Origin of the sequence: Endozoicomonas sp. ALD040 (genome assembly GCF_049275945.1) — a bacterium.
Taxonomy (GTDB): Bacteria; Pseudomonadota; Gammaproteobacteria; order Pseudomonadales; family Endozoicomonadaceae; genus Endozoicomonas_A.
Window position 1 is genome coordinate 2126716 of record NZ_CP184829.1, and the last position, 57671, is coordinate 2184386.

The window sequence follows — 57671 nt, forward strand, 5'->3', positions numbered from 1 at the left end:
ACATTAATGTTATGAACTTCCATTACAAAATCGACTCTAACTGCAACAGAATCTAATCAAGCTTGAATGCCTTCTTCAAGCGAGCATAAATACTGGCTGTGGAGCTTTGGAGTAACCCGACATGAACCCTTTGAAAAACAATTCCAGCAATGACGGTCCATTCTCGTCAATACCTGAGCGACCTCCAATGGAAGGAACGTCGACGGCTGTCAGTGCAGGCAGGGACGTTACTGTCTACAACCAAAATGAATCTTTATTCTTCTGTTTGCCCGACGAACAAAAATCTATGATTGTTCGCTATTTGGGTTTTCGCGAGATTACCCGTTTAGCAAAGACATGCAAATACCTTCGCGATCTTGTTAAAGATGAAAAAGCTCTGGAAAGAGCATGGTACCGCCGGTTTCCTTCAGAATACCAAAATCCACTGAAGACCCTCGTCAAAACAAAAGATGAGCAGCAACTCCGTGATTGGTTGATGCCGTTTGCGAATAAGGACACTATCGAGTCACTTTTAACACAAAAAGAAAGTACTTTTTTTCCTGCTCAACTCTTTTTCACCAGCAGTAAACTGATGTCTGAATGTAAAACATTCAACCCGGTGAAAAAAATCGAAATCCCCCATACCGGGGCTATCCGAAAAGCCTCCTTCAGCCCTGACAGCTGCCATGTGGTAACTGCCGACTTTGATGCAGTGAAAATAACTGGCCAGAAGACCGATGGATCATGGGAAGCAAAACTTGCCATTGCTAATGAAGGTTTTGTCTTCTCAACCAGCTTCAGCGCCGATGGTCATCAAATGGTGGCAGGTACCGACGACCAAGCGAAAATCTGTGTTCTGGAAGACGATGGATCGTGGAAAGTAAAAGCCACCATTCACCATGATTTTGTTGTCAGTTCAGCCAGCTTCAGCACTGATGACCGCTACTTATTGACCGCCAGTTTGGATAGAACGTTGAAAATCTGTGGCCAGAAAACCGATGGATCATGGGAAGCAAAATACACTATCTGGCATAATTCACCGGTCAAATGGGCCAGCTTCAGCCCCGATAGCAGTCATTTGTCGGCCTCAGGTGGAGACAAGACTGTGACAATCTATGGTCAGGAGGACGATGGCTCATGGAAAGTAAAAACCACCATTCCTCATAACGAATCACTTGCAGTCGTGAGGGCCACCTTCAGCCCCGATGGCAGTCTTGTGGTGACCGCTGGTGTCGATTGCGAGGCAAAAATCTATGGCCTGCAGGCCAATGGATCATGGGACAAAACGGCCATCATTCCCCATGATAATTGGGTCGAATCCACCACCTTCAGCCCCGATGGCGGCCATGTTGTGACCATCAGTGACAAGACGGTAAAAATCCACGGCCTGCAAACCGATGGTTCATGGAAAGAAGAATACACCTTTGCCCATAACGCCCAGATCACATCGGCCAGCTTCAGCCCTGATAGCATCCATATGGTGACCACCAGTGAGGATAACACGGCAAAAATTCATAGCCTGCAGGCTGATGGATCATGGGATGTAAAAGCCACTGTTTACCACGATAAGGAGGTCAAATTAGCCAGCTTCAGTCCCGATAGCTGCCTGGTAGTGACCGCGAGTGATGACAAAACAGCGAAAATTTATGGTCTGGAACCCACAGGATCATGGGGGGAAAAAGCCATCATTTCTCACAGGGCTGCGGTCTACTTAGTCAGCTTCAGCCCCGATGGCCGAAATGTGTTGACCATAAGTAATGATCACACGGCGACAATCACTGAACTAATGGAAGAACGATTGATGATCGAATGAGCGTATTTTGCTGAAAACCGAATAAAAAACAGCCTTATATTGAGAGCACGATGGCAATTTTTGCACTGGACTCTCAATGAAACGTTTCTTTCTATCCTTTTCCCGGGTCAGGACTCTTCTTTTTCTTAACTCAATATTTTGAACTTCCATTACAAAACCGACTCTATTTAGAACGAAGCCATTTTGAATGTCCTTTTCTATGTGAGGATAAATATTGACTCTGGAGGAGCTACTCATGGTCCCTTTGAACAACAATTCCAGCAATGACGGTTCACTCTCGTCAATACCTGAGCGACCTCCAATGGAAGGAACGACGACGGCTGTCAGTACAGGCAGAGACGTTACTGTCTACAACCAAACGCAATCTTTATTCTTCTATTTGCCCGACGAACAAAAATCTATGATTGTTCGCTATTTGGGTTTTCGCGAGATTACCCGTTTAGCAAAGACATGCAAATACCTTCGCGATCTTGTTAAAGAAGAAAAAGCTCTGGAAAGAGCATGGTACCGCCGATTTCCTTCAGAATACCAAAATCCACTGAACACCCTCGTCAAAACAACAGATGAGCAACAACTCCGTGATTGGTTGATGCCGTTTGCAAATAAGGACACTATCGAGTCACTTTTAACACAAAAAGAAAGTACTTTTTTTCCTGCTCAACTCTTTTTCACCAACAGTAAACTGATGTCTCGATGTGAAAAATTCAAGTTAGTGGAAAAAATCGAAATCACCCATGGTGCAATAGTCAACACGGCCACCTTCAGCACCGATGGTCGCCATCTGGTGACCGGAAGTGATGATAATACCGCGAAAGTTTATGGTCAGGAGGACGATGGAACATGGAAACCAAAAACCACCATTTTCCATAATGATAAGGTTTCTCTAGCTAATTTCAGCCCCAATGGCCGCCATCTGGTAACCGCCAGTAAAGATCACACAGCGAAAATCTACGCCCTGAAGGATGATGGATCATGGGAAGAAAAAGCCATCATTACCCATAGGGACTGGCTCATTTCAGCCGCCTTCAGCCCCGATGGCCGCCATCTGTTAACCGCCAGTCTAGAACAAACAGCGACAATCCATGGTTTGGAGGACGATGGGTCATGGGAACTGAAGGCCTCCATTTTCCATGAAAAATCAATCATTTCAGCCGACTTCAGCGCTGATGGGCGCCATGTGTTCACCTTCGGCGATGGTGTGTTGGGGATCCATAGTCAGTCGGAAGATGGATCATGGGAAATAGAGGGCACTATCGATGAGAGACTTATCGTTGTGACCAGGTTCAGCTCCGATGGCCGTCATCTGGCGGTTTGTATTATAGGAGACGGTCTGAAAATCTACAGTCTGGGGGCCGCCGGATCATGGGTAAAAAATGACCCTCCTCTACACATAGGCAGGGTCGAGTCTGCCAACTTCAGCGCCGATAGCTGCCACCTGGCAACTGCCAGTAGAGATTGCACGGCGAAAATCTATGGCCTGCAGTCCGATGGATCATGGAAACAAACAGCCCTGATTAAGCATGATGTTGTGGTCTTCTCAGCCAACTTCAGCGCCGATAGCCGCCATGTGGTGACCATTGATGGTGATAATACGGCAAAAATCTATACCCGGAATGCCGCTGGAAAATGGTTAGAAAAAGGCAGCTTTACCTTCACACAGCCGATCGACTCGGCTAACTTCAGCGCCGATAGCCGACATCTGGCAATCGTCAATCTGGATCACACAGCAAAAATCTATGGCCTACAGGAAGATGGTTCATGGGTAATAAAAGCCACCATTGTCCACAAAGGTTATATCCTGTCAGCCAACTTTAGTGCCGATGGTTGCCTTGTGGTGACCGCCAGTCATGACAGAAAGGCAAAAATTTATGGCCTGAGAAGGGATGGAACATGGGTAGAAAAAGCCACCATTCAACACAATGCAAGCCTCTTCTCAGCCACCTTCAGCGCCGATAGCCGACATCTATTGACCGCCAGTGAAGAAGATTACAAGGTGAAAATCACTGAACTACAGGGGAACGATTGATGATTGTATGAGTACAAAGCCTGATAACGGCAGGCGACATTAGACGTGTTTTTGCAGAAATGACCGAGCAAAGCGAGTGGTGGTTTTTTGTGCGAACGGTTTCTCTTAATTCCACTGGTCTGAATATTTTGAACTTCCGTTATAAAACCGACTCTAAAAGGTTTAATCAATTTTGAATGCCCTTTCCAAGTGAGGATAAATATTGACTTAGGAGCTTTGGAGGAGCCCGATATGACCCCTTTGAACAACCATTCCAGCAATGACGGTTCACTCTCGTTAATACCTGAGCAACCTCCACTGGAAGGAACGTCGACGGCTGTCAGTGCAGGCAGGGACGTTAGTGTCTATCACCAAAAGCAATCTTTATTTTTCTGTTTGCCCGACGAACAAAAATCTATGATTGTTCGCTATTTGGCTTTTCGCGAGGTTACCCGTTTAGCAAAGACATGCAAATATCTTTACGATCTTGTTAACGAAGAAAAAGCTCTGGAAAAAGCATGGTACCGCCGGTTTCCTTCAGCATACCAAAATCCACTGGATACTCTCGTCAGAACAAAAGATGAACAACAACTCCGTGATTGGTTGAAGGCATTTGCGGATAAGGACACTATCGGGTCACTTCTAACACAAAAAGAAAGTACTTTTTTTCCTGCTCAGCTCTTTTTCACCAACAGTAAACTGATGTCTCAATGTGAAACATTCAGCCCGGTGGTAAAAATCGAAATTCCCAATGTCGAGACTAAAAATAAAGCTTCCTTCAGCCCCGATAGCAGCCATTTGGTGACTGTCGACCTTGATCAAACAGCGAAAATCACAGGCCAGAAGACCGATGGATCATGGGTAGTAAAAACCACCACCATTCCCCATGAGAGTCTTATCTTGTCACCCACTTTCAGTCCCGATGGTCATCTGATGGTGACCGACAGTCACGACTGCCATGCAAAAATCTGTGCTCAGGAGGACGATGGCTCGTGGAAAGTAAAAGACACCATTGCCCGTGAATTTGAGCTCACCATGTCCACCCCTCTCAGTTTTTCGGTCACATCAGCCACCTTCAGCACCGATGGTCGCTGCTTATTGACCAGCTGTATGGATGGGACGGTGAAAATCTATGACCAGGAGACTGATGGATCATGGAAAACAAAATACACTATCAGGCAAAATCCTACGGTCCTAGGGGCCAGCTTCAGCGCCGACAGCAGTCATTTGTTGGTCTGTGGAGAAAACAATGTAACTATCTACGGCCAGAAGGACGATAGCTCATGGGAAGTCAAAGTCACTATTAACCATGATAATTCAGTCAGGTCCGCCAGCTTTAGCGCCGATGGCAGCTATGTGGCAACCGCCAGCGAAGAGGGTACGGCAAAAATCTATGGCCTGCAGTCCGATGGATCATGGGAAAAAATCACCATCACTACCTATAATGTTCGGCTCTATTCAGCCACCTTCAGTCCCGATAGCCGCCATCTGTTGACCATATATGAGGATAACACGGTAGAAATCCATGGCCCGCAAACCGATGGGCCATGGCAAGTAAAATACACCTTTAAGCATAACGACCGGATCAGGTCGGCCAGCTTCAGCCCTGATAGCAATCATATGGTGACCACCAGTATGGATAACACGGCAAAAATCCACTGCCTGCAGGCTGATGGATCATGGAAAGTAAAAGCCACTATTTGCCACAAAGATTATGTCCTGTCAGCCGCCTTCAGTCCCGATAGTTGTCATTTAGTAACCGCCAGTCTGGATTGTACAGCGAAAATTTATGGCCCGGGACCCAAAGGACCATGGGAGAAAAAAGCCATCATTTCTGACAGTTGTGGGATCCTATGGGCCATCTTCAGCCCCGATGGCCGAAATGTGTTGACCATGAGTAAAAAAGATTGCACGGCGAAAATCATTGAACTGCAGAAGAACGACTGATGATCGAATGTTCCACTTGTGAACTTTCATCATAGAACCGAGTCTAAACGGTCTAATCAATTTTGAATGTCCTTTCCAGGCAAGGATAAATACTGAATCTGAATTTTTGAAGGATCCGAGAATGAATCCTCTTAACAACAATTCCGGCATTGACGGTCCACCCTCGACAACACCGAAGCAACCTCGGCTGGAAGCCGCGCCAACGGGTATCAGTGCGGGCAGGGACGTTACTGTCTATAACCAACATCAATCTTTCTTCTTCCGTTTGCCCGACGAAACAAAAACGATGATTATTCGTTATCTGGGCTTTCGAGAGATTACTCATTTAGTAAAGGTATGCAGATATCTTCGCGATCTTGTTAAAAATCATAAAGCTATGGAAAGTGCATGGTATCGCCGGTTTCCTTCATCACACCAATATCAATTAAAAGCTATGATTGCGACAAAAGATGAGCAACAACTCCGCGATTGGTTGCAACCGTTTGCGAATAAAGACACTGTCGAGTCACTTTTAAAACAGCAGGAAAGTACTTATTTTCCTCTTCAGCTCCTTTTCATCAACAGTAAACTGATGTCTGAATGTAGAAAATTCAAGTTAGCAGAAAAAGCCAGAATTACTCATTCCTACAAAATCGGAACAGCCACCTTCAGCGCCGACAGCCGCCATCTGTTAACCGCCAGTTTGGACAGGACGCTGAAAATCTATAGCCAGCAGTCTGGTGGGACATGGCAAGAAACCGCCAACATTACCCATAACGGTTCAGTCAGGTCGGCCAGCTTCAGCTCCGATAGCCATCATGTGTTGGCCACCATTTATGATAGGACAGTGAATATCTATGGTCGGGAGGACGATGGATCATGGAAAGCAAATGCCATCATTCCCCATGTTGTCGGTGTCAAGTCAGCCAACTTCAGTGCAGATGGGCGCCGTGTGGTGATTGTCGTTGAAGATCATACGGCGAAAATCTTTGCTCAGGTGGACAATGTATCATGGGAATTGGAGGACACTATTCACCTCATTAGTCAGAACGTTTCGGCCAGTTTCAGCCCCGATGGCCGTCATCTGGCGATCTACGGTTTAAATTTCGCTCTGGAAATCTATTGTCAGTCAGACGCTGGATCATGGGTAGGAAAAGCCGTCATTCCACACGATAGCCCAATCGACTCAGCCAACTTCAGCACCGATAGCTGCCATCTGGTAACCACCAGTTTCGATTACGCGGCGAATATCTTTAACCTGCAGGTCGATGGATCATGGAAAAAAACAGCCACGATTCAACATGGTAATTTTATCACCTCAGCCAACTTCAGCGCCGATTGCCTCCATCTGGTAACCGCAAGCCGGGATTTCACGGCAAAAATCTATGGCCTGAAGTCCGATGGGTCATGGCAAAGAATAACCACCATTACCCATAATGATTGGGTCTGCTCTGCCATCTTCAGTGCCGATGGTTGCCATCTGGTAACCGCCAGTGACGATCGTACGGCGAAAATTTATGGTCTGCAGACCGATGGAACCTGGGCAAAAAAAGCCAACATTACCCATGAGGGCCCTGTCCTTTCAGCCACCTTCAGTGCTGATGGCCATCATCTGGTAACCACCAGTCGGGACTGTAAAGCAAAAATTTGTGGTCTGGAGGCCGATGGGTCATGGCTGGTAAAAGCCATCATTGAACACAAGCGAACTGTCAACTCAGCTAACTTCAGCCCCGATATCCGAAATGTGGTGACCACCTGCTATGATGACACGGCAAGAATTACTGAACTTCAGAAGAACGGTTGATCATAGAATAAAAAAATGTCTTTCTGTCATTTTCCCGAATCAGGGCTCAGTTTTTCGTTAGTTTCACTGGCCTCAATGTTATGAACTCCCATTATAAAACCAACTCTAAAAGATCGAATCAATTTTGAATGTCCTTCCTGAGCGACGATAAATACCGACCTCAGAGCTACGGAGAAATCAGACATGGACGCCATGAAAAGCCATTCCAGCATTGACGGTCCACTCGCGCCAACGCCCAAGCGACCTCGACTGGAGGGAATCCCAACGGGTGTCAGCGCCGGCAGACAGGTTACCGTAAATGACCAAAAAACACCTTCATTCCTCGATTTGTCCGACCTGACACATTCCATGATTATACGCTGTTTAGGTTTTCGGGAGATTACCCGTTTAGCAAAGGTATGCAGATATTTTCACCATCTCATAAAAAAAGATAAGGCTCTGGAAAAAGCATGGTATCGCCGATTTTCTTCACCACACCAATATCAACTGAAAACAATCTTTGCAGCAAAAAATGATCAACAACTCAGCGATTGGTTGAAGCCGTTTGCGAATAAGGGCACTGTAAAGTCACTCGTAAAAAAACGGAATAATGCTTATTTTCCGGCGCTGTTCCTTTTCACCAACAGTAAACAAATGGCTCGATGTGAAACATTCAAGCCCGTAACAAAAACCAAAATTAAACACTTTGACGATGTCAACACGGCCAACTTTAGTGCTGATAGCCGACATTTCGCGACCGCAAGTCTCGATAATACGGTGCGAATCTGTGACCAGAAGACCAATGGATCATGGAAAAAAAAAGCCATCATTAACCATTATAATCGGGTCATATCAGCTACCTTCAGTGTCGATGGCCGTCACTTGGTGACCGCCAGTCGTGATCACACAGCGAAAATCTGTGGTCGGGCGGACGATGGGTCATGGGAAGTAAAAAAAACCATTTTCCATAACAGAAAGGTCAACTCAGCCACCTTCAGTGCTGATGGCCAACGCCTGGTAACCACCAGTGACGATTGCACGGCAAAAATCTGTGCTCAGGCAGACGATGGTTCATGGGAAGAAGAGGCCATTATTCACCATTATGCTGTGGCCGATTGGGCCAGCTTCAGCTCCGATGGCAGTCATTTGTTGGTCTGTGGAGATAACAATGTAGCAATCTACGTTCAGCAGGCCAATGGATTATGGGGAGTAAAAGCCACTATTACCCATAATCTCACGGTCTTCTCAGCTGCCTTCAGTGCCGATGGCCGCCATATGGTAACCGCCAGTGGAGATAAGACGGCAAAAATCCAGAGCCTGCGGACCAGTGGGTCATGGGAAGAAGTCGCCACCATTTCCCACGATGATGCGGTTTACTTAGCCAAATTCAGTGCCGATGGCCTTTATCTGGTGACCACCAGCCAGGATGAAACGGCAAAAATCCATGGCCTGCAGAGCGATGGATCATGGAAAGAAGAAATCACCATTCAACATGAGAAGGCAGTCATCTCAGCCAATTTCAGCGCCGATTGCTGCCATGTGGCGACCGCCAGTGCTGACAATACGTCGAAAATTTATGGCCTCCGGGCCGATGGGTCATGGGTAGAAAAAGTGACCATCACCCACGACGATTGGGTCCTGTCAGCCACTTTCAGCGCCGATGCATGCCTCGTGGTGACCGCGAGTTGCGACAAAACAGCGAAAATTTATGGTCTGGGGAGCAGTGGGTCATGGGTAGAAAAAGCCACCATTAACCACAAGAGTGCAGTCACCTCAGCCAAATTCAGCATGGATAGCCGACATGTGGCGACCGCCAGTAAAGATAAAACGGCGAGAATCACTGAACTGGTGAAGAGGGATTGATGACCGAATGAACGTATTATTGCTCAGAAGCGATTAGCAGACAGCGTTATGTCAAAAGCCCGATGGCAATTTTTTGCACCAGGCTCTCAATAAAAAAATGTCTTTCTATCCTTTTCCCGGATCAGGGCTCTTCTTTTTCTTAATGCCAATGACCTCAATAGTTTGAACTTCCATGACAAAACCGGGTCAAACAGATCGAATCAATTTAACAACTTTTTCCCACGCTGGGACCCACAGGGCCTGAAAGCATGGGAACCGGATATTATTCATTTTAAATATCCTTTTTCTATGCGGGGATAAATATTGACCCTGGCGCTCTGGAGGAGCTGCTCATGACCCCTTTGAACAATAATTCCAGTAATGACGGTTCACTCTCACCAACACCTAAGCAGCCTCAACTCGAGCAAGCGCCAACGGGCATGGTTGCAGGCAGGGATGTTACTGCATATAACCAAAATCAATCTTCATTCTTCTGTTTGCCCGACGAATCAAAAACCATGATTATTCGCTATCTGGGTTTTCGGGAGATTACCCGTTTAGTAAAGGTCTGCAAATATTTTCGCGATCTTGTTGAAAACCAAAAAGCTCTGGAAAGAGCCTTGTATCGCCGGTTTCCTTCACCACTCCAATATCAACTGAAGAGCATCGCTACGACAAAAGATGAACAACAACTCCGTGACTGGTTGAAACCGTTTACGAATATGGACACTGTCGAGTCACTCGTAAAACAACAAAAGAGTATTTATTTTCCTGCTCTGCTCTTTTTCAACAACAGTAAACTGATGTCTCAAAGTGAAACATTTAACTTAAAGACAAAAACCGAAATGACCCATCCTAATGATATCTTTGTAGTCACCTTAAGCGCCGATAGCCGTAACTTAGTGACCGCCAGTTTTGATGGTACAGTGAAAATCTGTAGTCAGGAAACCGATGGATCATGGAAACTAAAAGCCTCCATTCCCAGAAATGGTTGGGTCAAAAAAGCTTTTTTCAGCACTGATAACCGGCATGTGTTGGTCGTCAATCGTTTCAGGGTGGAAATCTATGGTACGAAGGAGGATGGATCATGGGAAGCAAAAGCCAGCATTTCCCATAATAATTCGGTCATTTCAGCCGCCTTCAGTGCTGATGGTCAGCATGTGTTGACAGTCAGTTTCAATAATACGCTGAAAATCTATGGCCAGAAGACCGATGGATCATGGGAAGTAAAATACAGTATTAACTATGATCTTTCGATCTGGTTGGCCAGCTTCAGCGCCGATGGCCGTCGTCTATTGGTCCTTACTTCATCTGACACTCCGATAATCTATGGTCAGAAAGACGATGGATCATGGGAAGTAAAAGCCAACCTTACTGGTGAGAGTGATGTCAATTGGGCCTGCCTCAGCTCCGATGGCCGTCATGCGTTGATCCGCGTTGGACCTAACACTTTGAAAATCTACGGTCAGGAAGCCCTTGGATCATGGGAAGTCAAAGCCACAATTACACATAATCATATTGTCAGCGCAACCACCTTTAGCGACGATTGCCGCCATCTTGCAGTCATCTGTTTCGATAATACAGCGAAAATATATGACCTGCAGGACGATGGATCATGGAAAGAAATAGCCACGGTTTCTCATGATGAATCTATCTACTCTGTCAGGTTCAGCGCCAATGGTCGCCATCTGGTGACCAAAGGTGGTGATTATAGGGCGAAAGTCTATGGTCAGGAGACCCCTGGATCATGGGTAAAAAAAACTACCATTGAACACAATGGGTTGATCAACTCAACCAGTTTCAGCGCCGATGGCAGCCATTTGGTGACCGCCAGTGCTGACAGAACAGCCAGAATCTATGGCCTTGAGGCCGGTGGATCCTGGGTAAAAAAAGCCACCATAGCCCACAAAGATACGGTCCGATCCGCCACCTTCAGTGTCGATGGTTGCCTTGTGGTGACCGCCAGCCACGATAACACGGCGCAAATTTATGGTCTGGGGAAGGATGGGTCATGGGTAAAAAAAGCCACCGTTGTACACAATGAAGCCGTCATCTCAGCCACCTTCTGCGCCGATGGCCGACATGTGGTGACCACCAGTGGAGATTACAAAGTGAGAATCACTGAGCTATGGAAGAACGATTGATGATCGAATGAACGTATTTTTGCTCAGAACCGATTAGCAAACAGCGTTATATCAAAAGCCTGATGGTAATTTTTGCACTGGGCTCTCAATAAAAAAAATGCCTTTCTATCCTTTTCCCGGATCGGGGCTCTTCTTTTTAATGCCACTGACCTCAATAGTTTGAACTTCCATGACAAAACCGAGTCAAACAGATCGAATCACTCGTTCCCACGCTGGGACCCAAAGCGCCTGAAAGCATGGGAACCAGATTTATTCATTTTGAATGTCCTTTTCTATGCGCGCTTTTCTATGCGGGGATAAATATTAACTCCGAAGCTCTGGAGGAGCTGCTCATGACCCCTTTGAACAACAATTCCAGTAATGACGGTTCACTCTCGCCAACACCTGAGCAGCCTCGACTCGAGCCAGCGCCAACGGGCAGGGTTGCAGGCAGGGATGTTACTGCATATGACCAAAATCAATCTTCATTCTTCTGTTTGCCCGACGAATCAAAAACCATGATCATTCGCTATCTGGGTTTTCGGGACATTACCCGTTTAGTAAAGGTATGCAAATATTTTCGCGATCTTGTTGAAAACCATAAAGCTCTGGAAAGAGCTTGGTATCGCCAGTTGCCTTCACCACTCCAATATCAACTGAAGACCATCGCTACGACAAAAGATGAACAACAACTCCGTGACTGGTTGAAACCCTTTGCGAATAAGAACGCTGTTGAGTCACTCGTAAAACAACAAAAGAGTACTTATTTTCCTGCTCTGCTCTTTTTCAACAACAGTAAACTGATGTCTCAAAGTGAAACATTTAACTTAAAGACAAAAACCGAAATGACCCATCTTGACAAAATCTCGGTAGCCACTTTAAGCACCGATAGCCGCCACTTAGTGACCGCCAGTTTGGATGATACAGTGAAGATCTGCAGCCAGGAGACCGATGGATCATGGAAAGTAAAAGCCTCCACTCCCGATAGTGGTTGGGTCCAAAAAGCCATTTTCAGTACCGATAACCGCCATGCGTTGGTCATCAGTATTCTCTGGGCGCGAATCTATAGTATGAAGGAAGATGGATCATGGGAAGCAAAAGCCACCATTTCCCATAATCGTTGGGTCGTCTCAGCCACCTTCAGTGCTGATGGTCGCCATGTGTTGACCGCCAGTTTCGACAAGACGCTGAAAATCTACGGCCAGAAGACCGATGGATCATGGGAAGCAAAATACATTATTAACTGTGATACTCCGATCAGGACGGCCAGCTTCAGCGCCGACGCCCGTCATTTGTTGGTTGTCGATACATCTGGCGTTGCGACAATCTATGGTCAGAAGGACGATGGACCATTGGAAGCAGAAGCTACCCTTGCTGGTGAGAGTCGTGTCGACTGGGCCTGCCTCAGCTCCGATGGCCGTCATGCGTTGTTCTGCATCGGACATAACACTTTGAAAATCTGGGCTCAGGAGGCTACCGGATCATGGGAAATCAAAGCCATCATTACCCATAATCGTGTTATCAACTCAGCCACTTTCAGCGAAGATTGCCAACATCTTGCAACCGCCAGTTACGATAATACAGCGAAAATATGTGACCTGCAGGACGATGGATCATGGAAAGAAATAGCCACGGTTTCTCATGATGAATCTATCTACTCTGTCAGGTTCAGCGCCAATAGTCGCCATCTGGTGACCAGAGGTAGTGATTATAGGGCGAAAGTCTATGGTCAGGAGACCCCTGGATCATGGGTAAAAAAAACTACCATTGAACACAATGGGTTGATCAACTCAACCAGTTTCAGCGCCGATGGCAGCCATTTGGTGACCGCCAGTGCTGACAGAACAGCCAGAATCTATGGCCTTGAGGCCGGTGGATCCTGGGTAAAAAAAGCCACCATAGCCCACAAAGATAGGGTCCGATCCGCCACCTTCAGTGTCGATGGTTGCCTTGTGGTGACCGCCAGCCAAGATAACACGGCACAAATTTATGGTCTGGGGAAGGATGGGTCATGGGTAAAAAAAGCCACCGTTGTACACAATGAAGCCGTCATCTCAGCCACCTTCTGCGCCGATGGCCGACATGTGGTGACCACCAGTGGAGATTACAAAGTGAGAATCACTGAGCTATGGAAGAACGATTGATGATCGAATGAACGTATTTTTGCTCAGAACCGATTAGCAAACGGCGTTATATCAAAAGCCTGATGGTAATTTTTGCACTGGGCTCTCAATAAAAAAAATGCCTTTCTATCCTTTTCCCGGATCAGGGCTCTTCTTTTTCTTAATGCCAATGACCTCAATAGTTTGAACTTCCATGACAAAATCGAGTCATATAGATCGAATCACTCGTTCCCACGCTGGGACCCAAAGGGCCTGAAAGCATGGGAACCAGAGTTATCCATTTTGAATGTCCTTTTCTATGTGAGGATAAATATTGACTCCGAAGCTCTGGAGAAGCTACTCATGACCCCTTTGAACAATAATTCCAGTAATGACGGTTCACTCTCACCAACACCTGAGCAGCCTCGACTCGAGCAAGCACCAACGGGCATCGTTGCAGGCAGGGATGTTACTGCATATAACCAAAATCAATCTTCATTCTTTTGTTTGCCCGACGAATCAAAAACCATGATTATCCGCTATCTGGGTTTTCGGGAGATTACCTGTTTAGCCAAGGTATGCAAATACCTTCGCGATCTTGTTGAAAACCATAAGTCTCTGGAAAGAGCCTGGTATCAACGGTTTACTTCACCACACCAGTATCAACTAAAGACCATCGTTACCACAAAAGATGAGCAACAACTCCGTGACTGGTTGAAGCCGTTTGCGAATAAGGACACTGTCGAGTCGCTCGTAAAAAAACAACAGAGTACTAATTTTCCTGCTCTGCTCCTTTTCAACAACAGTAAGCTGATGTCTCAATGTGAAACATTTAACTTAGAGACAAAAACCGAAATCACCCATCCTGAAAAAATCTTAACAGCCACCTTAAGCGCCGATAGCCGCCACTTAGTGACTGCCAGTTTGGATGGTACAGTGAAGATCTGTAGCCAGGAGACCGATGGATCATGGAAAGTACAAGTCTCCACTCCCAGTAATGGTTCGTTCAAAAAGGTCATTTTCAGCACCGATAACCGCCATGTGTTGGTCGACTTTCGTCTCTGGGCGGAAATCTACGGTATGAAGGAGGATGGATCATGGGAAGCAAAAGCCACCATTGCCCATAATCATTGGATCTGCTCAGCCACATTCAGTGCTGATGGTCGTCATGTATTCACCGTCAGCCTCGATAATACGCTGAAAATCTTCGGCCAGAATACCGATGGATCATGGGAAGCAAAATACACCATTAACTGTGATACTCCGGTCATTTTTGCCAGCTTCAGCGCCGATGGCCGTCATCTGCTGGTTGTCAATACATCTGACGTTGCGACAATCTATGATCTGGAAGACGATGGGTCATTAAAAGCAAAAGCCACCATTACTGATACGAATGGTGCCAGTCAGGCCCGCCTCAGCTCCGATGGCCGTCATGCGCTGATCCGTATTGGTTATAACACTTTGAAAATCTGCGGTGAGCAGGCCATTGGGTCATGGGATGTAAAAGCGACCATTACCCATAATCATAATATCGGCTTAACCACTTTCAGCGAAGATTGCCGCCATCTTGCAACCGCCAGTTTCGATCATACAGCGAAAATATGTGACCTGCAGGACGATGGATCATGGAAAGAAATAACCACGATTTCTCATGATAGTTTTGTCTACTCAGTCGAGTTCAGCGCCGATGGCCGCCATTTAGTGACCGCCAGTGGTGATAATACGGCGAAAGTCTATGGTCAGGAGACCCCTGGATCATGGGTAATAGAAGCCATCATTGAACACAATGGGAGTATCACCGCAACCAGGTTCAGCGCCGATGGCTGTCATTTAGTGACCGCCAGTGGTGATAAAACGGCTCAAATCTATGGCCTTGAGGCCGGTGGATCGTGGGTAAAAAAAACCACCATTGTCCACGAAGGCTGGATCCGATCAGCCACTTTCAGTGCCGATGGATGCCTTGTGGCGACCGCCAGTGAGGATAACACGGCGCAAATTTATGGTCTGGGGAAGGACGGAACATGGGTAAAAAAAGCCACCGTTCTGCACAATAAAACCGTTATCACAGCCAGTTTCTGCACCGATAGCCGACATGTGGTGACCACCAGTGAAGATTACAAAGTGAGAATCACTGAACTATTGAAGAGCGATTTTTCTTGATGTCAATGGCCCCAATATTTTGAACTTCCATTACAAAACCGACTCTAGCAGCCTGTCGGACTTAAGACTGTCCTTTTCTATGCGGGGATAAATATTGACTCTGGAGCTCTGGAGGAGCTGCTCATGACCCCTTTGAACAATAATTCCAGTAATGACGGTTCACTCTCACCAACACCTAAGCAGCCCCGACTCGAGCAAGTGCCAACGGGCATGGTTGCAGGCAGGGATGTTACTGCATATAACCAAAATCAATCTTCATTCTTCTGTTTGCCCGATGAAATAAAAACCAAGATTATTCACTATCTGGGTTTTCGCGAGATTACCCGTTTAGCAGAGGTATGCAAACATCTTCGCGATCTTGTTGAAAACCATAAAGCTCTGGAAAGAGCTTGGTATCGCCAGTTGCCTTCACCACTCCAATATCAACTGAAGACCATCGCTACGACAAAAGATGAACAACAACTCCGTGACTGGTTGAAACCCTTTGCGAATAAGGACGCTGTTGAGTCACTCGTAAAACAACAAAAGAGTACTTATTTTCCTGCTCTGCTCTTTTTCAACAACAGTAAACTGATGTCTCAAAGTGAAACATTTAACTTAAAGACAAAAACCGAAATGACCCATCTTGACAAAATCTCGGTAGCCACTTTAAGCGCCGATAGCCGCCACTTAGTGACCGCCAGTTTGGATGATACAGTGAAGATCTGCAGCCAGGAGACCGATGGATCATGGGCAGCAAAATACATTATTAACTGTGATACTTCGATCAAGTCGGCCAGTTTCAGCGCCGATGCCCGTCATTTGTTGGTTGTCGATACATCTGACGTTGCGACAATCTATGGTCAGAAGGACGATGGACCATTGGAAGCAAAAGCCACCATTACTGATCGGAGCCGTGTCAACTGGGGCTGCCTCAGCTCAGATGGCCGTCATGCGTTGTTCTACATTGGACGTAACACTTTGAAAATCTGCGCTCAAGAGGCTACTGGATCATGGGAAATCAAAGCCATCATTATCCATAATCGTGTTATCAACTCAGCCACTTTCAGCGAAGATTGCCAACATCTTGCAACCGCCAGTTACGATAATACAGCGAAAATATGTGACCTGCAGGACGATGGATCATGGAAAGAAATAGCCACGGTTACTCATGATAATTTTGTCTGCTCTGTCGATTTCAGTGCCGATGGTCGCCACCTGGTGAGTATAAGTGATGATAAAACGGCGAAAATCTTCAGTCAGGAAAGCCCTGGATCATGGGTAAAAAAAGCCACCATTGAACACAATGAGATTATCGCCACAGCCAGCTTCAGTGCTGATGGCCGACATGTAGTTACTACCAGTGAAGATCACAAGGTGAGAATCACTGAGCTATGGAAGAACAGTAGTTTGAACTTCCATGACAAAATCGAGTCTATATAGATCGAATCAGTTTTGGATGTCCTCTCTAAGTCCTAACAACTCGTTCCCACGCTCTGAGGGTGTCGCAAAACTTCAACAGCTCGTTCTCACGCTCTGAAGTCGTCATTCCCGCGAAGGCGGGAATCCAGCGCCAACGGTGGATCTCTGCCTTCTCGGGGATGACAAGGCCAGGGGGACACCGGGCAGTAGGGTTCTGGTGGAGAGTCAGTGTGGATTCCCGCCTTCGCGGGAATGACGAGAATGAAGCCGGGAATGACGAGAATAAGTCCTTTGGATGTCCTCTCTAAGTCCTAATAACTCGTTCCCACGCTCTGAGGGTGTCGCAAAACTTCAACAGCTCGTTCTCACGCTCTGAAGTCGTCATTCCCGCGAAGGCGGGAATCCAGCGCCAACGGTGGATCTCTGCCTTCTCGGGGATGACAAGGCCAGGGGGACACCGGGCAGTAGGGTTCTGGTGGAGAGTCAGTGTGGATTCCCGCCTTCGCGGGAATGACGAGAATGAAGCCGGGAATGACGAGAATGAAGCCGGGAATGACGAGAATAAAGCCGGGAATGACGAGAATGAAGGCGGGAATGACGAGAATGAAGCCGGGAATGACGGGAGTCAACGCGTTCCCACGCCGGAGAGAGTTTTGCGACACCCTCGCTCTGCGTGGGAATGCATACAACAACTGAAAAGCGAACTCTGAAGCTCTGGAGGAGCTGCTCATGACCCCTTTGAACAATAATACCAGCAATGACGGTTCACTCTCACCAACACCTAAGCAGCCCCGACTCGAGCAAGTGCCAACAGGCATCGTTGCAGGCAGGGATGTTACTGCATATAACCAAAATCAATCTTCATTCTTTTGTTTGCCCGACGAATCAAAAACCACGATTATCCGCTATCTGGGTTTTCGGGAGATTACCCGTTTAGTAAGGGTATGCAAATATTTTCGCGATCTTGTTGAAAACCATAACGCTCTGGAAAGAGCCTGGTGTCGCCGGTTTCCTTCACCACTCCAATATCAACTCAAGACCATCGCTACGACAAAAGATGAACAACAACTCCGTGACTGGTTGAAACCGTTTACGATTATGGATGCTGTCGAGTCACTCGTAAAACAACAAAAAAGTACTTATTTTCCTGCTCTGCTCTTTTTCAACAACAGCAAACTGATGTCTCAATGTGAAACATTTGACTTAGAGACAAAGACCGAAATTACCCGTTCTAATAATATCTTTGCAGTCACCTTAAGCGGCGATGGCCGCCACTTAGTGACCGTCAGTTTGGACAATACAGTGAAGATCTTTAGCCAGGAGACCGATGGATCATGGGAAGTAAAAGCCTCCACTTCCGACAATGGTTGGGCCAAAGAAGCCATTTTCAGCGCCGATAATCGGCATGTGTTGGTCGTCAGTAGTTTCAGGGCGGGAATCTATAGTGTGAATGAGGATGGATCCTGGGAAGCAAAAGCCACCCTTTCCCATAATAGTTCGGTCATTTCACCCACATTCAGTGCTGATGGTCGCCATGTGTTGACCGCCAGTTTCAATAATACGCTGAAAATCTACGGCCAGAAGACCGATGGATCATGGGAAGTAAAATACAATATCAACTGTGATCTTTCGATCTTGTCGGCCAGCTTCAGCGCCGATGGCCGTCGTCTGTTGGTCCTTACTTCATCTTACGCTCCTATAATCCATGGTCAGAAAGACGATGGGTCATGGGAAGTAAAAGCCAACCTTAATGGTGAGAGTGGTGTCAATTGGGCCTGCCTCAGCTCCGATGGCCGTCATGCGTTGATCCAGGTTGGACATTACACTTTGAAAATCTACGGTCAGGAAGCCATTGGATCATGGGAAGTCAAGGCCACCATTACCCATAATGATATTGTCAACTCAACCACCTTTAGTGACGATTGCCGCCATCTTGCAACCGGCTGTTTCGATAATACAGCCAAAATATGTGACCTGCAGGACGATGGATCATGGAAAGAAATAGCCACAGTTTCTCACGATAGTTCTATCTACTCTGTCAGGTTCAGCGCCAATGGTCGCCATCTGATGGCCCGAAGTGATCGTATAACGGTGCAAGTCTATGGTCAGGAGACCCCTGGATCATGGGTAAAAAAAACCATCATTAAACACAACGGGTGGATCACCACAACCAGGTTCAGCGACGATGGCCGCCATTTAGTGACTGCCAGTTTTGATAAAACAGCGAAAATCTATGGCCGTGAGGCCGGTGGATCCTGGGTAAAAAAAGCCACCATAGTCCACACAGATAAGGTCCGATCCGCTACCTTCAGTGCCGATGGTTGCCTTGTGGTGACTGCCAGTAAGGATAAAACGGCGCAAATTTATGGTCTGGGGAAGGATGGATCATGGGTAAAAAAAGCCACCGTTGTACACAATGAAGCAGTCATCTCAGCTACCTTCTGCGCCGATGGCCGACATGTAGTTACTACCAGTGAAGATCACAGGGTAAGAATCACTGAACTATGGAAGAAGATTTTAGTGATCGAATGAACGTATTTTCAATCTGAACCGATCAACAAACAGCTTTATATCAAAAGCCCGATGGCAAATTTTGCACTGGGCCCTCGGTTGATCCTCGGCACTGGCCAGAGGATCAATCAGCCCAGGTAGTTTGTTCATCCATGGTCTATGCTTCAGCCTCTTCCATCGGTTAACAGGAGCTGAATGTGACGGACACGCTGTTCAACGAACTGAAAAACATCGGCATCAGTGAGGAGCTGGCGGCAAAAGTCAGTGCCTCCCTCGACCCGGACCACAACGCCAGCAAGAAAGACGTGCTCATCATGCAGGAGGCCATCTTGCAGCACCAGGCACACTTCAGTCAAAAAATGGCTGAAATGAATGCCAAGTTTGATGCCGAATTCAAACGACAGAATGCCAAGTTTGATGCCGAATTCAAACAACAGAAGGCCGAGTCAGACGCTCAATTCAAAGAAATGAAAGCCGAGTCAGATGCTCAATTCAAAGAAATGAAAGCCGAGTCAGACGCCCGCTACTACGAACAGAAAGCCGAATCAGACGCCCGCTACCACGAAGTAAAAATGGACAACATCAGGGCATACGCCGAACTAAAAACCGAAATCCACACCACCATCAACCGACAATACCTTGTCACCTTTGGCAGCGCCCTGCTAACCATCGCTTCCGTACTGGCCGTAAACTGGTACTTTCATGTTTAACAGTGCCTGACTTTCGTTTTCTTAATGGCACTGACCTCAATAGTTTGAACTTCCATGAAAAAATCGACTCTATGTAGATCGAATCCATTTTGAATGTCCTTTTCTATGTGAGGATAAATATTGACTCTGAAGCTCTGGAGGAGCTGCTCATGAACCCTTTGAACAATAATTCCAGTAATGACGGTTCACTCTCACCAACGCCTAAGCAGCCTCGACTCGAGCCAATGCCAACGGGGATCGTTGCAGGCAGGGATGTTACTGCATATGACCAAAATCAATCTTTATTCTTCTGTTTGCCCGACGAATCAAAAACCATGATTATTCGCTATCTGGGTTTTCGGGAGATTACCCGTTTAACAAAGGTATGCAGATATCTTCGCGATCTTGTTGTAAACCATAAAGTTCTGGAAAGAGCCTGGTATCGACGCTTTCCTTCACCACACCAATATCAACTGAATACCATCGCTACTGCAAAAGATGAGCAACAACTCCGTGATTGGTTGAAACCGTTTACGGATAAAGACACTGTCGAGTCACTCGTAAAACAACAAAAGAGTATTTATTTTCCTGCCCTGCTCTTTTTCAACAACAGTAAACTGATGTCTCAATGTGAAACATTTAACTTAAAGACAAAAACCGAAATTACCCATCCTGATCATATCTTTGCAGTCACCTTAAGCGCCGATGGCCGCCACATAGTGACCGCCAGTTTGGATAATACAGTGAATATCTGTAGCCAGGAGGGCGATGGATCGTGGAAAGTAAAAGCCTCCATTCGCGATAATAGTTGGTTCAAAGAAGCCATTTTCAGCACCGATAGCCGCCATCTGTTGGTCGTCAATCGTTTAGGGGCGGAAATCTATGGTATGAACGAGGATGGATCATGTGAAGTCAAAGCCACCATTACCGATAATAGTTCGATCATTTCAGCCACCTGCAGTGCTGATGGTCGCCATGTGTTGATCGCCAGTTGCAATAATACGCTGAAAATCTATGGCCAGAATAACGATGGATCATGGGAAGCAAAATCTATTATTAACTGTGATGCTTCGATCAGGTCGGCCAGCTTCAGCGCCGATGGCCGTCATCTGTTGGTTGTCAATACATCTGACGTTGCGACAATCTATGGTCAGCAGGACCATGGATCATGGCAAGTAACAGCCACCATTACTGATCCGGGTGGTGTCGATTGGGCCTGCCTCAGCTCCGATGGCCGTCATGCGCTAATCCGCGTTATACCAAACACCTTGAAAATCTACGGTCAGGAGGCCATTGGTTCATGGGAAGTAAAAGCCACCACTAACCATAACAATTTTGCCAACTCACACTCCTTCAGCGACGATTGCCGTCATCTTGCAACCACCAGTTTAGATAATACAGTGAAAATACTTGACCTGCAGGATGATGGATCATGGAAAGAAATAACCAGGTTTTCTCATGATCGTTTTGTCTTCTCAGTCAAGTTCAGCGCCGATGGTCGCCATCTGGTGACCAGAAGTGAGGATAATACGGCGAAAGTCTGTGGTCAGGAGACCCCCGGATCATGGGTAGAAGAAACCACCATTAGACACAATGGGAGGATCATCACAGCTGAGTTCAGTGCCGATGGCCGCTATTTGGTGACCGCCAGTCATGATAAAACGGCAAAAATCTATGGCCGTGAGGCCGATGGAGCCTGGGTAAAAAAAACTACCATTGTCCACAAAGGCTGGGTCCGATCAGCCACCTTCAGTGCCGATGGTTGCCTTGTGGTGACCGCCAGTAAGGATCACACAGCGCAAATTTATGGTCTGAGTGAGGATGGATCCTGGGTAAAAAAAACCACCATTCAACACAATGACAGAGTCATTTCAGCCGACCTCTGCGCCGATGGCCGACATGTGGTGACCATCAGTGAAGATTACAAGGTGAGAATCACAGAACTATTGAAGAACGATTGATGATCGAATGAAGGTATGATCAAAAGACCCTTGGCAATTTTTGCACTGGGCTCTCAATAAAAAAATGCCTTTCTATCCTTTTCCCGGATCAGGGCTCTTCTTTTTCTTAATGCCACTGACCTCAATAGTTTGAACTTTCATGACAAAATCGACTCTATTGTAGATCGAATCCATTTTGAATGTCCTTATTCTATGTTTCTGTGCGGGGACAAATATTGACTCTGAAGCTCAGGGAGGAGCTGCTCATGAACCCTTTGAACAACAATTCCAGCGATGACGGTTCACTCTTGCCAATCAGGCAACTTCGGCGAGAAGAAGCACCAACAGGTGTCAGTGCAGGCAGGGACGTTACTTTGTATAACCAAAAGCAATCTGCATTATTCTGTTTGCCCAATGAAACAAAAGACTTGATTATCCGCTATTTGGGTTTTCGGGAGATTACCTGTTTAACCAGGGTTTGCAAACACCTTCGCGATCTTGTTGAAAACAATGAGACTCTGGAAAGAGCCTGGTATCAACGGTTTCCTTCACCACACCAATATCTACTAAAGACCATAGCTACCACAAAAGGTGAGCAACAACTCCGTGACTGGTTGAAGCCGTTTGCGAATATGGACACTGTCGAGTCACTCGTACAAAAACATGAGAGTACTTACTTTCCTGCTCTGCTCCTTTTCAACAACAGTAAGCTGATGTCTCAATGTGAAACATTTGACTTAAAGACAAAAATCGAAATTGCCCATCCTGACAGAATCTTAAAAGCCACCTTAAGCGCCGATAGCCGCCACCTGGTGACCGCCTGTTCAAATGATACATTGAAGATCTGTAGCCAGGAGACCGATGGATCATGGAAAGTAAAAGCCTCCATTCCCAGGAATGGATGGGTCAATGAAGCTTTTTTCAGCGCCGATAACCGACATGTGCTGGTCGTCAGTCGTTTCACGGCGGAAATCTATAGTATGAACGAGGATGGATCATGGGAAGCAAAAGACACCATTCCCAATAATCGTACGACCTTCTCAGCCACCTTCAGTGCTGATAGTCGCCATGTGTTGACCGCCGGTTTGAATAATGTGGATATTGTGGATAATACGCTGAAAATCTACGGCCAGAATAACGATAGATCATGGGAAGTAAAATACATTATTAACTGTGATACTCCGAACAGTTTGGCCAGCTTCAGCGACGATGGCCGTCATCTGTTGGTTGTCAACACATCTGGCGTTGCGACAATCTATGGTCAGGAGGAGGATGGATCATGGGAAGTAGAAGCCACCCTTCCTGATGAGGGTAGTGACAGCTGGGCCTTCCTCAGCTCCAATGGCCGTCATGCGTTGTTCTGCGATGGATGGATGACTTTAAAAATCTATAGTCAGGAGGCCGGGTCATGGGAAGAAAAAGCCACCATTACCCATAATAGTGGTCTCAGCTTAATCTCTTTTAGCAAAGATTGCCGCCATCTTGCAACCGGCAGTTGCGATAATACAGCAATAATATGTGACCTGCAGGACGATGGATCATGGAAAGAAATAACCAGGATTTCTCATCACAGCCTTGTCCTCTCTGTCGAGTTCAGCGTCGATGGCTGCCATCTGGTGACCAAAAGTTATGATAACAAGGCGAAAATCTGTAGTCAGGAGGCCCCTGGATCATGGCTAGAAGAAGTCACCATTAAACACAATGGGTATATCACCGCAGCCATGTTCAGCGCCGATGGCCGCCATTTAGTGACCGCCAGTCATGATAAAACGGCGAAAATCTGTGGCCGTAAGGCCGATGGAACCTGGGTAAAAAAAGCCACCATAACCCACGAAGATGAGGTCCTATCCGCCACCTTCAGTGCCGATGGTTGCCTTGTGGTGACCGCCAGCAAGGATAACACCGCGCAAATTTATGGTCTGAGCAAAGATGGATCATGGGTAAAAAAAGCCACCGTTATACACGATAAAGCCCTCATCTCAGCCACCTTCTGCGTCGATGGCCGACACCTGGTGACTGCCAGTGAAGATTACACGGTGAGAATCACTGAACTATGGAAGAACGATTGATGATCGAATGAATGTATTTTTGCTCTGAACCGATTAGCAAACACTCAATAGTTTGAACTTCCATGACAAAAGCGAGTCAAACTGATCGAATCACTCGTTCCCACGCTCTGTGGGTGTCGCAAAACTTCAACAGCTCGTTCTCACGCTCTGAAGTCGTCATTCCCGCGAAGGCGGGAATCCAGCGCCAACAGTGGGTCTCTGCCTTCTCGGGGATGACAAGGCCAGGGGGGCACCGGGCAGTATGGTTCTGGTGGTGAGTCAGTGTGGATTCCCGCTTTCGCGGGAATGACGAGAATGAAGCCGGGAATGACGGAAGTCAACCCGTTCCCACGCTGGAGCATGGGAGCCAGAGGTTTTGCGACACCCACGCTCTGTGGGAATGCATACCACACCTGAAAAGCAGACTCTACAGCGTGAGATAGGTATGGGTTCCCACGGCATGGGAACCAGAGTTATCGATTTTGAATGTCTTTTTCTACGCGCGGATAAATATTGACTCTGAAGCTCTGGAGGAGCTGCTCATGACCCCTTTGAACAATAATTCCAGTAATGACGGTTCAACACCTAAGCAGCCTCGACTCGAGCAAGCACCAACGGGCATCATTGCAGGCAGGGATGTTACTGCATATAACCAAAATCAATCTGCATTCTTTTCTTTGCCCGACGAATCAAAAACCATGATTATTCGCTATCTGGGTTTTCGGGAGATTACCCGTTTAGCAAAGGTATGCAAATATCTTCGCGATCTTGTTGAAAACCATAAAGCTCTGGAAAGAGCCTGGTATCGACGGTTCCCTTCACCACACCAATATCAACTGAAGACCATCGCTACTGCAAAAGATGAGCAACAACTCCGTGGCTGGTTGAAGCCATTTGCGAATAAAGACACGGTCGAGTCACTCGTAAAACAACAAAAGAGTACTTATTTTCCAGCTCTGCTCTTTTTCAACAACAGTAAACTGATGTCTCAAAGTGAAACATTTAACTTAAAGACAAAAACCGAAATGACCCATCCTGACAAAATCTCTATAACCACCTTAAGCGCCGATTGCCGCCACTTAGTGACCGCCAGTTTGGATGACACATTGAAGATCTGTAGCCAGGAGACCGATGGATCGTGGAAAGTAAAAGCCTCAACTCCCAATAATGAGGTCAAAAAAGCCATTTTCAGCACCGATAATCGCCATGCGTTGGTCGTCAGTCGTCTCAGGGCAAGAATCTACGGTATGAATGAGGATGGATCATGGGAAGCAAAAGCCACCATTTCCCATAATCGTTGGGTCATCTCAGCCGCATTCAGTGCTGATGGTCGCCATGTATTCACCGCCAGTTTCGATAATACGCTGAAAACCTATGGCCAGAAGAATGATGGATCATGGGAAGCAAAATACATTATTAACTTTGATAATCCGATCAGGTTTGCCAGCTTCAGCACCCATGGCCGTCGTCTATTGGTTGTCAATTCATCTGATGTTGCGACTATCTATGGTCTGCAGGACGATGGATCATTGGAAGCAAAAGCCAGCATTACTGATACGAATAGTGTCAGTCGGGCCCGCCTCAGCTCCGATGGCTGTCATTTGTTGATCCGCGTTGATTATGAGACTTTGAAAATCTACGGTCAGCAGGCCACTGGGTCATGGGAAGTAAAAGCGATCATTACCCATAATGATGTAATCAGGTCAACCACTTTCAGCGAAGATTGCCGCCATCTTGCAACCGCCAGTTTCGATAATACAGCAAAAATATGTGACCTGCAGGACGATGGATCATGGAAAGAAATAACCACGATTTCTCATGATAGTTATGTCCACTCTGTCAAGTTCAGCACCGATGGTTGCCATCTGGTGACCAGAAGTGATGATAAAACGGCGCAAGTCTATAGTCAGGAAACCCCTGGATCATGGGTAAAAAAAGCCATCATTGAACACAATGGGGCTATCACCTCAGCCGGGTTCAGCGCCGATGGCCACCATTTGGTGACCGCCAGTCATGATGAAACAGCGAAAATCTATGGCCATGAGGCCGGTGGTTCCTGGGTAAAAAAAGCCACCATAACCCACAAAGATAAGGTCCGATCCGCCACCTTCAGTACCGATGGTTGCCTTGTGGTGACCGCCAGTGAGGATAACAGCGCGCAAATTTATGGTCTAAGCAAGGATGGATCATGGGTAAAAAAAGCCACCGTTGTACACGATAAAGCCCTCATATCAGCCATCTTCTGCGTCGATGGCCGACATGTGGTGACCACCAGTGAAGATTACAAGGTAAGAATCACTGAACTAGAAGAGCGATTGATCTACGAATGAACGTCTTTTTGCTCAGAACCGATTAGCAAACACTCAATAGTTTGAACTTCCATGACAAAAGCGAGTCAAACTGATCGAATCACTCGTTCCCACGCTCTGTGGGTGTCGCAAAACTTCAACAGCTCGTTCTCACGCTCTGAAGTCGTCATTCCCGCGAAGGCGGGAATCCAGCGCCAACAGTGGGTCTCTGCCTTCTCGGGGATGACAAGGCCAGGGGGGCACCGGGCAGTATGGTTCTGGTGGTGAGTCAGTGTGGATTCCCGCTTTCGCGGGAATGACAAGAACGAAGCCGGGAATGACGGAAGTCAATCCGTTCCCACGCTGGAGCATGGGAGCCAGAGGTTTTGCGACACCCACGCTCTGTGGGAATGCATACCACACCTGAAAAGCAGGCTCTACAGCGTGAGATAGGTATGGGTTCCCACGGCATGGGAACCAGAGTTATCGATTTTGTATGTCCTTTTCTATGTGAGGATAAATACTGACTCTGAAGCTCTGAAGGAGCTGCTCATGACCCCTTTGAACAATAATTCCGGTAATGACGGTTCAACACCTGAGCAGCCTCGACTCGAGCAGGCGCCAACTGGCATGGTTGCAGGCAGGGATGTTACTGCATATAACCAAAATCAATCTGCATTCTTTTGTTTGCCCGACGAATCAAAAACCATGATTATTCGCTATCTGGGTTTTCGGGACATTACCCGTTTAGTAAAGGTATGCAAATATTTTCGCGATCTTGTTGAAAACCATAAAGCTCTGGAAAGAGCCTGGTATCAAAGGTTTCCTTCACCACACCTGTATCAATTAAAGACCATCGCTACGACAAAAGATGAGCAACAACTCCGTGATTGGTTGAAGCCGTTTGCGAATAAGGACACTGTCGAGTCACTCGTAAAAAAACAACAGAGTACTTATTTTCCTGCTCTGCTGCTTTTCAACAACAGTAAACTGATGTCTCAATGTGAAACATTTAACTTAGTGACAAAGACCGAAATTACCCATCCTTACCATATCTTGATAGCCACCTTAAGCGCCGATAGCCGCCACTTAGTGACCGTCTGTTTGGATGGTATAGTGAAGATCTGTAGTCAGGAGACCGATGGATCATGGAAAGTAAAAGCCTCCACTCCCGATAATGGTTGGGTCCAAAAAGCCATTTTCAGTACCGATAACCGCCATGTGTTGGTCGTCAGTCGTCTCAGGGCAAGAATCTATGGTATGAATGAGGATGGATCATGGGAAGCAAAAGCCAACATTTCCCATAATCCCTGGATCATCTCAGCCATCACCAGTGCTGATGGTCGTCATGTGGTGATCGCCAGTTTGGATAATACGCTGAAAATCTATGGCCAGAAGATCGATGGATCATGGGAAGCAAAATACATTGTTAACTGTGATGCTTCGACCAGATTGGCCAGTTTCAGCGCCGATGGCCGACATCTGTTGGTTGTCAATACATCTGATGTTGCGACATTCTATGGTCTGGAGAACGATGGATCATTGGAAGCAAAAGCCACCATTGCTGATCCGGGTGGTGTCAATTGGGCTTGCCTCAGCTCCGATGGCCGCCATGCGTTGATCCGCTTTAGACCTAACACTTTGAAAATCTACGGTCGGGAGGCCGGGTCATGGAAAGTAAAAACCACCATTAACCATAATAATTTTGCCAACTCATACTCCTTCAGCGACGATTGCCGCCATCTTGCAACCGCCAGTTCCAATAATACAGCGAAAATATTTGACCTGCAGGATGATGGATCATGGAAAGAAATAACCACGGTTTCTCATAATCATTTTTTCTACTCTCTCAAGTTCAGCGCTGATTCTCGCCGTCTTATGACCGGAAGTGATGATATTACTGTGAAAATCTATGGTCAGGAGACCCCTGGATCATGGGTAGAAGAAGCCACCATTAAACACGATGAGAGGATCATCTCAACCGGGTTCAGCGCCGATAGCCGCCATTTGGTGACCGCCAGTTATGATAAAACAGCGAAAATCTATGGCCGTGAAGCCGGTGGATCCTGGGTAAAAAAAGCCACCATAGTCCACAAAGATTGGGTCCGATCAGCCACCTTCAGTGCCGATGGTTGCCTTGTGGTGACCGCCAGTAAGGATAACACGGCGCAAATTTATGGCCTTGGGAAGGATGGATCATGGGTGAAAAAAGCCACCCTTGTACACGACAGAGCAGTCATCTCGGTCACCTTCTGCGCCGATGGCCGACACCTGGTGACCACCAGTGAAGATTACAAGGTGAGAATCACTGAACTATGGAAGAACGATTGATGAACGAATGAACGTATTTTTGCTCAGAACCGATTAGCAAACAGTGTTGTTGTATCAATAGTTTGAACTTTCATGACAAAACAGAGTCAAACAGATCGAATCACTCATTCCCACGCTGGGACCCACAGGGCCTGAAAGCATGGGAACCAGAGTTATTGATTTTCAATGTGACGATAAATATTGACTCTTAAGGAGCTGCACATGACCCCTTTGAACAATAATTCCGGCGATGACGGTTCACTCTTACCAACACCTGTGCAGTTGCGACTCGAGCAAGCGCCAACGGGCATCGTTGCAGGCAGGGATGTTACTGCATATAACCAAAATCAATCTTCATTCTTCCGTTTGCCCGATGAAATAAAAACCAGGATTATTCACTATCTGGGTTTCCGGGAGATTACCCGTTTAGCAAAGGTATGCAAATATCTTTGCGACCTTTTAGAAAACCATAAAACTCTGGAAAGAGAATGGTATCGCCGGTTTCCTTCCCCACACCAACATCTCCTAAAGACCATAGCTACTACAAAAGATGAGCAACAACTCCGTGACTGGTTGAAGCCGTTTGCGAATAAAGACACTATCGAGTCACTCGTAAAACAGCAAAAGAGTACTTGTTTTCCTGCTCTGCTCCTTTTTAACAACAGTAAACTGATGTCTCAATGTGAAACATTTAACTTAGAGGCAAAAAACGAAGTTACCCATCACAGCAAAATCTTAGCAGTCACTTTAAGCGCCGATGGCTGCCACCTGGTGACCGCCAGTTTGGATAATACAGTGAAGATCTGTAGCCAGGAGAGCGATGGATCATGGAAAGTAAAAGCCTCCACTTCCGGTAATGGTTGGATCAAAGAAGCCGTTTTCAGCGTCGATAGCCGCCATCTGTTGGTCATCAGTCGTCGCAAGGCGGTGATCTATGGTATGAGGGAGGATGGATCATGGGAAGCAAAAGCCACCATTTCCCATAATGGTTGGGTCTTCTCAGCCGCACTCAGTGCTGATGGTCGCCATGCGTTGACCGCCAGTATGGATAATACGCTGAAAATCTATGGCCAGAATACCGATGGATCATGGGAAGCAAAATACATTATTAACTGTGATACTCCGATCAGGTTGGCCAACTTCACCGCCGATGGTCGTCATCTGTTGGTTGTCAATGCATCTGACGTTGCGACAATCTATGATCTGGAGGTCGATGGATCATTGCAAGCAAAAGCCACCATTACTGATCCGGATGGTGTCAATTGGGCCTGCCTCAGCTCTGATGGCCGTTATGCGCTGATCCGCATTGGACATGAAACTTTGAAAATCTGCAGTCAGGAAGCCACTGGGTCATGGGAAGTCAAAGCCACCATTAACCATAATAATTTTGTTCACTCACACTCCTTCAGCGACGATTGCCGCCATCTTGCAACCGCCAGTTTCGATAATACAGCGAAAATATGTGACCTGCAGGACGATGGATCATGGAAAGAAATAACCACGATTTATCACGATCGTTTTGTCCACTCTGTCAAGTTCAGCGCCGATGGTCGTCATCTGGTGACCATCGGTGATGATAAAACGGCGCAAGTCTATAGTCAGGAGAACCCCGGATCATGGGCAAAAAAAGCCACCATTGAACACAATGATCATATCACGTCAGCCGGGTTCAGCGCCGATGGCCGCCATTTGGTGACCACCAGTTATGATAAAACAGCGGAAATCTATGGCCATGAGGCCGATGGATCCTGGGTAAAAAAAGCCACCATAGTCCACAAAGATAAGGTCCGATCCGCCACTTTCAGCGCCGATGGTTGCCTTGTGGTGACCGCCAGTGAGGATAACACCGCGCAAATTTATGGTCTGGGGAAGGATGGATTATGGATAAAAAAAACCACCGTTGTACACGATAAAGCCGTCATCTCAGCCACCTTCTGCGTCGATGGCCGACACCTGGTGACCGCCAGCAAAGATCACAAGGTGAGAATCACTGAACTATTGAAGAACGATTGATGATCGGATGAACGTATTTTTACTCTGAACCGATTAGCAAACAGCGTTATATCAATAGATTGAACTTCCATGACAAAACCGAGTCAAACAGATCGAATCAATTTAACAACTCGTTCCCACGCTCTGAGGGTGTCGCAAAACTTCAACAGCTCGTTCTCACGCTCTGAATTCGTCATTCCCGCGAAGGCGGGAATCCAGCGCCAACGGTGGATCTCTGCCTTCTCGGGGATGACAAGGCCGGGGGACACCGGGCAGTAGGGTTCTGGTGGAGAGTCAGTGTGGATTCCCGCCTTCGCGGGAATGACGAGAATGAAGCCGGGAATGACGAGAATGAAGCCGGGAATGACGAGAATGAAGCCGGGAATGACGAGAATGAAGCCGGCAATGACGGGAGTCAACGCGTTCCCACGCCGGAGAGAGTTTTGCGACACCCTCGCTCTGCGTGGGAATGCATACCTTCCCTGAAAAGCGGACTCTACAGCGTGAGATAGGTATGGATTTCCGCACGGGGACCCACTGGGCCTGAAAGCATGGAAACCAGAGTTATCCATTTCGAATGTCCTTTTCTACGCGCGGATAAATATTGACTCTGAAGCTCTGGAGGAGCTGCACATGACCCCTTTGAACAATAATTCCAGCAATGACGGTTCACTCTCACCAACACCCAAACAGCCTGGACTCGAGCAAGCGCCAACGGGCACCCTTGCAGGCAGCGATGTTACTGCATATAACCAAAATCAATCTTCATTCTTCTCTTTGCCCGACGAATCAAAAACCATGATTATTCGCTATCTGGGTTTTCGGGAGATTACCCGTTTAGCAAAGGTATGCAGATACCTTCGCGATCTTGTTGAAAACCATAACGCTCTGGAAAGAGCCTGGTATCGCCGGTTTCCTTCACCACACCAATATCAACTGGAGAACATCGCTACCGCAAAAAATGAGCAACAACTCTGTGACTGGTTGAAACCGTTTGCGAATAAGGACACTGTCGAATCACTCGTAAAACAACAAAAGAGTACTTCTTTTCCTGCTCTGCTCCTTTTCAATAACAGTAAACTGATGTCTCAATGTGAAACATTTAACTTAGAGGCAAAAAACGAAATTACTCATCCCAGCAAGATCTCAGTCGTCTCCTTAAGCGCCGATGGCCGTAACTTAGTGACCGCCAGTGTGGATAACACAGTGAAGATCTGTAGTCAGGAGACCGATGGATCATGGAAAGTAAAAGCCTCCATTCCCAGAAATAGTTGGGTCTATGAAGCCTTTTTCAGCACCGATAACCGCCACGTGTTGGTCATCAGTCGTTTCAGGGTGGAAATCTATGGTATGAAGGAGGATGGATCATGGGAAGCAAAAGCCACCATTACCGATAATTTTTTGGTCTTCTCAGCCACCTTCAGTGCTGATGGTCACCACGCGTTGACCGCCAGTTCCGATACGCTGAAAGTCTATGGCCAGAAGACCGATGGATCATGGGAAGCAAAACAAATTATTAACTGTGATACTCCGATCAGATTGGCCAGTTTCAGCGCCAATGGCTGTCATCTGCTGGTTGTCAATACATCTGACGTTGCGACAATCTATGGTCTGGAGGTCGATGGATCATTGCAAGCAAAAGCCACCATTACTGATCCGGGTGGTGTCAATTGGGCCTGCCTCAGCTCTGATGGCCGTTATGCGCTGATCCGCATTGGACATGAAACTTTGAAAATCTGCGGTCAGGAGGCCATTGGGTCATGGGAAGTCAAAGCCACCATTAACCATAATCATTTTGTCCACTCACACATCTTCAGCGACGATTGCCGCCATCTTGCAACCGTCAGTTCCGATAATACAACGAAAATATGTGACCTGCTGGACGATGGATCATGGAAAGAAATAACCACGATTTCTCATGATATTTTTTTCTACTCTGTCAAGTTCAGCGCCGATGGTCGTCATCTGGTGACCGGAAGAGATGATAATACGGCGCAAGTCTATAGTCAGGAGAACCCCGGATCATGGGCAAAAAAAGCCACCATTGAACACAATGATCATATCACGTCAGCCGGGTTCAGTGCCGATGGCCGCCATTTAGTGACCGCCAGTTTTGATAAAACAGCGAAAATCTATGGACTTGAGGCCGGTGGATCCTGGGTAAAAAAAGCCACCATAGCCCACAAAGATAGGGTCCGATCAGCCACCTTCAGTGCCGATGGTTGCCTTGTGGTGACCGCCTGTGACGATAACACCGCGCAAATTTATGGTCTGGGGAAGGATGGATTATGGGTAAAAAAAACCACCGTTGTACACGATAAAGCCGTCATCTCAGCCACCTTCTGCGTCGATGGCCGACACCTGGTGACTGCCAGTGAAGATCACAAGGTGAGAATCACTGAGCTATCGAAGAACGATTGATGATCGGATGAACGTATTTTTACTCTGAACCGATTAGCAAACAGCGTTATATCAATAGATTGAACTTCCATGACAAAACCGAGTCAAACAGATCGAATCAATTTAACAACTCGTTCCCACGCTCTGAGGGTGTCGCAAAACTTCATCGCAAAACTTCAACAGCTCGTTCTCACGCTCTGAAGTCGTCATTCCCGCGAAGGCGGGAATCCAGCGCCAATGGTGGATCTCTGCCTTCTCGGGGATGACAAGGCCAGGGGGACACTGGGCAGTAGGGTTCTGGTGGAGAGTCAGTGTGGATTCCCGCCTTCGCGGGAATGACGAGAATGAAGCCGGGAATGACGAGAATGAAGCCGGGAATGACGAAAATGAAGCCGGGAATGACGGTAGTCAACTCGTTCCCACGCTGAGACCCACAGGACCTGAAAGCATGGGAACCAGACTTATTCATTTTAAATATCCTTTTTCTATGCGGGGATAAATATTAACTCTAAAGCTCTGGAGGAGCTGCTCTTGATCCCTTTGAACCAAAGTTCCAGCAATGACGGTTTACTCTCGCCAACAACTGAGCAGTCTCGACTCGAGCTAGCGCCAACGGGTGTCAGCGCAAGCAGGGACGTTAGTGTGTATAACCAAAATCAGTCTTCATTCTTCTCTTTGCCCGACGAATCAAAAGCCATGATTATTCGCTATGTGGGTTTTCGGGAGATTACCCGTTTAGCAAAGGTATGCAAATATCTTCGTGATCTTGTTAAAAATGATAAATCTATGGAAAGAGCATGGTATCGCCGGTTTCCTTCACCACACCAATATCAACTAAAGACCATCGTTACCACAAAAGATGAGCAGCAACTCCGTGATTGGTTGAAGCCGTTTGCGAATAAAGACACTGTCGAGTCACTCGTAAAACAACGACTGAGTACTTATTTTCCTGCTCTGCTCCTTTTCAATAACAGTAAACTGATGTCTCAATGTGAAACATTTAACTTAGAGGCAAAAAACGAAATTACTCATCCCAGCAAGATCTCAGTCGTCACCTTAAGCGCCGATGGCCGTAACTTAGTGACCGCCAGTGTGGATAACACAGTGAAGATCTGTAGTCAGGAGACCGATGGATCATGGAAAGTAAAAGCCTCCATTCCCAGGAATAGTTGGGTCTATGAAGCCTTTTTCAGCACCGATAACCGCCATGTGTTGGTCATCAGTCGTTTCAGGGCGGAAATCTATGGTACGAAGGAGGATGGATCATGGGGAGCAAAAGCCACCATTCCCCATAATCGTATGATCCTTTCAGCCGCATTCAGTGATGGTGGTCGCTATGCGTTGACCGCCAGTTTGGATGATACGCTGAAAGTCTATGGCCAGAAGACCGATGGATCATGGGAAGCAAAATACATTATTCACTGTGATACTCCGATCAGATTGGCCAGCTTCAGCGCCGATGGCTGTCGTCTGTTGGTTATCAATATATCAGACGTTGCGACAATCTACGGTCAGGAGGACGATGGATCATTGCAGGCAAAAGCCACCATTACTGATCCGAGTGGTGTCAATTGGGCCAGCCTCAGCCCCGATGGCCGTCATGCGTTGATACGCGTTGGACATAACACTATGAAAATCTGCAGTCAGGAGGCCATTGGGTCATGGGAAGTCAAAGCCACCATTAACCATAATCATTTTGTCCACTCACACTTCTTCAGCGACGATTGTCGCCATCTTGCAACCGTCAGTTTCGATAATGAAACAAAAATATGTGACCTGCAGGACGATGGATCATGGAAAGAAATAACCACGATTTCTCATGATAATAATTTCTACTCTGTCAAGTTCAGCGCCGATAGTCGCCATCTGGTGACCGGAAGTTATGATAATACTGCGCAAGTCTATGGTCAGGAGACCCCTGGATCATGGGTAAAAAAAGCAACCATTAAACACAATGGGGATATCATATCAGCCAGGTTCAGTGCCGATGGCCGCCATTTAGTGACTGCCAGTTATGATAAAACAGCGAAAATCTATGGACTTGAGGCCGGTGGATCCTGGGTAAAAAAAGCCACCATAGCCCACAAAAACAGGGTCCGATCAGCCACCTTCAGTGCCGATGGTTGCCTTGTGGTGAGCGCCTGTGACGATAACACCGCGCAAATTTATGGTCTGGGGAAGGATGGATTATGGGTAAAAAAAACCACCGTTGTACACGATAAAGCCGTCATCTCAGCCACCTTCGGCGTCGATGGCCGACATCTGGTGACCACCAGTGAAGATCACAAGATGAGAATCACCGAACTATGGAAGAACGATTGATGATCGGATGAACGTATTTTTACTCTGAACCGATTAGCAAACAGCGTTATATCAATAGATTGAACTTCCATGACAAAACCGAGTCAAACAGATCGAATCAATTTAACAACTCGTTCCCACGCTCTGAGGGTGTCGCAAAACTTCAACAGCTCGTTCTCACGCTCTGAAGTCGTCATTCCCGCGAAGGCGGGAATCCAGCGCCAACGGTGGATCTCTGCCTTCTCGGGGATGACAAGGCCAGGGGGACACCGGGCAGTAGGGTTCTGGTGGAGAGTCAGTGTGGATTCCCGCCTTCGCGGGAATGACGAGAATGAAGCCGGGAATGACGAGAATGAAGCCGGGAATGACGAGAATGAAGCCGGGAATGACGAGAATGAAGCCGGAAATGACGGTAGTCAACTCGTTCCCACGCTGAGACCCACAGGGCCTGAAAGCATGGGAACCAGACTTATTCATTTTAAATATCCTTTTTCTATGCGGGGATAAATATTAACTCTAAAGCTCTGGAGGAGCTGCTCTTGATCCCTTTGAACCAAAGTTCCAGCAATGACGGTTTACTCTCGCCAACAACTGAGCAGTCTCGACTCGAGCAAGTGCCAACGGGTGTCAGCGCAGGCAGGGACGTTAGTGTGTATAACCAAAATCAGTCTTCATTCTTCTCTTTGCCCGACGAATCAAAAACCATGATTATTCGCTATCTGGGTTTTCGGGAGATTACCCGTTTAGCAAAGGTATGCAGATACCTTCGCGATCTTGTTGAAAACCATAACGCTCTGGAAAGAGCCTGGTATCGCCGGTTTCCTTCACCACACCAATATCAACTGGAGAACATCGCTACCGCAAAAAATGAGCAGCAACTCTGTGACTGGTTGAAACCGTTTGCGAATAAGGACACTGTCGAATCACTCGTAAAACAACAAAAGAGTACTTCTTTTCCTGCTCTGCTCCTTTTCAATAACAGTAAACTGATGTCTCAATGTGAAACATTTAACTTACAGACAAAGATCGAAATTACCCATCCTGATGATATCTTTGTAGTCACCTTAAGCGCCAATAGCCGCCACTTAGTGACCACCAGTGTAGATGGTACAGTGAAGATCTGTAGTCAGGAGACCGATGGATCATGGAAAGTAAAAGCCTCCACTCCCACGAATGGTTGGATCTATGAAGCCTTTTTCAGCACCGATAACCGACATGTGTTGACCGTCAGTCGTTCCAGGGTGGAAATCTATGGTATGAAGGAGGATGGATCATGGGAAGCAAAAGCCACCATTGCCCATAATTTTTGGGTCTTCTCAGCCACCTTCAGTGCTGATGGTCACCATGCGTTGACCGCCATTTCCGATACGCTGAAAGTCTATGGCCAGAAGACCGATGGATCATGGGAAGCAAAACACATTATTAACTGTGATACTCCGATCAGATTGGCCAGCTTCAGCGCCAATGGCTGTCATCTGCTGGTTGTCAATACACCTGACGTTGCGACAATCTATGGTCTGGAGGACGATGGCTCATTGCAAGCAAAAGCCACCATTACTGATCTGGGTATTGTCGATTGGGCCTGCCTCAGCTCCGATGGTTGTCATGCTTTGATATGCGTTGGACACAACACTATGAAAATCTGCGGTCAGGAGGCCATTGGGTCATGGGAAGTCAAAGCCACCATTAACCATAATAATTTTGTCCACTCACACACCTTCAGCGACGATTGCCGCCATCTTGCAACCGTCAGTTCCGATAATACAACGAAAATATGTGGCCTGCTGGACGATGGATCATGGAAAGAAATAACCACGATTTCTCATGATATTTTTTTCTACTCTGTCAAGTTCAGCGCCGATGGTTGCCATCTGGTGACCGGAAGAGATGATAATACGGCGCAAGTCTATAGTCAGGAGAACCCCGGATCATGGGCAAAAAAAGCCACCATTGAACACAATGATCATATCACGTCAGCAGGGTTCAGTGCCGATGGCCGCCATTTAGTGACCGCCAGTTTTGATAAAACAGCGAAAATCTATGGACTTGAGGCCGGTGGATCCTGGGTAAAAAAAGCCACCATAGCCCACAAAGATAGGGTCCGATCAGCCACCTTCAGTGCCGATGGTTGCCTTGTGGTGACCGCCTGTGACGATAACACCGCGCAAATTTATGGTCTGGGGAAGGATGGGTCTTGGGTAAAAAAAGCCACCGTCGTACACGATAAAGCCGTCATCTCAGCCACCTTCGGCGTCGATGGCCGACATCTGGTGACCACCAGTGAAGATCACAAGATGAGAATCACTGAACTATGGAAGAACGATTGATGATCGGATGAACGTATTTTTACTCTGAACCGATTAGCAAACAGCGTTATATCAATAGATTGAACTTCCATGACAAAACCGAGTCAAACAGATCGAATCAATTTAACAACTCGTTCCCACGCTCTGAGGGTGTCGCAAAACTTCAACAGCTCGTTCTCACGCTCTGAAGTCGTCATTCCCGCGAAGGCGGGAATCCAGCGCCAACGGTGGATCTCTGCCTTCTCGGGGATAACAAGGCCAGGGGGACACCGGGCAGTAGGGTTCTGGTGGAGAGTCAGTGTGGATTCCCGCCTTCGCGGGAATGACGAGAATGAAGCCGGGAATGACGAGAATGAAGCCGGGAATGGCGAGAATGAAGCCGGGAATGGCGAGAATGAAGCCGGGAATGACGAGAATGAAGCCGGGAATGACGGTAGTCAACTCGTTCCCACGCTGAGTCCCACAGGACCTGAAAGCATGGGAACCAGACTTATTCATTTTAAATATCCTTTTTCTATGCGGGGATAAATATTAACTCTAAAGCTCTGGAGGAGCTGCTCTTGATCCCTTTGAACCAAAGTTCCAGCAATGACGGTTTACTCTCGCCAACAACTGAGCAGTCTCGACTCGAGCAAGTGCCAACGGGTGTCAGCGCAGGCAGGGACGTTAGTGTGTATAACCAAAATCAGTCTTCATTCTTCTCTTTGCCCGACGAATCAAAAACCATGATTATTCGCTATCTGGGTTTTCGGGAGATTACCCGTTTAGCAAAGGTATGCAGATACCTTCGCGATCTTGTTGAAAACCATAACGCTCTGGAAAGAGCCTGGTATCGCCGGTTTCCTTCACCACACCAATATCAACTGGAGAACATCGCTACCGCAAAAAATGAGCAGCAACTCTGTGACTGGTTGAAACCGTTTGCGAATAAGGACACTGTCGAATCACTCGTAAAACAACAAAAGAGTACTTCTTTTCCTGCTCTGCTCCTTTTCAATAACAGTAAACTGATGTCTCAATGTGAAACATTTAACTTACAGACAAAGATCGAAATTACCCATCCTGATGATATCTTTGTAGTCACCTTAAGCGCCAATAGCCGCCACTTAGTGACCGTCAGTTTGGATGGTGTAATGAAGATCTGTAGTCAGGAGACCGATGGATCATGGAAAGTAAAAGCCTCCATTCCCAGGAATGGTTGGATCTATGAAGCCTTTTTCAGCGCCGATAACCGGCATGTGTTGGTCGTCAGTCGTTTGAGGGTGGAAATCTATGGTACGAAGGAGGATGGATCATGGGAAGCAAAAGCCAACATTTCCCATAATAATTCCGTCATTTCAGCCACTTTCAGTGCTGATGGTCGCCATGTGTTGACCGCCAGTTTCGATAATACGCTGAAAGTCTATGGCCAGAAGACCGATGGATCATGGGAAGCAAAATACATTATTAACTGTGATACTTCGATCAAGTGGGCCAGCTTCAGTGCCGATGGCCGTCATCTGTTGGTTGTCAATACATCTGACGTTGCGACAATCTATGGTCAGGAGGACGATGGCTCATTGCAAGCAAAAGCCACCATTACTGATCCGGGTAGTGTCGATTGGGCCCGCCTCAGCTCCGATGGCCGTCATGCGTTGATACGCGTTGGACATAACACTATGAAAATCTGCGGCCAGCAGGCCATTGGGTCATGGGAAGTCAAAGCCACCATTAACCATAATAATTTTGTCCACTCACACGCCTTCAGCGACGATTGCCGCCATCTTGCAACCGTCAGTTTTGATAATACAACGAAAATATGTGACCTGCAGGATGATGGATCATGGAAAGAAATAACCAGCATTTCTCATGATGGTTTTATCTACTCAGTCGAGTTCAGTGCCGATGGCCGCTATCTGATTATCAGAAGTGAAGATAACAAGGCGAAAGTCTATGGTCAGGAGACCCCTGGATCATGGGTAATAGAAACCACCATTAAACACAATGCGAGTATCACCGCAACCAGGTTCAGCGCCGATGGCCGCCATTTAGTGACCGCCAGTGGTGATAAAACGGCGAAAATCTATGGCCTTGGGGCCGGTGGATTGTGGGTAAAAAAAACCACCATTGTCCACGAAGGTTGTATCCGATCAGCCACTTTCAGTGCCGATGGATGCCTTGTGGTGACCGCCAGTGAGGATAACACGGCGCAAATTTATGGTCTGGGGAAGGACGGAACATGGGTAAAAAAAACCACCGTTGTACACAACAGTGCAGTCATCTCAGCCACCTTCTGCGCCGATGGCCGACACCTGGTGACCGCCAGCAAAGATCACAAGGTGAGAATCACTGAACTATGGAAGAACGATTGATAATCGAATGAATGTATTTTTTCTCAGAACCGATCAGCAAACAGCGTTATATGAAAAGCCCTCTGGCAATTTTTTCACTGGGCTCTCAATGGAAAAATTTCTTTCTATCATTTCCCGTGATCAAGACCCTGTTCGTTTGCGTTGAGCTCAGGTTTTCTTAGTTTCACTGACCTCAATGTTATGAACTCCCACTACAAAACCAACTCTAAATATCGAATGTATTTTGAATGTCTTTTTCTATGCAAGGATAAATAATGACTCTGGAACCAGGGAGGAATCGGGTATGGATCCCATGAACAGCCATTCCAGCATCGGCGTTTCAAACCCGCCAACACCCGGGCAACCTTTACCGGAGGAAGCACCAACGGGTGTCAGTGCAGGCAGGGACGTTACTGTATATGACCAAAATCAATCTTTATTCTTCTGTTTGCCCGACGAAAAAAAAACTATGATTATCGGCTACCTGGGCTTTCGAGAGATTACCCGCCTAAAAGAGGTATGCAGATATTTTTGCGATCTTGTTGAAAACCATAAACTTCTGGAAAAAGCCTGGTATCGCCGATTTTCTTCACCACACCAAAATCAACTAAAGACCATCGTTAAGTCAAAAGATGAGCAACAACTCCGTGATTGGTTGAGTCCTTTTGCACCTCAGGGCACTGTCGAATCAATGGTAAAACAACGACTGAGTACTTATTTTCCTGCTCTGCTTCTTTTTAACAACAGCAGTCTGATGTCTGACTGTGAACAATTCAAGTTAGTGAAAAAAAACGAAATCTCCCATTTTGACGAGGTCTACACAGCCAGCTTCAGCGCTGATGCCAGCTTTATCATGACCAGTAACGATGGTTCGTTGACAATCTGTGACCGGAAGACCGATGGATCATGGGAAGCAAAAGACACTATTAACCTTGATGGTCCAGTCTTTGCGGCCAGCTTCAGCTCTGATACCTGTTATCTTCTGACTTCCGATGGAGATAACTCTGAGACTGCGAAAATCCATGCTCAGGAGAAAGATGGATCATGGGAAGTAAAAGCTACCACCACCCAAGAGGGTGGTATCATTTCAGCCACCTTCAGCCCCGATGGCCGCTATCTGTTGACCATCAGTCAGTATAATTTGGTGAAAATCCATGGTCAGGAGACCGATGGATTATGGAAAGAAAAAGCCGCTTATAAGCATGATGATACGATCATTTCGTTCAGCTTCAGCTCAGACAGTCGTCATTTGTTGATCGCCAGTTCATATAACACAGTGACAATCTATGGTCTGGAGGACGATGGATCCTGGGATGTAAAAGCCACCATTACCCATGAGGGTAAGATCTTCTCAGCCACCTTCAGCGCCGATAACCGCCGTCTGGTCACCACCGCTGATGATCGCACGGCAAAAATCTGTGACCTGCAGGACGATGGGTCATGGAGAGAAACAGCCACAATTGCTCATGACGATACTGTCTTCTCAACCATATTAAGCCACGATAGCTGCTATTTGGTGACCATCACCCAAAGAAAAGTCAGAATTTTTCATGATAATGCGATCTACTCAGCCAGCTTCATCGCCGATAGCCGCCATCTGGTAAGCGCCAGTGAAGATAACTCGGCAAAAGCCCATAGCCATAAGGCGGCTGGATCATGGGTGAAAAATGCCACCATTTCTCACAAGAAGGGCATCCACTCAGCCACCCTTAGCCCCGATGGCCAGCATCTGGCGATCAACGGCACTGATAACAAGGTAATAATCTATGGCCTGGGGGAAGATGGATCATGGAAGAAAGAAACCGTCATTTGCCACAAAGGTCATTTCTCAGAAGCCACCTTCAGTCCTGATGGTACCCATCTGGTGACGTGGGCCGATAATGACAAAACGGCAAAAATTTATGGTCTGGGTCCCGAGGGAACATGGCTAAAAAAAGCCATCATTTCTCACGAGGAGGGCATCTCCTCAGCTACCTTCAGCCCCGATGGCCGACATGTGTTGACCATCAGTAATGATCACAAGGTAAGAATCACTGAACTGCAGAAACTTTGATGAGCTAATGAGTGTAAAACCCATTGACTGCAGACGGCTATCAGACAGAAATGCTTTTTGCAGGAATGAATTTTCCCGGACCAGGACTCTTCTTTTTCTTAATTCCACTGACTTCAATATTTTGAACTTCCATTTCAAAACCGACTCTAACAGACCTGATCCATTTTGAGCCTCCTTTTCTATGGGAGGATAAATATTGACTTTGAAGCCGTTGAGGAATCGGGCATGGACCCAATGAACAGCCATTTAAGCACCGACGTTTCAAACCCGCCAACACCCAGGCAGTCCGAACCGGAGGAAGCACCAATGGGTGTCAGTGCAGGAAGGGACGTTACTGTATATGACCAAAATCAATCTTTATTCTTCTGTTTGCCCAACGAAACAAAATCTATGGTTATTCGCTATTTGGGTCTTCGAGAGATTACCCGTTTAGTAACGGTATGCAAATATCTTCGCGATCTTGTTGAAAACGATAAAGCTCTGGAAAGAGCATGGATTCGCCGATTTCCTTCACCATACCAATATCAACTAAAGACCCTCGTTACGGCAAAAGATGAGCAACAACTCCGTGACTGGCTGAAGCCGTCTGCGAATGAAGACACTGTCAAGTCACTCGTAAAACATCGAGATAGCGCTTATTTTCATGCTCTGGTCCTTTTTAACAAGAGTAAACTGATGTCTCAGTGTAAAAAATTCCACCTGGTGAAAAAAGCAACCATTATCCATCGTCACGATGTGGAGACAGCTACTCTAAGCACCGATAACCGCTATCTAGTGACCGCCAGTTTGGATAGTAATGTGAAAATCTGTGCCCGGGAGGCCGATGGATCATGGAAAGAAAAAACGACCATTTCCCATAATTGTTGGGTCATATCAGCCACCTTTAGTGCCGATGGCCGTCAATTGGTGACCGCCAGCCGTGATCACACAGCGAAAATCTGTAGTGAAAGAGATGATGGCTCATGGGAAGTAGAAACCACCATTTCCCATAATAGTTGGATCAACACATCGAGTTTCAGTGCTGATGGCAGCCACGTGGTGACTGCCAGTCACGATCACACGGCAAAAATCTGTGGTCGGGACGACGATGGATCATGGTCAATAAAAGCCACCATTCAACATGATGGTCCGGTCAAATCAGCCAGCTTCAGCTGCGATGGCCGTCATGTCCTGACCGCAAGTATCGATCACATGGCAAAAATCTATGTCCGGAAAGCTAATGGGTCATGGGAAGAAAAGACCACCATCGCCCATGAGGATAAAGTCTTCTCAGCCAGTTTCAGCGCCGATGGCCGATATGTAGTGACTGCGGGTGAAGATCACACGGCAAAAATCTACGGCCTGCAGGACGATAGTTCATGGGAAGAAAAAGCCACCATTAGTCATGAGGGTGCAGTCTACTCAGCCTCCTTCAGCCTCGATGGCCTCCATGTAGTCACTGCCAGTAAAGATAACACGGCAACAATCTATGGTCTGAAGGCCTCTGGATCATGGGAAAAAGAAGCCACCATTAACCACATCAGGGCAGCCACTTCAGCCAACTTCAGCGCCGATGGCCGCCATGTGGTGACCACCAGTGCTGACAATACGTCGAAAATCTATGGCCTCCGGGCCGATGGGTCATGGGTAGAAAAACTTACCATCACCCACGACGATTGGGTCCTGTCAGCCACCTTCAGCCCCGATGGGTGCCTCGTGGTGACCGCGAGTTGCGACAAAAAGGCGAAAATTTATGGTCTGGGACACAATGGATCATGGGTAATAAAAGCCATCATTTCTCACAAGAGGCCGATTACCTCAGCCACCTTCAGCACCGATGGCCGATATATAGTGACCGCCAGTGAAGATTACACGGCTAGAATCACTGAACTACGTGGGAGCAATTGATTATCGAATCAGCCTGAAGGGGTCATTCTGCCGCTGCAAAGTCGCCCATTCTTTACCGTTAAGGAGAGTCTTATGTCGTTTTCAGTTAAAAATAAAGTCGTGTTGGTAACAGGTGCCAATCGAGGGATTGGAGAAGGTTTTGTAAAGATTTTATTGGCACAGGGCGCTAAATCCATTTACGCCGCTGCTCGTGATCTGGATAATTTGCCGTCAGTCATTGCCCTTGACCCTCGGGTGATTAAGCCCATCCAGTTGGATGTAACGAATAACGCGCATGTGACCAACGTGAGGGAATCCGTACCAGAGCTGGATATTCTTATTAACAATGCGGGGATTGCCACAGGAATCCACACCACCGAGCCCGGAGCCCTTGAGGTGGCACGCAAAGAAATGGAAGTAAATTTATTGGGTCCAATGGCGCTGACCCATGCTTTACTGCCGAAATTAAAAGCGTCTAATCAAGCGGCCATAATTAATATTTCGTCCATTGCTGCCATAAGTAATTTCCCATCTTTAGGGCCTTATTCAGCAACAAAAGCAGCATTGCATTCTTACACTCAGGGGTTGCGAGCAGATTTAAGCGGGTTTGGGATACGGGTTTTAGGGGTCTATCCCGGCCCAACGGACACTCGCCTGGCTGAAGGCATTGAGATGGATAAACCTGCTCCTGAAGAGGTGGCAATCAGAACATTCGAAAGTTTAGATGCCGGGGTTAGTGATGTATTTCCTGATGATTTTGCCAGTCAAATGTATTCTATCTTTTTAGATAAACCTCAAAAATTAGAAGCTTTTTTTGCTGAAATGACCGCGCAAAGTGAATAATAGTTTCTTGCACGGACTGTTTCTAAATGAACAGTAATTAAGCTTAATTTTGGTGAGAACCAATTAAAAAATAGCGTTATATCGAAAGCCCGGTGGCAATTTTTGCACCGGGCTCTTAATAAAAAAATTTCTTCCTGCCATTTTCCCGGATCAGGGCTGTTTTTTTCTTGGTTACACTGACCTCAGTATTTTGAACTTTCATTATAAAACCGACTCTAACTGATCGAATCCATTTTGAATGACCTTTTTAAGCAAGGATAAATACTGACATTGGAGCTCTGGAGAAGCCCGGCATGAACCCTTTGAACAACTCTTCCAGCAATGACGGTTCACTCTCGCCAACACCCAAGAGACCTCGACTGGAGGGAGCACCGACAGGTGTCAGTGCCGACAGGGACGTTGCTGTATATAACCAAAATCAATCTTCATTCTTCCGTTTGCCCGACGAAACAAAATCTATGATCATTCGCTATTTGGGTCTTCGAGAGATTACCCGTTTAGTAAGGGTATGCAAATATCTTCGTGATCATGTTGAAAATAATAAGGCTCTGGAAAGAGCATGGATTCGCCGGTTTCCTTCAGCACACCAATATCAACTAAAGACTATCGTTACAGCAAAAGATAAGAAACAACTCAGTAATTGGTTGCAGCCATTAGCGAATAAAGGCACGGTCAAGTCACTCATAAAACAACGAAAGAGCAGTTATTTTCCTGCTCAGTTACTTTTCATCAACAGTAAGCTGATGTCTCAATGTGAAAAATTTCACAGGGTGACCAGAAAAAAAAATAACCTTAATTACCAGATCACCACAACCGCCTTCAGTCCCGATGGTTGCCACTTGGTAACCGCCAGTATGGGTAAGGTGAGAATCTATGGCCGCAAGACCGATGGATCATGGAAAACAAAAGCCACCATTTCCCATGAGAATTGGGTCAGATCAGCCTCCTTCAGTCCAGATAGCAGGCATCTGGTGACCGCCAGTTATGATCGCACATCGAGAATCTGTGGTCTGGGAGACGATGGCTTATGGGAAGTAAAGACCATCATTTCCCATAAATTTTCGGCCAGATCGGCCAACTTCAGTGCTGATGGCCGCCATCTGGTGACTGCCAGTATGGATGAGACGATGAAAATTTATGGTCTGAAGACCGATGGATCATGGGAAGAAATAGCCACTATCAAACATAATGGTCCGGTTACCTCAGCCAGCTTGAGCGCCGATTGCCGTCATTTGCTGGTCGACGGTTTTGATAGAAATGCCACAGTCTATGGTCAGGAGGAAGATGGATCATGGAAAGTAAAAGGCACCATTACTCATGAGGGTATTGTCTACTCAGCCACCTTCAGCGGCGATGAACGTCATCTGGTAACCGCCAGTGAAGATTGTTCGGCCAAAATCTGTGCCCTGCAGGCCGATGGATCATGGAAAGAGATAGTCAAAATTTCTCATGATGATGTGGTCTACTCAGCCACCTTCAGCACAGATGGCAGCTATCTGGTGACCGCCAGTGAAGATGGTACGGCAAAAATCTATGGTCAAGAGACCCCCGGGTCGTGGGTAAAAGAGGCCACCATTAAACACAAACAATCAGTCATCTCAGCTAACTTTAGTCCCGATGGCCGCCACCTGGTGACCACCAGTAAAGATCACAGGGCAAAAATCTATGGCCGGGAGATCTCCGGATCATGGAAAAAAAAAGCCACCATTGCCCACAAAGGCTGGGTTCGACCAGCCGCCTTTAGTGCTGATGGTTGCCATGTCGTAACGACCGCCATAGGTGACAAAAAGGCAAAAATTTATGGACCAGGGGCCAATGGATCATGGGTAAAAAAAGCCACTATTCGACACAAGGAGAAGCTCAGATTCGCCATCATCAGCGCCGATAGCCGACATGTGTTGACCGTCGATGAATATATCACGACGAAAATGACTGAACTAAGGAAGAAGGAATAAGCTGTTCAATATTTTGAACTTCCATAACCAAACCGACTCTAATAGATCGAATCAATTTCGAATGTCCTTTCCAGGCAAGGATGAATACCAACTATAGAGCTACGGAGAAATCAGGCATGGAGCCCATTGAAAGCCATTCCGGCATTAACGGATCACTCTCACCAACACCTGAACAGCTTTCACTGGAGGAAACACCAACAGGTGTCAGTGCCGGCAGGGGCGTTAGTGTATATAACCAAAATCAATCTTCATTCTTCTATTTGCCCAACGAAACAAGATCTATGATTATTCGCTATTTGAGTTTTCGAGAGATTACCCGTTTAGCAAGAGTATGCAAATGTCTTCGCGATTTTGTTGAAAGAGAGAAAGTTCTGGAAAGAGCCTGGTACCGCCGGTTTCCTTCACCACGCCAGGATCAACTAAAGACCATCGCATCGACGAAAGATGAACAACAGCTCCGTGATTGGTTGAAGCCGTTTGCCAATGAGGACACTGTCGAGTCACTCATAAAACATCAATATAAGGCTTATTTTCCTGCTCTGCTTCTTTTCAACAACAGTAGACTGATGTCTCAATGTGAAGAATTTGACCTGGTGAAAACAGCCGAAATGAGCAAATGTCACACTGTCATGTCGGCCACCTTCAGCGCTGATTGTCGCCATGCACTGATTGCCACTGTCGCTGAAGTGGTGGAAATCCATGGCCGGGAGAACGATGGATCATGGAAACTAAAAGCCACTATTAACCATAACAAAGCGGTCAGATCAGCCGCCTTCAGTTCCGATGGCCGTCATGTGGTGACCGCCAGTAAGGATTGCACAGTGAAAATCTATGGTCTGGAGGACGATGGATCATGGGAAATAAAAGCCAACATTCTCCATAAAATTTCAGTCAAGTGGGCGACCTTTAGTGCTAATGGTCGCCATGTGGTGACTAACGGTTATGATGCCATAATGAAAATCTGTAGTCAGAAAGACGATGGATCATGGGAAGAAAAAGAATCTATCAAGCATAATTGTCCAGCCAGGTCAACCAGTTTAAGCTACGATGGCCGTTATGTGTTGATTGTCGATACAAATAACAATGCGACAATCTACGGTCAGGGAGACGACGGATTCTGGGAAATAAAGTCTACCATTTCCCATAATTATTTTGTCACCTCAGCCACTTTCAGCGCCGATGGTCGCCATATGGCAACCACCAGTAAAGATGGTACGGCAAAAATCTGTGTCCTACAGGCCAATGGGTCATGGAAAGAAATAGTCAGGATTTCTCACTATGAGGAGGCCTACTCAGCCAACTTCAGCGCCGATGGCAGTCATATGGTGACCGCCAGCAGAGATGGTACGGCAGAGGTCTATGGCCAGAGGGCCCCTGGATTATGGGTAAGAGAGACCACCATTTTACACAATGAGTCAGTCAAGTCAGCCGACTTCAGCGCCGATGGACGCCACCTGGTGACCACCAGTGACGATCACACAGCAAAAATCTATGGTCTGGAGGCCACTGAATCCTGGGTAAAAAAAGCCACCATTCACCACAAAGGTCCGGTTCAACGAGCCGCCTTTAGTGGCGATGGATGCCATGTTATAACAACCGCCAGTGATGACAATATGGCGAACATTTATAGTCTTGGGCCCGATGGATCATGGGTAAAAAAAGCCACTGTTCAACATGAGATAGCGTCCAGATCAGCCAACATCAGCGCCGATGGCCGATATATATTGACCTTCAGTGACCTTAACCAAGTGGAAATCACTGAACTTCGGAAGAAGGATTGATGATCGAATGAGCCTGACCTCACAGCCAGGCTCCTGCCACAACAAGATAGGTTCGCTGAGACTCGCCATTACTGATTAAAGGTGCGGGTGATTTCGCCATACAGCTTTTGTGGTTACCAGTCATCAGCTAATACAGCCATTATGCGTTTTTCTGCCACTTTTTTCTGACCATTACTGCTTTTAAAGTCTATATCTTCACATTGGTGAACCAACCCCTTCCTGTTAGTAAAGATAAAACCGCAATTTCTTTTATAACGATGTGTTTCTTTCGTACCTTCATCTGGCGAGTCAACAGCAAACTCAGGGCTTGAAGACTGGCCAATATTAAGCCCACCGCCTGAATATTCAATCTCACAATCGTTGTCATTCAACTGTACGACCAGACTTGCCAGCCCTTTGTCGCGATGCCAAGGCATATCCACAACGTTCCGGGGAGTGAAGAAGAACCCTTCAAAGCTGTCAGCATTGATTGAGGGATAGCGAATTATCCAAAACTTTATATTTTCAACTTTTTTACCTGACCAATCTAATGAATCAGCCATTTTTTCCAATGCCTGACAGCATAGCTCTTTAACAGCTTCTGAACGAGTATGAATAATATTTTTCTTGAACGCTTCTTTTTCTTTTATCTTGCCATTTTCATCAAAATGACTAATTAAGTTTTGGTTCCTGGAATGCAAAAGCGTTGAATGCCGTATGTTAGCGCGCTGAAAGCTGACTAAGATACGATCAAAAACATCATTCTTTGGTATTTCAAATTCATAAGCGGTGGATTTATCAATCTCGCTTTTCAGAAAATCGGCATCAAACAATCGGCGATCTTTGTCTACTTCTTCGTTGACCATTTTTAAAAGATCTTCATCAAATAAATGGTTTACCATTATAAATTTATCACCATATTTTATATGTTTATTAACTGTCCTTTCCCCTGAAACCAGTGGAGTGGCGACATGGCTACCAGCGATTATGCCACTATCTACTCCAGCTTCTGAAACATCCTGCCTGTGCTGTCTGTTGCGCAGAGGCGATTTGCCTGCTTCTGCCATCTCTTTGAAATTATGTGTCAATGATCTAAAAAAAACAGGCACTGCCGAGCGTTTCGATAATTGTGTCGTCGACTCCCGAACATTTGACAGGCTGTTTTTAAAGGAGTTGCTCTGTTGAGGTGATGGGGTTGCGCCAAAGTTAGACGACCTTGCCAGATAGGTATTCGTGGAGTGATAGAACAAGTGCCCGGTTCCCATTTGGAGTAATGACATCAGGTCATTGATATGATCTTGCCTCCAGATTTTTTGCGACGAAATCCCCGTAGCCAGTCTATCTGATGTCGTACTGAGAGCCAGTGAAAACAGATTCTCTGAATGTTGACTTGAGTCAGTGAGCAATAAAAAGCCCGGATGATGGGTAAAAAGATCATGATCAGAGTAAACCAGTCGTGATACCGGGTTATTCTGGCTACTACTCAGGCCGATTACCGCAGCGCCTTTTTGACTTTTTAAAACATCGGTTAAAGGTGGGGAAAAAACCTCCCTTTCAGCGGTATTGCCTGACATTGTGTTTTCAATGGCCCGGTTAACAGCCTTTAAGGTTTGTCCATGAAAGAGGCTGTAAACCTTATCCTCTTGAAAGTGTGAGCAGAGGGTTGTGATTGTCTCTAAGTCCCATTGAACATCCGCTTCAGCGTCAATAAGCAAGTTTATTTCCTCAGAAACCTGATCGCCACTCATCATAAGTTTTAACAGGTTATTATTGATCCCCTGAATTTGGATAGTCAGTTTATCCATACGGTTGTCAGAAAGCGTTTGATATAAGTTGACCCATTCCGGAATATCTTCAGGCGGATCAATTTCAGCACTGTTTCCGGTATTATTCAGAATATTGATTTCCAGGAAAGGCTTTTGATCTTCGGGGAATACAACCTGCTGATAATAATGACTGGCCAGCCAGGGGTGCTCAGGATAGACAGGCATAATGCCTTTGCGGGGAAGTTGTGCGTCACAGGCAAGGATTTTGTTTTCTCTATCCACATATTCAGATAGCGTACTGGTCAGATAGTTAAAATAAAATTTCAGGTTGATCAGTATAAAAAATGCCCTGATCTGAGACTCCAATGTCATTGCAGATACTGCGAAAAAATCGGTTATATAAGAGTGACTGCCTGCTGACGGCTGCCTGAGAACAACCTCGCCGACGGCGGCTATGTAGTAGGGTAAAAATGCGACCCCCACAAGAGACGCAGAAGTTCTCAGTGTGGCCAGTATCTGCTGTGCCATTGTGTAAGAATCCTGGTGTAGCAGAAGGTGGGTCTGAGCTTTTAATAAATGAGGTATTCTCTGACTCGAAAGAGTAGTACCTACCGGATTTTGATTGACTGTAATGAGTGTTTCAGTATTTCCACTTGCAGCGAATGGAAGTGCAGTCAAAATTAAAATTAATGCCATACATCTGGCTAAATTATTCATTTTTTAAATGGCTCCGAATTTACTATTTATGTTTAGTCAACTTCAGCTAACAGCTAAAGAAAGTCCCCTCTTGATGTTTTAGACAGATTGAAACGGATTAGCATTTGATTCGCTGCAATGTGCTAGCAACGCTTCACAAACCCAGCATTGAACTAAGGTCATGAATCAACACATAGCGATATAATACTGAACAACTGGTCAAGGAGATTTCTCAGAAATACGACGGAGTTTCGTACCAGTCTACGGGTTGTGTTTTTTATCTGTTTAAATTCTGCTGCTTTCAGATTTCTCTGAAATTTATATGAGTTCGAAGGGTAGCTGTAAAAAAGCAGAAGTGCTTAATTTTTTCATAATTAATTTTATGACGTGCGTCTGCATCAGGAAAAGCATTCCTGAAGGCTGAAGTCCAAAGTTCACTATTTTTCTTGTTATACACAATGATTTTCATCAACCTTAACTCCGTGGTAGATCATGAAATAATAATTAGAAATTACGTCCTGAGTCGCGACCAGAAAAAGCCTGACCATAGGCATGGGTAACGCGGCCTTATTATCAGATATTGATTAAAAACTGTTAGCGTCCAGCACTGCAATAATTTGAATACAGCTTTTTTATCATTGTGATAGCCATTGCCAATTTCATCCGCTTGCCTCTAACTTTTTTCTATACAGCAAGAGGACAATCCCATGAATAAATCCAAACAAGTAGAGAAAAAACACGATAGTCATAATATTTCAGTTCAGCAACCCAAAAAGCAAAGCGATTGCAATTTCAAGCGCTTCTTGTCGGTTGATTCATGTTTCGCATCTCCTGCGTTGTTTGCAGGAGAAAGACTGGCAGTCAGGTTGTGATTTTTGAAGACGTCCTCAAATGAGCACTTACATAAAAACGCTGCTGGATTCAATTCCAGGGAACTAAAAGCCATTGTAACTGTCAAATACCGTTATCCGCTTTCTAACTACCGTTATGAGCATGTCAAGGAAGCGAAAAGTAATAGCTGGTATTGCGAGGAGCACCAATGCCACCTTGGTACACAGATTGCCGAACAATAGCGTGGTTACAAGGCTCGATTGCTATATCCAGTTATTTTATACACAAGAAAAGGAGATAATTCCTATGGATACTATTAAATCAACCAATTCTCAGTTCGTCTCAGATGAAACTGCTCTAAAAAGGATGACAAACTCTACAGACGATCATTCACAGAGCGTTAAAATCTCTAAAAAAATGCCAGAATCTAAAGTTTTACCCTTCAAAAATGAGCAGTTAGTTCCAAATACTAATCCAGAAGGTATGACTTCATCAAAGCCTTATGCAGAAACAGGCTTAGAAAGGAAGGTGGATATGCTGGACTTATCCTTGGCAGATACCCGACTGGCCCAGCTACAAAGTTCAAGTCCTGCATGCATGCCTGCAGAAGAGATTGTTAAAATACCGGCTACCGAGCTTGATTATAGACCCCATTCTGAAAGCAATAACACCGAAACAATAAGGCCTTGGTTTGATTGTTTCGGGCAAATCTATGAATCTTTGCAAGAAAATGACCATCCAACACTTGAGAAACAATTATATGCACTTAGAGAAGATCAGATCGAAAGCCTTTTGATGGCTGAAGCCCCTAGATCTTTTCTAACTAAACATTATACCCAGAATCACGCCAGTTTACTGTTGCAAGCAGCCAGGGAATCCGAGGCAAACAAAGTTTTTTTCAAGTGTTTATTTGACCGGCTGAGTACGGAAGAATTGCGGATTATGCTTTTAAAGTCTGTCGATGATGGTCTGACACTATTGCATTATGCCAGCTCCGTTATAGAAGAGTCACTATTCAAGCAGCTGGAGCAGAAATTAGGTAGGGAAACACTTCTGGAAATGGTAACCCTTAAGGTAAATAATCATGCTCCTCCTATTGCATATGCCTGCCTTTATAATCAAAGTACATATCTGTTTAATACCGCTCTCACACAAAACAGGGAATTGATAGAAAAACTCCTGAAGGGTGGTCCCGATATTGATGAAAGCTTGTTACAGTTCATGTTTGTTAATTTTGGGAATTACGTGCTAGGAAAGGGTCTAAATAATGAGGAATACTGGGAGCGTTTAAATGATCTGTCAAATTTTCTGATTGGTCAAGAATTTTTGGATGCGCTCAGATTTGCTGGCAAAAAGAATGAGTCTGTTTTTCTGACGGCCTGTAAAAACGTAAACAGCTGGGAATTTTATAAATTAATTGCGGCAAAACTTAGTGATAACAAGCTTTTTGAGCTTTGTAAATGGGAAGTGGAAACGGGCAAGTCACTGTTGCACAAGTGCTTTGAAATAAATCATTCAGTTACTGTTATGCGAATTGTCCATTTAATCCAATCTGCATTATTGAGATTTAAAGTATTGTCTTTGCCCAATGCAGAAGGCGATTCCGTATTTCAACGGCTGTTAGTCGAAAATGATTTTTTTTACAGTAATAATAATGTGAAAGACATATTACGTGATATGGATTCTAGCGAACGGAATCAACTGGTTATTGGTGATGCAAATATTTGGGAGCAATCTGCCGTGAGTAGCGATCGAGCACTCAGACAGCAAGAGCGAAATCCAATAGTAGTTGCCTTGAACAAAGAAAATATGTCACTGGCTGAATATCTCTGGACACAGATTACTGACCCGCAATTACGAATTAAACTCTTACTTTACAGGTCAAAACACCAAAAAAACCTGTTCCAGCACATTTTGGAAAAAGGAGTTAGTCTGCAATGGTTCAACAAAATGCTGACAGATACCGACAGCGGAACCGAACGGGATCTACTCGCGGCTGAATTATATAAGATTGCATCAAAAGCTGATCGCATGAAAGATGCCTCTTATTACCTAAGCCAAATCAGGGATTCACAATTAATAAAGGATGTGTCTAAAGATCATTATAAATATTTTTTAGCTAACCTCTACAAGCAGGGTAAGAAGCTTACAGAAGCTGATTTCAGCAAAACAACCCCATCTCAATGTACAGACGCTATTACATATATATTTGAACATAGCTTCTATACAAAAGAATACCCCGGGAAAAATCATTTGCCGTTGCTTATGGTACAGGAGAATAGAGGTGATAAAGATGCTTTTGTCAAGTGGGCTTTAAGTCCGTTGAACGGAAAGCAAAGCCCATTGATTAAGATCCTGGAACGGTTTACTACTGCTTGTCTTGCGATCAATAGCCCTGATAAAAGTTATCTCTGGGGGAAGCTTTTTTTAGAAAGTAAAAGTGCCAAAAAAGAAATCATGTTGAGTAGGCCGATATTTCAGAAGATCATTAAAATGATGACACTGGAGCAGATAAGAGAGTGGCTTTTGCCTGAACTGGGTGGGAGTAATAATTTATACTTGCTTGTTTATAAAGATATCCTTGAGCCAATCGTGGAAAGACCGGAGGGTTCAGGCAAAGCCTTTCTTGAAAAAACAGACCCGAAGACTGGTGAAAATTTATTGCATATTATTTTCAGGAGCAATCTTATTAGTGAAAATCACGTAGATAAGAAAAGTATGATTGATACAGTTGAATGGCTGGATAAAATCTATGGATTAACCTCGTTTTTGCAAAGTCATTCGGAAAACGATGGCTCAACCCCTTTACATGTACTCTTGAATGCAGAAGGAGGAATACGTCGCTCGAGGGCTGGATCAACACAAAAAAATATTCTGCAGCGCCTATGCCGGACAAAAACAGATCGCATTGATCTGGTTGAGTTGCTCAAACTAAAAGACAACAATGGCTGCACACCTCTGCACAAATTATTTTCCTTTTATAGAATAAATTATGAAATCGTTGATCTGTTAATTGATGAACTTGGTCTTGGAACATTTCGTGAGTTAGTGAATATCAAAGACAATCAAGATGAACCTGCTATAGATGTTGGCAAGTTTGAAAAAAAATTGAACTCTGATCCAAATTACGCCGTTCTGTTTAAAAATTGAGACTCATCGTCAATTGTATCGGTGGCAGAAAAGTCAGCTAATACTAACCCACCGGCAGTAGAAGCCAGGTCAGGGCCGATAAACATAATCACCGGCCTGACCACCGCTGGTGTAGACAGCCGGTGAAGTATGCTGATCCATGAAGAGCACACTCAGTCCGATAAACAGCCTCTTTCTCAATACTCTCGGTTACTGAGAGTCATGAATCAAAAGAGGCGACATCTATCTTGAAAAACTCCGTCAGTTCAGCAACCCAAAAAGCAAAGCGATTGCAATTTCAAGCGCTTCTTGTCGGTTGATTCATGTTTCGCATCTCCTGCGTTGTTTGCAGGAGAAAGTCTGGCAGTCAGGTTGTGATTTTTGAAGACGTCCTCAAATGAGCACTTACATAAAAATGCTGCTGAATTCAATTCCAGGGAACTAAAAGCCATTGTAACTGTCAAATACTATTGTCCTGCTTTCTAACTGCCGTAATGAGCATGTCAAGGAAACGAACAGTAATAGCTGGTATTGCGAGGAGCACCAATGCCACGTTGGTACACAGATTGCCGAACAATAGCGTGGTTACAAGGCTCGATTGCTATATCTAGTTATTTTATACACAAGAAAAGGAGATAATTCTTATGGATACTATTAAATCAACCAATTCTCAGTTCGTCTTAGATGAAACTGCTCGAAAAAGGATGACAAATTCTACAGACGATCATTCACAGAGCGGTAAAATCTCTAAAAAAATGCCAGAATCTAAAGTTTTACCCTTCAAAAATGAGCAGTTAGTTCCAAATACTAAACCAGAAGGTATGACTTCATCAAAGCCTTATGCAGAAACAGGCTTAGAAAGGAAGGTGGATATGCTGGACTTATCCTTGGCAGATACCCGACTGGCCAAGCTGCAAAGTTCAAGTGCTGCATGCATGCCTGCAGAAGAGATTGTTAAAATACCGGCTACCGGGCTTGATTATAGACCCCATTCTGAAAGCAATAACACCGAAACAATAAGGCCTTGGTTTGATTGTTTCGGGCAAATCTATGAATCTTTGCAAGAAAATGACCATCCAACACTTGAGAAACAATTATATGCACTTAGAGAAGATCAGATCAAAAGCCTTTTGATGGCTGAAGCCCCTAGATCTTTTCTAACTAAACATTATACCAAGAATCACGCCAGTTTACTTTTGCAAGCAGCCAGGGAATCCGAGGCAAACAAAGTTTTTTTCAAGTGTTTATTTGACCGGCTGAGTACGGAAGAGTTGCGGATTACGCTTTTAAAGTCTGTCGATAATGGTCTGACACTATTGCATTATGCCAGCTCCGTTATAGAAGAGTCACTATTCAAGCAGCTGGAGCAGAAATTAGGTAGGGAAACACTTCTGGAAATGGTAACCCTTAAGGTAAATAATCATGCTCCTCCTATTGCATATGCCTGCCTTTATAATCAAAGTACATATCTGTTTTATACCGCTCTCACACAAAACAGGGAATTGATAGAAAAACTCCTGAAGGGTGGTCCCGATATTGATGAAAGCTTGTTACAGTTCATGTTTGTTAATTTTGGGAATTACGTGCTAGGAAAGGCTCTAAGTAATAAGAAATACTGGGAGCGTTTAAATTATCTGTCAGATTTTCTGCATGATCAAGATTTTTTGGATGCGCTCAGATTTGCCGGCAAAAAGAATGAGTCTGTTTTTCTGACGGCCTGTAAAAACGTACACAGCTGGGAATTTTTAAAATTAATTGCGGCAAAACTTAGTGATAACCAGCTTTTTGAACTTTGTAAATGGGAAGTGGAAACGGGCAAGTCACTGTTGCACAAGTGCTTTGAAATAAATCATTCAGTTACTGTTATGCGTATTGTCAAGTTAATCCAATCTGCATTATTGAGATTTAAAGTATTGTCTTTGCCCAATGCAAAAGGCGATTCCGTATTTCAACAGCTGTTAGTCCACAATCAAATTTTTCACAGTGATGAGGTGAAAGACATAATACGTGATATGCATTCCAGCGAACGGAATCAACTGGTTATTGGTGATGCAAATATTTGGGAGCAATCTGCCGTGAGTAGCGATCGAGCACTCAGACAGCAAGAGCGAAATCCAATAGTAGTTGCCTTGAACAAAGAAAATATGTCACTGGCTGAATATCTCTGGACACAGATTACTGACCCGCAATTACGAATTAAACTCTTACTTTACAGGTCAAAACACCAAAAAAACCTGTTCCAGCACATTTTGGAAAAAGGAGTTAGTCTGCAATGGTTCAACAAAATGCTGACAGATACCGACAGCGGAACCGAACGGGATCTACTCGCGGCTGAATTATATAAGATTGCATCAAAAGCTGATCGCATGAAAGATGCCTCTTATTACCTAAGCCAAATCAGGGATTCACAATTAATAAAGGATGTGTCTAAAGATCATTATAAATATTTTTTAGCTAACCTCTACAAGCAGGGTAAGAAGCTTACAGAAGCTGATTTCAGCAAAACAACCCCATCTCAATGTA

General features: G+C 45.8%; 36 protein-coding genes (1 of these 36 running past the window's edge). 28 read left to right on the plus strand and 8 right to left on the minus strand.

The window, feature by feature from the left end; all coding sequences use genetic code 11:
* Positions 1-121: 121 nt before the first annotated feature.
* From ACOJUN_RS07095 to ACOJUN_RS07135, 9 genes are all read left to right on the plus strand, one after another.
* On the plus strand, positions 122-1792 hold the full coding sequence (locus ACOJUN_RS07095; protein ID WP_422135961.1) for an F-box/WD repeat-containing protein: 1671 nt from the start codon (positions 122-124) through the stop codon (positions 1790-1792).
* A 235-nt stretch (positions 1793-2027) separates the two neighbouring features.
* Positions 2028-3818: an F-box/WD repeat-containing protein gene (locus ACOJUN_RS07100; RefSeq protein WP_422135962.1), complete on the plus strand. Its 1791-nt coding sequence runs from the start codon at positions 2028-2030 to the stop codon at positions 3816-3818.
* Positions 3819-4049: 231 nt separating this feature from the next.
* Positions 4050-5744 carry an F-box/WD repeat-containing protein gene (locus ACOJUN_RS07105; protein ID WP_422135963.1) on the plus strand — a complete coding sequence of 565 codons (1695 nt, stop codon included), beginning with the start codon at positions 4050-4052 and terminating at the stop codon, positions 5742-5744.
* Between the two features lie 121 nt (positions 5745-5865).
* Complete coding sequence (locus ACOJUN_RS07110) at positions 5866-7527, plus strand: F-box/WD repeat-containing protein (RefSeq protein ID WP_422135964.1); 1662 nt, start codon at positions 5866-5868, stop codon at positions 7525-7527.
* 183 nt (positions 7528-7710) lie between these two features.
* Positions 7711-9369 (plus strand): F-box/WD repeat-containing protein, encoded by a 1659-nt coding sequence (locus ACOJUN_RS07115; RefSeq protein WP_422135965.1) that lies wholly within the window; start codon positions 7711-7713, stop codon positions 9367-9369.
* A 332-nt stretch (positions 9370-9701) separates the two neighbouring features.
* The gene (locus ACOJUN_RS07120; RefSeq protein ID WP_422135966.1) at positions 9702-11492 is read left to right on the plus strand and encodes an F-box/WD repeat-containing protein; all 1791 of its coding nucleotides are present in this window, start codon (positions 9702-9704) and stop codon (positions 11490-11492) included.
* A 332-nt stretch (positions 11493-11824) separates the two neighbouring features.
* A complete protein-coding gene (locus tag ACOJUN_RS07125) occupies positions 11825-13615 on the plus strand; it encodes an F-box/WD repeat-containing protein (RefSeq protein ID WP_422135967.1) in 1791 nt (596 codons plus the stop codon).
* A gap of 321 nt (positions 13616-13936) precedes the next feature.
* Positions 13937-15733: an F-box/WD repeat-containing protein gene (locus tag ACOJUN_RS07130; protein ID WP_422135968.1), complete on the plus strand. Its 1797-nt coding sequence runs from the start codon at positions 13937-13939 to the stop codon at positions 15731-15733.
* Between the two features lie 123 nt (positions 15734-15856).
* Positions 15857-17155, plus strand: a complete 1299-nt coding sequence (locus tag ACOJUN_RS07135; protein ID WP_422135969.1) for an F-box/WD repeat-containing protein — start codon at positions 15857-15859, stop codon at positions 17153-17155.
* Positions 17156-17499: 344 nt separating this feature from the next.
* On the opposite strand, the gene ACOJUN_RS07140 is transcribed toward ACOJUN_RS07135, so the two are convergent.
* On the minus strand, positions 17500-17763 hold the full coding sequence (locus ACOJUN_RS07140) for a hypothetical protein (protein ID WP_422135970.1): 264 nt from the start codon (positions 17761-17763) through the stop codon (positions 17500-17502).
* A 100-nt stretch (positions 17764-17863) separates the two neighbouring features.
* Between ACOJUN_RS07140 and ACOJUN_RS07145 the strand changes: the two genes are divergently transcribed.
* From ACOJUN_RS07145 to ACOJUN_RS07160, 4 genes are all read left to right on the plus strand, one after another.
* Positions 17864-19666 (plus strand): F-box/WD repeat-containing protein, encoded by a 1803-nt coding sequence (locus tag ACOJUN_RS07145; RefSeq protein ID WP_422135971.1) that lies wholly within the window; start codon positions 17864-17866, stop codon positions 19664-19666.
* Between the two features lie 176 nt (positions 19667-19842).
* The gene (locus ACOJUN_RS07150; protein WP_422135972.1) at positions 19843-20355 is read left to right on the plus strand and encodes a hypothetical protein; all 513 of its coding nucleotides are present in this window, start codon (positions 19843-19845) and stop codon (positions 20353-20355) included.
* A 149-nt stretch (positions 20356-20504) separates the two neighbouring features.
* Entirely contained in the window at positions 20505-22295 is a 1791-nt protein-coding gene (locus ACOJUN_RS07155) for an F-box protein (protein WP_422135973.1), read from the plus strand.
* Between the two features lie 245 nt (positions 22296-22540).
* A complete protein-coding gene (locus ACOJUN_RS07160; RefSeq protein WP_422135974.1) occupies positions 22541-24343 on the plus strand; it encodes an F-box/WD repeat-containing protein in 1803 nt (600 codons plus the stop codon).
* Positions 24344-24483: 140 nt separating this feature from the next.
* Here the strand turns inward: ACOJUN_RS07160 and ACOJUN_RS07165 are convergent, their stop codons facing one another.
* Positions 24484-24735, minus strand: coding sequence for a hypothetical protein (locus ACOJUN_RS07165; RefSeq protein WP_422135975.1), 252 nt, complete (start codon positions 24733-24735; stop codon positions 24484-24486).
* A 129-nt stretch (positions 24736-24864) separates the two neighbouring features.
* Here ACOJUN_RS07165 and ACOJUN_RS07170 point away from each other — a divergent pair, with 129 nt between their 5' ends.
* Complete coding sequence (locus ACOJUN_RS07170; RefSeq protein ID WP_422135976.1) at positions 24865-26652, plus strand: F-box protein; 1788 nt, start codon at positions 24865-24867, stop codon at positions 26650-26652.
* 129 nt (positions 26653-26781) lie between these two features.
* Here the strand turns inward: ACOJUN_RS07170 and ACOJUN_RS07175 are convergent, their stop codons facing one another.
* On the minus strand, positions 26782-26961 hold the full coding sequence (locus ACOJUN_RS07175) for a hypothetical protein (protein ID WP_422135977.1): 180 nt from the start codon (positions 26959-26961) through the stop codon (positions 26782-26784).
* Between the two features lie 201 nt (positions 26962-27162).
* Between ACOJUN_RS07175 and ACOJUN_RS07180 the strand changes: the two genes are divergently transcribed.
* Together ACOJUN_RS07180 and ACOJUN_RS07185 are read left to right on the plus strand one after the other, a co-directional pair.
* The gene (locus ACOJUN_RS07180) at positions 27163-28941 is read left to right on the plus strand and encodes an F-box/WD repeat-containing protein (protein WP_422135978.1); all 1779 of its coding nucleotides are present in this window, start codon (positions 27163-27165) and stop codon (positions 28939-28941) included.
* Between the two features lie 201 nt (positions 28942-29142).
* The gene (locus ACOJUN_RS07185) at positions 29143-30933 is read left to right on the plus strand and encodes an F-box/WD repeat-containing protein (protein WP_422135979.1); all 1791 of its coding nucleotides are present in this window, start codon (positions 29143-29145) and stop codon (positions 30931-30933) included.
* Between the two features lie 83 nt (positions 30934-31016).
* On the opposite strand, the gene ACOJUN_RS07190 is transcribed toward ACOJUN_RS07185, so the two are convergent.
* A complete protein-coding gene (locus tag ACOJUN_RS07190) occupies positions 31017-31331 on the minus strand; it encodes a hypothetical protein (RefSeq protein ID WP_422135980.1) in 315 nt (104 codons plus the stop codon).
* 214 nt (positions 31332-31545) lie between these two features.
* Here ACOJUN_RS07190 and ACOJUN_RS07195 point away from each other — a divergent pair, with 214 nt between their 5' ends.
* Complete coding sequence (locus ACOJUN_RS07195; protein ID WP_422135981.1) at positions 31546-33333, plus strand: F-box-like domain-containing protein; 1788 nt, start codon at positions 31546-31548, stop codon at positions 33331-33333.
* A gap of 169 nt (positions 33334-33502) precedes the next feature.
* On the opposite strand, the gene ACOJUN_RS07200 is transcribed toward ACOJUN_RS07195, so the two are convergent.
* Positions 33503-33781, minus strand: a complete 279-nt coding sequence (locus ACOJUN_RS07200; protein ID WP_422135982.1) for a hypothetical protein — start codon at positions 33779-33781, stop codon at positions 33503-33505.
* A gap of 62 nt (positions 33782-33843) precedes the next feature.
* Between ACOJUN_RS07200 and ACOJUN_RS07205 the strand changes: the two genes are divergently transcribed.
* Complete coding sequence (locus ACOJUN_RS07205; RefSeq protein WP_422135983.1) at positions 33844-35634, plus strand: F-box/WD repeat-containing protein; 1791 nt, start codon at positions 33844-33846, stop codon at positions 35632-35634.
* Between the two features lie 156 nt (positions 35635-35790).
* Here ACOJUN_RS07205 and ACOJUN_RS07210 read toward each other — a convergent pair whose 3' ends face one another.
* Complete coding sequence (locus ACOJUN_RS07210) at positions 35791-36090, minus strand: hypothetical protein (RefSeq protein WP_422135984.1); 300 nt, start codon at positions 36088-36090, stop codon at positions 35791-35793.
* Between the two features lie 62 nt (positions 36091-36152).
* Here ACOJUN_RS07210 and ACOJUN_RS07215 point away from each other — a divergent pair, with 62 nt between their 5' ends.
* Entirely contained in the window at positions 36153-37940 is a 1788-nt protein-coding gene (locus ACOJUN_RS07215; RefSeq protein WP_422135985.1) for an F-box/WD repeat-containing protein, read from the plus strand.
* A gap of 156 nt (positions 37941-38096) precedes the next feature.
* On the opposite strand, the gene ACOJUN_RS07220 is transcribed toward ACOJUN_RS07215, so the two are convergent.
* Positions 38097-38417 (minus strand): hypothetical protein, encoded by a 321-nt coding sequence (locus tag ACOJUN_RS07220; protein ID WP_422135986.1) that lies wholly within the window; start codon positions 38415-38417, stop codon positions 38097-38099.
* A gap of 62 nt (positions 38418-38479) precedes the next feature.
* On the opposite strand from ACOJUN_RS07220, the gene ACOJUN_RS07225 reads away from it, so the two are divergent.
* The 6 genes from ACOJUN_RS07225 (at position 38480) to ACOJUN_RS07250 (ending at position 48747) form a co-directional block, all read left to right on the plus strand.
* Positions 38480-40270, plus strand: coding sequence for an F-box/WD repeat-containing protein (locus ACOJUN_RS07225; protein WP_422135987.1), 1791 nt, complete (start codon positions 38480-38482; stop codon positions 40268-40270).
* Between the two features lie 283 nt (positions 40271-40553).
* A complete protein-coding gene (locus ACOJUN_RS07230; RefSeq protein WP_422135988.1) occupies positions 40554-42302 on the plus strand; it encodes an F-box/WD repeat-containing protein in 1749 nt (582 codons plus the stop codon).
* 225 nt (positions 42303-42527) lie between these two features.
* On the plus strand, positions 42528-44189 hold the full coding sequence (locus ACOJUN_RS07235; protein ID WP_422135989.1) for an F-box/WD repeat-containing protein: 1662 nt from the start codon (positions 42528-42530) through the stop codon (positions 44187-44189).
* A gap of 72 nt (positions 44190-44261) precedes the next feature.
* Positions 44262-45011, plus strand: a complete 750-nt coding sequence (locus ACOJUN_RS07240; RefSeq protein ID WP_422135990.1) for an SDR family NAD(P)-dependent oxidoreductase — start codon at positions 44262-44264, stop codon at positions 45009-45011.
* Positions 45012-45304: 293 nt separating this feature from the next.
* Positions 45305-46966, plus strand: coding sequence for an F-box/WD repeat-containing protein (locus tag ACOJUN_RS07245; protein WP_422135991.1), 1662 nt, complete (start codon positions 45305-45307; stop codon positions 46964-46966).
* A gap of 116 nt (positions 46967-47082) precedes the next feature.
* The gene (locus ACOJUN_RS07250) at positions 47083-48747 is read left to right on the plus strand and encodes an F-box/WD repeat-containing protein (protein ID WP_422135992.1); all 1665 of its coding nucleotides are present in this window, start codon (positions 47083-47085) and stop codon (positions 48745-48747) included.
* A gap of 113 nt (positions 48748-48860) precedes the next feature.
* Here the strand turns inward: ACOJUN_RS07250 and ACOJUN_RS07255 are convergent, their stop codons facing one another.
* Positions 48861-51020 (minus strand): hypothetical protein, encoded by a 2160-nt coding sequence (locus tag ACOJUN_RS07255; protein ID WP_422135993.1) that lies wholly within the window; start codon positions 51018-51020, stop codon positions 48861-48863.
* 1043 nt (positions 51021-52063) lie between these two features.
* Between ACOJUN_RS07255 and ACOJUN_RS07260 the strand changes: the two genes are divergently transcribed.
* The 3 genes from ACOJUN_RS07260 to ACOJUN_RS07270 form a co-directional block, all read left to right on the plus strand.
* Positions 52064-52261: a hypothetical protein gene (locus ACOJUN_RS07260; protein WP_422135994.1), complete on the plus strand. Its 198-nt coding sequence runs from the start codon at positions 52064-52066 to the stop codon at positions 52259-52261.
* Between the two features lie 64 nt (positions 52262-52325).
* Positions 52326-55169: a hypothetical protein gene (locus tag ACOJUN_RS07265; RefSeq protein ID WP_422135995.1), complete on the plus strand. Its 2844-nt coding sequence runs from the start codon at positions 52326-52328 to the stop codon at positions 55167-55169.
* 623 nt (positions 55170-55792) lie between these two features.
* On the plus strand, positions 55793-57671 hold the 5' portion of the coding sequence (locus tag ACOJUN_RS07270; RefSeq protein WP_422135996.1) for a hypothetical protein. Its footprint extends 962 nt past the window's final position; 1879 of the gene's 2841 nt are visible here — the first part of the coding sequence; its start codon is at positions 55793-55795; the stop codon falls past the right edge of the window.

What these genes read in the sequence shown, in the direction of transcription:
- ACOJUN_RS07110 (WP_422135964.1), top strand. Translation starts at nt 5,866, where the DNA reads ATGAATCCTCTTAACAACAATTCCGGCATTGACGGTCCACCCTCGACA.
- ACOJUN_RS07125 (WP_422135967.1), top strand. Translation starts at nt 11,825, where the DNA reads ATGACCCCTTTGAACAACAATTCCAGTAATGACGGTTCACTCTCGCCA.
- ACOJUN_RS07145 (WP_422135971.1), top strand. Translation starts at nt 17,864, where the DNA reads ATGACCCCTTTGAACAATAATACCAGCAATGACGGTTCACTCTCACCA.
- ACOJUN_RS07135 (WP_422135969.1), top strand. Translation starts at nt 15,857, where the DNA reads ATGACCCCTTTGAACAATAATTCCAGTAATGACGGTTCACTCTCACCA.
- ACOJUN_RS07095 (WP_422135961.1), top strand. Translation starts at nt 122, where the DNA reads ATGAACCCTTTGAAAAACAATTCCAGCAATGACGGTCCATTCTCGTCA.
- ACOJUN_RS07120 (WP_422135966.1), top strand. Translation starts at nt 9,702, where the DNA reads ATGACCCCTTTGAACAATAATTCCAGTAATGACGGTTCACTCTCACCA.
- ACOJUN_RS07235 (WP_422135989.1), top strand. Translation starts at nt 42,528, where the DNA reads ATGGACCCAATGAACAGCCATTTAAGCACCGACGTTTCAAACCCGCCA.
- ACOJUN_RS07170 (WP_422135976.1), top strand. Translation starts at nt 24,865, where the DNA reads ATGACCCCTTTGAACAATAATTCCAGTAATGACGGTTCAACACCTAAG.
- ACOJUN_RS07100 (WP_422135962.1), top strand. Translation starts at nt 2,028, where the DNA reads ATGGTCCCTTTGAACAACAATTCCAGCAATGACGGTTCACTCTCGTCA.
- ACOJUN_RS07160 (WP_422135974.1), top strand. Translation starts at nt 22,541, where the DNA reads ATGAACCCTTTGAACAACAATTCCAGCGATGACGGTTCACTCTTGCCA.
- ACOJUN_RS07185 (WP_422135979.1), top strand. Translation starts at nt 29,143, where the DNA reads ATGACCCCTTTGAACAATAATTCCGGCGATGACGGTTCACTCTTACCA.
- ACOJUN_RS07220 (WP_422135986.1), bottom strand. Translation starts at nt 38,417, where the DNA reads ATGAATAAGTCTGGTTCCCATGCTTTCAGGTCCTGTGGGACTCAGCGT.
- ACOJUN_RS07250 (WP_422135992.1), top strand. Translation starts at nt 47,083, where the DNA reads ATGGAGCCCATTGAAAGCCATTCCGGCATTAACGGATCACTCTCACCA.
- ACOJUN_RS07265 (WP_422135995.1), top strand. Translation starts at nt 52,326, where the DNA reads ATGGATACTATTAAATCAACCAATTCTCAGTTCGTCTCAGATGAAACT.
- ACOJUN_RS07195 (WP_422135981.1), top strand. Translation starts at nt 31,546, where the DNA reads ATGACCCCTTTGAACAATAATTCCAGCAATGACGGTTCACTCTCACCA.
- ACOJUN_RS07255 (WP_422135993.1), bottom strand. Translation starts at nt 51,020, where the DNA reads ATGGCACAGCAGATACTGGCCACACTGAGAACTTCTGCGTCTCTTGTG.
- ACOJUN_RS07200 (WP_422135982.1), bottom strand. Translation starts at nt 33,781, where the DNA reads ATGAATAAGTCTGGTTCCCATGCTTTCAGGTCCTGTGGGTCTCAGCGT.
- ACOJUN_RS07115 (WP_422135965.1), top strand. Translation starts at nt 7,711, where the DNA reads ATGGACGCCATGAAAAGCCATTCCAGCATTGACGGTCCACTCGCGCCA.
- ACOJUN_RS07105 (WP_422135963.1), top strand. Translation starts at nt 4,050, where the DNA reads ATGACCCCTTTGAACAACCATTCCAGCAATGACGGTTCACTCTCGTTA.
- ACOJUN_RS07180 (WP_422135978.1), top strand. Translation starts at nt 27,163, where the DNA reads ATGACCCCTTTGAACAATAATTCCGGTAATGACGGTTCAACACCTGAG.
- ACOJUN_RS07155 (WP_422135973.1), top strand. Translation starts at nt 20,505, where the DNA reads ATGAACCCTTTGAACAATAATTCCAGTAATGACGGTTCACTCTCACCA.
- ACOJUN_RS07130 (WP_422135968.1), top strand. Translation starts at nt 13,937, where the DNA reads ATGACCCCTTTGAACAATAATTCCAGTAATGACGGTTCACTCTCACCA.
- ACOJUN_RS07240 (WP_422135990.1), top strand. Translation starts at nt 44,262, where the DNA reads ATGTCGTTTTCAGTTAAAAATAAAGTCGTGTTGGTAACAGGTGCCAAT.
- ACOJUN_RS07210 (WP_422135984.1), bottom strand. Translation starts at nt 36,090, where the DNA reads ATGAATAAGTCTGGTTCCCATGCTTTCAGGCCCTGTGGGTCTCAGCGT.
- ACOJUN_RS07230 (WP_422135988.1), top strand. Translation starts at nt 40,554, where the DNA reads ATGGATCCCATGAACAGCCATTCCAGCATCGGCGTTTCAAACCCGCCA.
- ACOJUN_RS07245 (WP_422135991.1), top strand. Translation starts at nt 45,305, where the DNA reads ATGAACCCTTTGAACAACTCTTCCAGCAATGACGGTTCACTCTCGCCA.